This window comes from Cupriavidus sp. MPR-AND1C, assembly GCF_058809705.1.
This window is the reverse complement of record NZ_JBXASU010000053.1, coordinates 1-51,872: the sequence shown is the minus strand read 5'-3', so window position 1 is coordinate 51,872 and position 51,872 is coordinate 1. Positions and strand designations below refer to the sequence as shown.

Genomic DNA, 51,872 nt, shown 5'->3' with positions numbered 1-51,872 from the left:
CCCGTTGCCCCCGCCTTCCCGGCCGGCGGCGTCTACGGCACCCAGCCGGGCGCCGCCAGCGCCACGGCCAGCACGCCGGCCCCGGAGATCGGCTGGCGGGACTTCTTTGCCGATGCGCGCCTGCAGCGCTTGCTGGAACTCGCGCTCAAGAACAACCGCGACCTGCGCGTGTCGGTGCTGAACATGGAGGCGGCGCGCGCGCAGTACCAGATCAGCCGCGCCGGCCTGTTCCCGGCCGTCAACGCGGTGGCCTCGCAAAGCCGCGCGCGCACGCCGCGGAACCTGTCCACCCTTGGCAAGACCGTCTCCGGCGAGTATTCAGTCGGGCTCAGCGCATCGTGGGAAATCGACTTCTTCGGCCGCATCCGCAGCCTGAACGACCAGGCCCTCGCGCAGTTCTTGTCGCTGGCGGAGAGCCGCAGGGCGGCGGAGCTGGCCTTGCTGTCGTCGGTGGCGAACCAATACCTCACCATGCTCAGCTACGACGACGCGCTGGCCGTCACGCGCGGCACGCTGGTGACGGCCGAGGAGTCTTTACGCATCACCAGCCTCCAGTTTGACGTCGGCGCGGGCTCGGAGCTGGCCCTGCGCCAGGCCGAAGGCGTGGTCGAGCAGGCGCGCGCCAACCTGGAGACGGAAAGCCGGTTGCGCGCGCAGTCCGAGAATGCGCTGGTGCTGCTGGTGGGCGAGCCGCTACCGGATGACTTGCCGCCTGGCCTGCCGCTCAACAGCCAGGCCTTGCTGGCCGACATCCCGGCGGGCTTGCCCTCCGACCTGCTGACCCGGCGCCCGGACATCGCCGCCGCGGAGCAATCGCTGCGGGCGGCCAACGCCAACATCGGCGCGGCGCGCGCGGCGTTTTTCCCGCGGGTAACGCTCACCGGCAGCGCGGGCACGCTGTCGCCCACGCTGGGCGGCTTGTTCAAGCCGGGCTCCGCCGCCTGGTCGTTCGCGCCGCAGATCACCTTGCCGATCTTCCAGGGCGGCCAGAACATTGCCGCGCTGGACCTGGCGCAGGTACAGAAGCGCATCGAGATCGCCACCTACGAGAAGGCCATCCAGACCGCCTTTCGGGAGGTGTCCGATGGCCTGGCGGCGCGCGGCACCTTCGACAACCAGATCAAGGCGCTTGAGCGCTTCACCGGCTCGCAAGAACGGCGGCTGGTGCTGTCGGACCTGCGCTTTCGCAACGGGGTGGACAGCTACCTGAGCGTGCTGACCGCGCAGAACGACCTCTACAGCGCGCAACTGCTGCTGATCAACGCCCGGCTGCAACGGCTGACCAACCTGGTCGATCTCTACCAGTTCCTCGGCGGTGGCTGGATCGAGCGTGCGGGCGACACGCCCCGCCCCTCGGACACGCCGCTCGGCTACAGCGCGAACGCGCCGGGCCTGGCGGCCGCGCCGTAGCGTGCCCGATGTGTGCCCACTGCCGGTCCGCGGCGGGCCCGTCAGGCCAGCCGCTGGCAGCTATACGCTTCGGTCCGGTAGGGAAACGCCACGCTGGCCTTGCCGGCCAGCGCCGGGCTGGCGTCGATCACGGCCAGCAGCCGGGCGCGCACCGCGTCCTGCTCCGCGGCCGGCAGCGCGGCAATGAAGCTGACCGACATCACCCGGTCCACGATCACCTGCTGCGCGGGACCAACGTGCTCGTAAGGCAGGCTGGCCAGCCCCAGCTCGCCGAAGCCGCTGGCCGGGAACACCTTTTTCCAGTCACCCTTGTAGAAGCGCGGCGCGTCGCCCTCGAACGGGGTCATGATGGCGGTCAGCTGCGCCACCCAGTCGACCGACTCATCGCGCACGTTCCACACCAGGCCGAGCTTGCCGCCCGGGCGCAGCACACGGCCGATCTCGGCCATGGCCGCGGCGTTGGCAAACCAGTGGAACGCCTGCGCGCAGACCACCGCGTCGACACTGGCGTCGGGCAGCGGGATGGCCTCGGCCGTGCCCGCCAGCGCCTGCACGGCGGGCACGGCGGCGCTTAGCTGGGCGCGCATCGCCGCCACGGGTTCCACCGCGATCACGCTGGCGCCGGTGGCCAGCAGCAGACGGCTGAACTTGCCGGTGCCGGCGCCCAGGTCCAGCACGGTCTTGCCGGGCTGCAGGCCGAGCTCCGTCGTCAGCCAGGCGCCAAGCGCGCTCGGATAGTCGGGGCGCCCGCGGGCGTAGGTATCGGCCTGGCTGGAAAAGCCCTGGGCAGCGGCGTGGTGGATGTCGGTCATGGGTGCGTCTGTCTCTCGTGCGTTGGACAGGCACTTCCGGAGCCAGCCCGTTGCCGCAGCGGCCCTGGAAGTGGTGGAAGTGGTGGAAGTGGAACTAGAACGAAGGCACCGGGTTCTCGCCCTGGCTTACCTGGTACTTGCCGTCCTGGAAGCGATAGCGCACCACCGCATCCAGCGATTTGCGCCGCGGCTTGGCCGCGCCTCCCGGTAGTTTGACCTCCTGGCCCCGGAACGCCACGGTCAGGTCACCCGGCGTGTCCGCGCCAAGCGCAAATGCCGGTTTGCCCTCCACCGCATAGCAGACCTGCTCGCCGGCGTCCTGGCTATCCGTGCCGCGTTGCGCGAGCACGTCGGACTTGCCTGACAGCGCCTCGTCGCATGGCTCGAGCGCGCCGGAATTCTCCGCGCTCATGGCCACGCCGCCCAGCAGGGTGGAGATCTGCCCCGGCGCCAGGCGATAGAACGACGCCCAGCTGCCGCAATAGCCTTGCCAGCAACTGCCCCAGGTCAGGGTGAGCGCAAAGTCCGTGGCCGATATCTTCGCGACCGACGACTCGCCGAGCGAGCCTTGCCCGCCTGAGAAGTCGTAGCCATCAACACGCCGGCTGAGCTGCCAGCCGCCGGGGCTTTCGCCACTGGCCGTGGCATCGCGCGTAAAGAAGTACGCGCCCAGCCAGGCACCCGCCGCGTGGCTATTGTTGCGCGTGCCGCCTTCATCCACCACCATGCCCTCGGTCAGCATCACCGCATGGGTGTCGTCCAGCCGGATCACCTGGATCGGCTTGACATCGATGGTGCCGTCCACCAGCGGCGCCTCGCCCGTGCCCTTGTAGTCCGGGTCCGGCAACGCGGCGCGCACCACGCGGCCTTTGTCGTCGTCGCGCCAGGCGGGAAAGGCCAACAGGATCAAGGCCTCGCGCTTGAGGGTGTCGGCCTGCGCCACCGCGGCAGAGGCCAGCGCGGCCTGCGCGGACGAAGCGCCAGCCGCCGCGGACGGGGCCTCATGCCGCGAGCAGGCGGGCAAGCCGAGGCAAAGCGCCAGGGCCGGCGCCAGCATCCGCCTGGCGATACGTCGGGAATCCGCGGAGGTGGCACGAAGCGAGCAAAAAGTCATGTCGACGGCTGGCGCAAGGGCCGCGGCTGCGCGGCCAGGAATGGGCAGGCAAAGCGAGAATCACGAACCGCGGGAACCACGGGAAATGGCCACGCGGATGCCGCGCACCGCACTATCCGCGAGCCGGTCCGCGCCGTCAAGGCGGGCCGGCTGCCATCCGGGCCCTCAAGCCGGGGCGTTGGGCGTAGAGGCGGAGCCCATGGCGGCCTCCAGCGCGGGCAGGTTGCCCTCGCCGAAGCCATGGTAGTTGTCGCGCTGGACGATTTCGAAGAAGAACTCGCCGGCCTCGCGGCGGGCAAAGGCTTGCAGGAAGGCCTCGCGCGTGCCGTCGGCGCGCAGCGCGCCGTCCACCAGGATGCCGTAGCGCCGCAAGGCCGCCAGATCCAGCCCGTGGCCCGGCACGCGCGCATCGACAGTGTCGTAGTAGGCCGCGGGCGGCTCGACAAAGCGCACGCCGTTGCGCGCCAGGGCGGCGGCGCTGGCCACCAGGTCGTCAGTCGCCAGCGCGATGTGCTGGATGCCTTCGCCGTGATGCCCCGACAGGTAGTGCTCCATCTGGTCGTGGCGCTGCGTGCCTTTCTCATAGATCGGGATGCGGATCAGGCCGCAGGGCGAGAGCAGCACGCGGGAATCGCTCGCGACATGCCAGCCGGCATTGACCTCATGGATCTCGCGAAAGCCCAGCACCTTGCGATAGAAATCGAGCCACTCTTCCAGATGCCCGGGGTCGACCGCCTGCGTCACGTGATCCACGCGGGCCAGGCCGGCGCCAGCGGTAGTGGCGGCGGTATCCGTGGCGGCATGCGCCAGCGCGCGGAAATCCACGTCGTAGATGGAGATGTCGCCCACGTCGCCGGGCCGCCCCTCCTTGCCGCGCCAGCGGTCGATAAAGTAGATGATGGAGCGGCCGATGCCCTGGATGGCCGGGATATTCAGCTCCATCGGGCCGACCGTGCCGGCCTCGAACGGCCATGCGCCGGCATCGACCGCGCGCGCGAATGCCGTGGCGGCATCGTTGACGCGGATGCCGACCGCGCAGATCGAGAGGCCGTATTCGGAGGCATAGCGGGTGGCGAAGGAATCCGGCTCCGCGTCAACGATGAAATTCATCTCGCCCTGGCGGAACAGCTTCACGTTCTTGTGCCGGTGCTGGGCAATGGCATGAAAGCCGAAACGCTCGAAGGTGCGCCCAAGCGCCGCGGGATCGGGGGACGCAAATTCGACGAACTCATAACCCATGATGCCCAGCGGGTTCTCCCAAGGCTGGAAATCGTCGGCGCGCGGCGAAAAAACGTCTGCCGGTCGGCTCATGTCTGCTCCTTTTTATGTGGTCCGTGGTGGCTGCGGGTGTTAGCCATCATAGCAAGGGCCATGGCTTCGCTCTAGCCCGAGTGCCGTGCCGCCTTGGCGCCGTGCCGGGGTCGGCCGGCGGCAGCCGAAGCGTAGCCGGCGCCCCGCGCGCCAACAATGGGAGCGCCCCGGCCTGTCGCGCTATTCGTGCGCCAGCGCGCGATGAACGCACCAATTATGGGTAAACCCTTAGCTTCGATGCCATCCCCGCAAAATGGTCTCATCCACCGGGGCAAACCCGAATTCCGCCCCATAAGCGCGCACATACGTCCGCCTATCGCGCATAGTGCGCATTGCACCTCTTGGTTTGCCTCATTTCACCCCTTAAGCTTGTGCTACCCACCTCTCTTCCGCCTTGCGGAACAAACCGCAATAAGCAGCAAGTAACAAGTAACAGGCAACACGGACACCACCATGATCGACGGCAAGACCACCCTCATCGCGCATATCGGCTACCCCACTGAGTCCTTCAAGGCGCCGATGATCTACAACCCCTGGTTCGCGCAGCGCGGCATCAATGCCGTCGTGGTGCCCATGGGCCTGAAAGCCGAGCACTTCGCCGATGGCTTGCGCACGCTGTTCCGGCTGACCAACCTGCGCGGCGCGCTCATCACCATGCCGCACAAGGTTTCCACCATGGCGCTGGTGGACGCGCTTACGCCGACGGCCCGCATCGCGGGCGCCTGCAACGCGGTACTGCTGCGCGACGACGGCACCTTGCTCGGCGATCAGTTCGATGGCGCGGGCTTCGTGCGCGGCATCCAGCGCAAAGGCTGCCAGCTGGAGGGCGCCAGCGTGCTGGTGTCCGGCTGCGGCGGCGTGGGCTCGGCCATTGCCGCGTCGCTGGCCGGCGCCGGCGTGGCGCGGCTAGGCCTGTTCGATGCGCGCGACGCCTCGGCGCAGGCACTGGCCGCGCGGCTGCAGGCGCACTACCCGCAATTGCAGGTCGGCACGGGCTCGAACGATCCTGCCGGCTACCAGCTGGTGGTCAACGCCACGCCACTGGGCATGAACGAGGACGATCCCCTGCCCTTCGACGTCAGCCGCATCGACCCGCAAGCCTGGGTGGGCGAGGTGGTGATGAAGACGGAGTACACGCCTTTGCTGCGCGCGGCGCTGGAGCGCGGCTGCCAGGTCCAGGTGGGCACCGACATGCTGTTCGAGATGATTCCCGCCTATCTTGAGTTCTTTGGTTTTGGCACGGCGACAGCCGAGGAACTGCGCGCCGTTGCCAGGATCGCTTATTGAACACCGCTGTCTTGCTGTCGAACAAGCAACGCGTTATTTGGCCGGCGCGCCCGCCAGTTTTGCGGCGATGAACTGCAACGCCAGCCCGTACCCCTGGATGCCGAAGCCCGCCATCACCGCCTCCGCGATATCCGACAGGTAGGAGTGATGGCGGAACGCCTCGCGCTTGTGGACATTCGAGATATGCACCTCGACGAAGGGGATGGCGACCCCGGCAAACGCATCGCGGATCGCCACGCTGGTATGGGTGAAGGCGCCCGGATTGATCAGGATAAAGCTGACGCCTTCGGTGCGCGCTGCGTGGATGCGATCGACGATGGCGCCCTCATGGTTGCTCTGGAAGCAGGCCAGGGACAAACCCAGTTGGCCGGCCTGCTGGCGCAGGCTGGCCTCGACATCGGCTAGCGTGGCCGAGCCATAGATCTGCGGCTCGCGCGTGCCCAGCAGGTTCAGGTTGGGCCCGTTCAGGACGAGTACGGATTTCATGGTGGTTCCTCTGTTTTTCACTGATGGGTCAGGTTGATTGCTGCCGGCCGGTTGCCGCTGGCTGGAAGACGCCCGGCTCAGGCGTCCACCGTCTCGACAATGCGCCCGCTGCGCGCAGCTTCGGCGATGGCTTCGGTCACGCGCAGATTCTGCAGCCCGTCATGCACGGTGACAAGCGGCGCGGCAGCGCCGCGGATCACGTCGCAGAAATGCGCGAGCTGGCGCGCGAGCGGGTCCTCGCGCGTGAGCTCGACCACGCTGGCCTGGAAGGGCTTGAACCACGAGCGGTCCTGGTCGTGCGCATAGATCTTGAGCCGCATGGTCGGCACCGCGAGCGAGCCGCGCGTGCCGGCGATCACATAGCAATCCTCGTCCGGATAGCTGGCATAGTCCGCGTTCTCCCGCGAAGTCTGCTCCCAGCTGCGCGCCGAAGCCGCGCTATCGGACAACATGAACGTGCCGAGCGCGCCGTTGGCAAAGCGCAGGTTGACCGCCACCGTGTCCTCGACCGGAAACTGCCGCGCGGCGTTCGACGCCATTGCCTGCACAGCCACGATCTCGCCGCACAAGGCCCGCAGGTTGCCGATCTCGTGAATCATGTTGATCAGGATCGGCCCACCGCCGCTCTGGCGGCGCCACGGCGCCGCCGCGAAGTAGTCATCGGGCTTGCAGAACATCGCCGTGCCAACCACCGCCACGGGCGTGCCCAGCACGCCTTGCTGCACGATTTCGCGTGCACGGGCCAGCAGCGGGCTGTGCGCGCGGTGATGGCCGACCAGCAGCTTTGCATTGGCCGCCTCGGCCGCCCGGCGCAGGCGCATGCCCTCCTCCAGGCTATGCGCCACGGGCTTTTCAATCAGCGCCGCAACGCCCGCGCGCAAGCAGGCCAGCGCGTCTGCCACATGCAGCTTGTTTGGCGTGGCGAGGATCACGCCATCGAGCCGTTGCGCTGCAAGGAGTGCATCTAGCGAAGCGTACAAGGGCACGCCCGTAGCGCGCGCCACCTCGGCCGCTTCCGATGCGGGGTCGGCAATGGCGGCCAGTTCGCAGGCCGGGCTGGCCTGCACCAGTTCCATATGGCGGCGGCCAATCAGGCCGGCGCCGGCAATGCCGATTCTGAGCTTTGTCATGTGCTGTGCTGGTGAGGGATGAGCGCGGGGTGAGCCCCGCATCCGGCCGCCTGGACAGGGGCCATCAGCACAGCGTACTGTTATACGTCGATACGATAATCAGGCGTCATGGAAACTCACAATGTCGCATTGGCGAACAATGATCCCTTCCTCCGGGATCTACGCCTGTTCTGCACCGTGGCCCGGCGCGCCAGTTTTATCGCCGGCGCCAACGAGATGGGCCTGTCCGCCGCGCATGTGAGCAAGCGCATCGCCACTCTCGAGGCCATGCTCGGCGTCAAATTGTTCCACCGCACCACGCGCCGTGTCAGCGTGACCGCCGACGGTGAAGCGGCCTTCCTATGGGCGCAGAAGATCCTGGATGACGTCGAGGGCATGCTGGAAGCGGTTGGCGGCGCAAGTGCAGGGCCACGGGGCCTGCTGCGCATCAGCACCAGCTTGCGGCTCGGGCGCGACCACCTCTGCCCGGCGCTGTCCCTGCTGCGCCAGCGCCATCCCGCGCTCGAAGTCTGGCTGGAACTGCTGGACCGCCGCGTCGACCTGATCGCCGAGAACTTCGACCTCGACATTCGCGTGGGCGAAGTCCAGGAACCCCACCTGATTGCCCACAAGATCGCCCCGGGCAGCCGCATCCTGTGCGCCGCGCCCGCCTACCTGGCCCGGCACGGCCAGCCCCGGACTCTCGCGGAACTGGCACGGCACGACTGCCTGCCCTTTCGCGACCGCGACCAGCGCTTCGGGGTATGGCGCATGGCCGGGCCCAACGGCATGGAAACCGTCAAGATCACGGGGCCCATGGCCTCCAACCACAGCGATATCGTGCGCCAATGGGCACACGAAGGCTACGGCATCATCATGGCCTCGATATGGGACGTGGCCAGCAGCATCCGCAGCGGCGCGCTGGTGCGCGTGCTGCCCGCGTACCACCAGCCGGCCGACGTATGGGCGGTGACCACCGCGCGCGCCTCAGGCTCGGCCAAGATGCGGGCCTGCATCGATTTCCTCAAAGCGCAGCTAACGCAAGGACCGCACGCACTGGCAACCACCCTGGAATCCGAAGTGGAGTAGCGTGCGCCACGCGGGGAATGGGAGCGAACGGACATCAACGCGTTCCGACCTCTCTTTGCAACGGATTGGGGGTGTCATCCCGCTGGTAGAAACCCGGCTTTTGCGCGCGTATCGCGCAGTCTGCGCGAATAGCGCGCCAATTGTGAGAATTCGCCTTGTCGACGATCAAGGGATCGCTTAATTTCCAGCCAACAATGACTGGAGACGAAATTGGCTACTACCCTCAATGACCGTGACCTGCACGGCAAGCGCCAGACCAAGAAGGCGACCGCGAGCGGCTGGATCGGCTCGGCACTCGAGTACTACGACTTCTTCATCTATGCGACCGCGGCGTCGCTGATCTTCCCCCAGATTTTCTTCCCCTCGGGCAATCCCAAGGTCGCCATCGTTGCTTCGCTGGCAACCTACGGTGTCGGCTATATCGCCCGGCCCATCGGCGCCCTCTTCCTGGGCCACTGGGGCGACACCCACGGGCGCAAGAACGTACTGGTGCTGTGCATGTTCCTGATGGGCTTCTCGACCGTGGCAGTCGGCCTGCTGCCGACCTACAGCCAGGTTGGCATGCTCGCCCCGGTGCTCCTGGTTATCCTTCGCCTGATCCAGGGCTTCGCGGTCGCCGGTGAAATCTCCGGCGCCAGCTCGATGATCCTGGAGCATGCGCCGTTCGGGCGCCGCGGCTACTACGCCAGCTTCACGCTCCAGGGCGTGCAGGCCGGCCAGATCCTGGCCGCCGCGGTCTTCCTGCCGCTTGCCTACTACATGCCGTCGGACGCGTTCAATGCCTGGGGCTGGCGCATTCCCTTCCTGCTGAGCGCCGTCGTGCTGGTGGCAGGCTTCGTCATCCGCCGCGAAGTCTCCGAGACCCCGGCGTTTGCCAAGGAAGCCAAGGCCGGCGAAGTGGTGCGTTCGCCCATCATCGAAGCCTTCAAGTTCAGCTGGCCCGACATGATCCGCGTGGTGTGCATGGCCCTGATGAACGTGATCCCGGTGGTAGCCACGATCTTCGGTGCGGCCTATGCGGTACAGCCGGCGTACGGTGTCGGCTTCGACAAGAGCCTATACCTGTGGATTCCGGTGGCAGGCAATATCCTCGCGGTGGTGGTCATTCCAATTGTCGGCAACCTGTCCGACAAGATCGGCCGCAAGCCGCCGATCGTCATTGGCGCGCTTAGCTCCGGGTTGCTTTCCTTCCTCTATCTCTACGCCATCAGCATCCATAACGTGCCGCTTGCCATCGTGGCATCGCTGTTGATGTGGGGCATCGTCTACCAGGGCTACAACGCGATTTTCCCGAGCTTCTTCCCCGAGTTGTTCCCGACACGCTCGCGCGTGTCGGCCATGGCCATCGCGCAGAATATCGGCACCGCCGTCACCGCCTTGCTTCCCGCGCTGTTCGCCACCGTGGCACCTCCGGGATCGGCCAATATCCCGCTGACGATCGGCGCGATTACCTTCGCCGTGACGATCGTTGCAGCCCTGGCCGCCCTGAGCGCCCGCGAAACCCACCGCATCCGCATGAGCGAACTCGGCGAGCCCAACGCTGTTCCCATGGACAAGCAGGACTACGACCGGCTGCGCGCCGAGGCCATGGGCGAGGCAAAGGTGGTCCGGGCGGCCGCCTGAGCGCACCACAGCCTGGCCAGGGAGCACAGAGCGGCCGGTCCGGCGCGGACCAGCGCTCTCTGAGGCCAGGTTCCACCTCCGTCGCCCGTGACCGATATGCACTTGTTGGCGATATCGGCGATATCACGGCCCATCACGCTCCTTTCACCTGATGCCGGTGCGATCGCACGCACCCAAGCGGGCCCGTTTCCGCGAAAACGCCGAAACGCAACAGCGCGATCGAATCAAATCGAATCAAATCAAATTACCAAACCCACGTCTTAAAAAAATCAATATCAATATTGATATCCACATGAAAAGTATCTGGAGGAGTATCGACATGAACAAGAAAGCCGCCGCCCTGCTCGTTCTCGGGAGCGCCACCCTGCCCGCATTTGCCCAGCAATCCGGCGTCACCCTGTATGGTCTCGTCGACACCACCATCCGCTATTCCACCCACGCGAACGCCGCCGGCAACAGCAAGTGGGAGATGACCGATGGCGAACTCACCGGCAGCCGCTGGGGCCTGCGCGGCACCGAAGATCTCGGCAACAACCTGAAGGCCTTTTACATCCTCGAATCGGGTTTCAGCCCGGATACCGGCAGCAGCCAGCAAGGCGGCCGCCTGTTCGGGCGCACCGCGGTGATCGGCCTGGACGGCGATTACGGCAAGCTTGCGCTGGGCCGGCAATACACGCTCGCCCACGAAATCCTGTCCTCCTACGAGGCCATGGCCTTCGCCAACAACTCCATCGTCGGCTACCAGGGCGGCAACTACACCGGCCTGCGCTACGACAACACCATCAAGTACATCAAGTCGTTCGGCGGGCTGCAGGCGGCGGCAGCCTATACCTTCGGCGAGGTCGCGGGCAGCATCAAGGCCAGCAACGCCAGTGCCGGCTCGCTGGTCTACAGCACCGGGCCCATCGAGGTTGGCGCTGTCTACCAGGTCACGCACGATGTCTCCTCCGCCTTCTTCGGCGCCGTGCCGGCCGCGCAGGCCAGCAAGCAAACCGTGTGGGGCCTGGGAGGTACCTGGAAGGCGTCGCGCGCGCAGTATTACCTGGGCTATACCAACAACCGCCTGGATGTGGCCGACTACCGCAACAACGTGGGCTATATCGGCACGCGCGTGAATATCACCGAGGCTTTCAGCTTTATCGGCACCTTCCAGTACGACTGGCTCAAGCATGCCGGCGAGAGCGGCAAGCGCATGACCACCGCGGGCATGCTGGACTACAACTTCAGCAAGCGCACGGACGTCTATGTGGCAGTGGACTACACCCACCTGAGCGGCGCCTGGATCCCGCTGAACAGCTCGCCAGCCTTCAACAACAGCGGCAATATGTTCGGCAACACGACCCGGCTGGGCTTCATGGCCGGCCTGCGCCATAAGTTCTGAGGCGCGCAGCCGGACATGAACTTGCAAGCAGACAAGCCGGCAAGCAGACCGACAAGAACACCGACAAGACTCGCATGCTCAATATCCTGGCGATCATCGCGCCGATCTACATCCTCATCCTGATCGGATTCGCGACGACCCGCGCCGGGCTGTTTGCCAAGGCCGACATGCGCGTGTTCGGGAAGTTCGTGATCAACCTGGCATTGCCGGCGCTGCTATTGCGCGCGCTGTCGCAACGCCAGGTTGGCGAGATTTTCAACGTCGGCTACCTGCTTGCCTATTGCATCGGATCGTGGGCGGTGATCGGCCTGGGTTATGCCTGGTGCCGGCGCGTCGGCCGGCTGAATCCGTCCGCCAGCGCATTCTATGCGATGGGCATGTCGTGTTCGAACAGCGGGTTCGTCGGCTATCCCATCCTCCTGTTGACGCTGGCGCCGGTGGCGGGCGTTTCGCTCGCGCTCAACATGATGGTGGAAAACCTGCTGGTGATTCCTTTCCTGCTCTTCATGGCGGAGCGCAAACAGGGCGGCGCGGGCCGCTGGCAAGCGTTAGGCAAAGCGCTGGCCCGGCTGATCCGCAACCCGCTGATCCTTGGCCTGCTCGCGGGGCTGGCGGTGTCGGTGTTTGGCTTGACGTTGCCTGCGCCGCTCACGCGTACCATCGATACGCTGGCAACCGCCTGCAGTGCGCTCTCCCTGTTTGTCATTGGCGGCACGCTGGTCGGACTGCCCATGGGCGGGCTCGGCTCGCGGATCGTGCCCATTGTCGTGGGCAAGCTGGTGCTGCATCCGTTGTGCGTATTGCTGGCGATCACGATGCTGCCGATGCTCGGGCTGCCCGGGATCGACCGCTCGCTTCGCGCAGCGGCCGTGCTGATGGCGGCCATGCCCATGATGGGCATCTACGCCACCCTGGGCCAGGCCTACGGGCAGGAAGATTTCAGCGCTGTGACCTTGCTGATCACAACCATCGCTTCCTTCTTCACGCTGAGCGCATTGCTCTTTTTGCTCGGCGCATTTCACGCGCTCCCCTGACAGGCTTGCCGGGCGCGGCGAGTCTCACAATACCCGCATGATCGAGATCGCCGTATCCTGCAGCACCCGCAACACCCGCTCCAGCGCCTGCTCCGCGCTCTCGTCCCCGATCTGCATATTCACGCTCAACGCGGCAATCACCTTGCCGTGGCGGTCCCGCAGCGGCACCGCCACCCCCCGCACGCCGATCTGCAACTGCTGCTCGACCAGGGCATAGCCCTGCGCGCCGGCACGGCGGATTTCCGCCATCAGCCGGTCCTGCTGCAGGATGGTGTGCGGCGTGTAAGGCGTGAGCACGCAGCCTTCCAGCCAGGCCTTGACCTTCTCCTCCGGCTCGGACGCCAGCATCATCAGGCCGGACGAAGCCAGCGGCGCGGGCACGCGCGCGCCTAGCACGAAGCCTGTGTTCATCACCCGGCTGGTGCCAGTGCGGCAGATGAATACCAGCTCCCAGTCGTCCAGCACGCTCAGGTAAGCCGGCTCGCCAACGGCGGCGGTGATCTGCTGCAAGAAGGGCTGCACGGTGCGCGGCAGGCGGGCGGAGTCGAAGTACGACCACCCGACCTTGAGCACGCGCGGGGTGAGGCTGAACAAGGTGCCATCGCTGGTGGTGTAGCCCAGATGCTCCAGGGTCAGCAGGTAACGCCGCGCCGCGGTGCGCGTGAGACCGGTGAGCTGGGCCGCCTGCGTGGGGGTCAGGCGCGGGTGGTCGTTATCGAATGCCTCCAGGATGGCCAGGCCCTTCTCCAGCCCGGCAATCCAGTCCCGACGGCTCAATGGTTCTTTATCCATAGCGGAAACCCTAATCCCGAGCGCCAGTCGCTCGCATACGCGCGATTGTCGCACGTTCACGCGCGAATTGCGCTTGTTGCCACCTACGATCAGTCCTAATCTTGCCCTACACGAAGCACGCAGGATCTGACATGGACACCACAATCTGGCGCCACCCGAAATCGATCGCCACCGTATCGCTCTCCGGGACGCTCCCTGAAAAACTCGAGGCCGCCGCCGCGGCCGGCTTCGATGGGGTCGAGATCTTCGAGAACGACCTGCTGAATTTCGACGGCTCGCCAGCCGACGTGCGCCGCATCGCGGCCGACCTAGGCCTGGCCATCATGCTGTACCAGCCCTTCCGCGATTTCGAGGCCATGCCGGATGCGATCCGCGAGCGCAACATGGCGCGGGCCGAGCGCAAGTTCGACGTAATGGAAGAGCTCGGTGCGCGCATGGTGCTGGTCTGCAGCAATGTGCAGGAGATCGCCATCGACGATCCCGCGCGCGCGGCAGCCGACCTGCGCGCCATGGCCGAGGCCGCGGCGAAACGCGGGCTGTCGGTAGCCTACGAGGCGCTGGCCTGGGGCCGCCACACCCGGCGCTGGCGCCAGGCGTGGGAAATCGTGCGGCAGGCCGACCACCCCGCGCTGGGCCTGGTGCTGGATAGCTTTCACACGCTCGCGCTTGGCGACACGCTCGAAGGCATCGGCGAAGTGCCAGCGGAAAAGATCTTCTTCATGCAACTGGCGGACGCGCCGCGGATGAGCATGGACGTGCTGTCGTGGAGCCGGCATTACCGCAATTTCCCCGGGCAGGGCGATCTGGCCGTCACCGAGTTTGCGCGCGCGGCAATGGGCGCGGGCTATCGCGGACCGCTTTCGCTGGAGATCTTCAACGACGAATTCCGTGCGGCACCCGCGCGCCTGACCGCGCTCGACGGGCTGCGCTCGCTGATCTGGCTCGAGTCCGAGGCGGGCGGCCCGCCCCTGCCGGCGCCGCCGCGCTTCGGCGGCGTGGACTTCCTGGAGTTCGCGGTGGACTACGTGACCGGGCGCGAGCTGGGCGCGCGCCTGCGCTCGCTGGGCTTTGGCCATGCGGGCCGCCACCGCTCCAAGGCGGTGGAGTTGTACCGGCAGGGCGGCGTCAACATCATCCTCAATGCCGAGCAGGACAGCGCCGCGGCCGAGCACTTCCAGCTGCACGGCCCCTCCGTGTGTGCGCTGGGCCTGAAGGTGGACGATGCCCAACGCGCCGTCACGCGTGCCCGTGCCCTGCTGTGCAAGGAATGGCGCGAGCGCATCGGCCCGCACGAGCGCAGCATTCCGGCATTGCGCGCGCCCGACGGCATGTTGTTCTACCTGATCGACGAACAGGGCTCGGACCGCAGCATCTACGAAAGCGACTTCGTGCTGGAACCCGGCGGCGCCGACAGCGCGGGCGCGGGGCTGATGGCCATCGACCATATCGCCCAGGCCCTGCCGCCGCACAGGCTCGACAGCTTCGTGCTGTTCTACAAGACGGTGTTCGGCCTGCAGGCGCAGGCGCTGCACGAAATCGCCGATCCCTATGGACTGGTCAAGAGCCGCGCCATGGTCAGCGCGGAGCAGAGCCTGCGGATTCCGCTCAATGTCTCGGAGAGCAGCCGCACCGCAACCGGCAGGTTCATCACCGCCTACGCGGGCTCGGGCATCCACCACATCGCATTCCGTACGCCGGATCTGTGCGCGACGCTGGACCAGGCCGTGCCCGCCGAGGCCGCCATGCTCCACGTGCCGGACAACTACTACGACGATGTCGGCGCCCGGCTCGGGCTGGACGATGCCGCGCTGGAACGCCTGAGGCAACACCAGTTGCTATACGACAGGGACGCCGGTGGTGAATTCCTCCACGCATACACCGAGCCCTTCCACGACCGTTTCTTCTTCGAGCTGGTGCAGCGCGATGGCTACCTTGGCTTCGGCGCGGCCAACGCCTCGCTGCGCATGGCCGCGCAAGCCCTGGCCAGCCGCAGCCGCCAGGCCCGTCCGGCCTGAAGCCGGCAGCGTCATCCCTGATTAGAGCCTCACATTGGAGCCTCACATGCAAGATCCCTGCATCATCTCAGTCGCCATCACCGGCTCCGTGCCCCGCAAGAAAGACAACCCCGCCATTCCGATCTCGGTGGCCGAGCAGATCGAGAGCACGCACCAGAGCTTCGAGGCAGGCGCCACGCTGGTGCATCTGCACGTGCGCGACGATGCCGGCAATTCCAGCTCGGACCCGGTGCGCTTCGCCGAGCTGCAGGAAGGCATCCGCAAGCATTGCCCGGGCATGATCGTGCAGTTCTCCACCGGCGGGCGCGGGCGCGCCATGGAGCAGCGCGGCGCCATGCTCGACCTGCGCCCGGACATGGCCTCGCTGGCCACGGGCTCGGTCAACTTCCCCACCACCGTCTACGAAAACCCGCCCGACTTCGTGCGCGCGCTGGCCAAGGCGATGCGCGATTACCACATCAAGCCCGAGATCGAGATCTTCGACCTGGCGATGCTCTACAACACGGCGGACCTGGTCAAGGAGGGCTTGCTGCTGCCACCGGTGCACGTGCAATTTGTGTTCGGCATCAAGAATGCGCTGCCGGCGCGCAAGGACATCCTCGAATTCCAGGTGGCGCAACTGGGCAAGGTACTGCCTGGCGCGACCTGGACCGCGGCGGGCATCGGCCGGCACCAGCTGGAGGTCAATCACTGGACGCTCCAGCTTGGCGGCCACTGCCGCACCGGCCTGGAAGACAATGTGCGCTGGGACAAGGACACACTGGCCGCCAGCAACGCGCAGCTGGTGGGCCGGGTGGCTGAGTTGTGCGCGCAGTACGGCCGCGCCGTGGCCACACCGCAAGAGGCACGCCGGCTGCTCGGCCTGGCATGAGCTTTTTACCGCCCTCCGTTTTGATCGCCACGCATCTCGTGCTACCGTAGAGAAGACCGGATCCGGAGCCGAAAACGGCTCAACGCAAACTTGGATTTCGATAACCTCTTCTTCGTTGGCTTCATGGGCGCCGGCAAGACCACCATCGGCAAGACGGTGGCGCGCCGGCTCGGGCTGCCTTTTTTCGATTCCGACCACGAAATCGAGGCACGTTGCGGCGTGCGGATACCCACGATCTTCGAGCTGGAAGGCGAAGAAGGCTTTCGCGAGCGCGAAAGCCGGGTGCTGGATGAGCTCAGCCAGCGCCGCGGCATCGTGATGGCCACCGGCGGCGGCGCCGTGCTGCGCCCGGAAAACCGCGAGATGCTGCGCTCGCGCGGCTGCGTGATCTACCTGTGCGCCTCGCCCGCCGAGCTGTGGCACCGCACGCGGCGCAACCGCAACCGCCCTTTGCTGCAGGTCGCCAACCCGCGCGCCACGCTGGAAGCGCTGTTCCAGGTGCGCGACCCGCTGTATCGCGAGACCGCGCACCTGATCATGCCCCCGCATGGCGACAGCGTGGCGAATGCCGCCGGCCGCGTGCTGGAGCGCCTGGGCTTGAGCGAGCGGGTTCTGCCGCCTCAGGTCGACCCCTGAAGCCTCCCCTCGCGCCACATGCGTGCCGAAAACAGCACTATTGCCCGCCGCCGCCAGCCTCAGTGCTGCATGCCCCAGCGGCGCACGGTCACACGCTCCAGCGTCCTGAACACCAGGTTCTCCACCAGCAGCCCGATCAGGATCACCATGGCCAGGCCGGCGAAGACGCGGTCGGTGTACAGCTCATTGCGGTTCTGGAAGATGTACCAGCCCAGCCCGCCCTTGCCCGACGACGCGCCAAACACCAGCTCCGCCGCGATCAGCGTGCGCCAGGCAAAGGCCCAGCCGATCTTCAGCCCGGACAGGATGGCCGGCAGCGCGGCGGGCACCAGGATCAGCAGCACATAGCGCAGTCCGCGCAGGCCGTAGTTGCGCCCGGCCATGCGCAAGGTGGCCGGCACCCCGCGAAAGCCCGCATAGGTGTTGAGCGCCAGCGGCCACAGCACCGAATGGATCAGCACGAACACCAGGCTCTTGCTGCCAAGGCCAAACCACAGCAGCGCCAGCGGCAGCAGCGCGATGGCCGGCAGCGGGTTGAACATGGAGGTGAGCGTGTCCAGCACGTCGCGCCCCAGTTCGGTGGACACCGCCAGCGTGGTCAGCACGAAGGCCAGCACGATGCCGCCGGCATAGCCTTGCAATAGCACCGACAGCGAGATGCCAGCCTTGGCCAGCAACTCGCCGCTGCCGATGCCCTCGACGAAAGCCCTTGCGGTGGCGAGGAAACTCGGGAACAGCAGATCGTTGTCCTGCACGCGGGCAATGAGTTCCCACAGGCAGGCCAGCGCCACCAGGATCAGCGTCTTGCGCAGCCAGCCTTGCTGCCACAGGCGCTGCGGCCAGGGCAAGGCGCGCGCGACCGGCAGCGCGGTGAAGGGATCGAGCTTGCGCTCGTATTCGGCGCGGACCACCGTGGTGGCGGAAAAAGATGTCGTGCTCGTGTTTGTGCTCGTGTGCGTGCTCGTCATGGTCGATCCTGGCAGGGGCTCAGCGCGCCTGCGCGGTGCGCGCCGGCGACGGCGCCGGGTGCGGCGTCTCGTCGAACAGCAGATGGTGGATGCGTTGCGCGGTAGCCTGGAACTGCGCCCCGCCCTGGCTGGCCAGGTCGAACTGGTGGCTGTTGAGCTCGGCGCGCACGCGCCCCGGATGCGGCGACAGCAGCAGGATGCGGCTGCCCACCACCAGCGCCTCTTCGATCGAATGCGTGACAAACAGCAGCGTAAAGGTGGCGTCGTGCCACAGCGCCAGCAACTCCTCCTGCATGCGCCGGCGCGTGAGCGCATCCAGCGCGGCAAAAGGCTCGTCCATCAGCAGCACCGTGGGGCGCATCGCCAGCGCGCGGGCAATCGCCACGCGCTGCTTCATGCCGCCCGACAGGGTGTGCGGATACGCGTCGGCAAAATTCGCCAGCCCCACCTTGTCGAGGAAATGCAGCGCGCATTCGGATGCCTCGCGGCGCGACATGCCGCGCGACTGCATGAGCGGGAACATCACGTTCTGCCGCACCGTCTTCCAGGGCGGCAACTGGTCAAACTCCTGGAACACCACGATGCGGTCGGGGCCAGGCGCGCTGACGGGCGCACCCTCGATCCGGATCTCGCCCTCGCACGGCGCAACGAAGCCCGCCACGGCCTTGAGCAAGGTCGACTTGCCGCAGCCCGACGGGCCGAGCAGCACAAAGCGGTCAGCCGCATGGACATCGAAGCTGACCTGATGGGTGGCGCGCACCACGCGCTCGGGGGTGCGGTATTCCAGCGAGACGCCGTCGACCTGCAACAGCGGCGCCGGGGCAGCTCGCGCGCAAACCACGCGCAGCGGGGAAGGTTGCGCGGTCATGTCAGCTGCCCTGCGCGGTGACCGGATCCTGGAAGAAATAATCCTGCCAGGATTTCGGCTGGTTGCGGATAGCGCCCACCCGGTGCATGAACTCGGCCAGCGCAAAGGTGTTCTGCGGCGCGACCTTGAACTGCACCTGCGGGTTCTTCAGGATCCTGACCAGCAGCGCGCGATCGATCCTGGCCTTGTTGACGCGGATATACAGATCGGCGGCGGCTTCCGGATTGGCGGTGGCGAACCTGGCCGCCTCGGCCAGCGCATCGACAAAGGCGCGGTAGGTCTTGGGGTTGTCGTTGCGGAATTTATCGGTGGCATAAAGCACCGTGGCCGAGCTGGGGCCGCCCAGCACGTCATACGAGTTCAGCACGATGCGCGCATTGGGATTGCCGGCCAGCTCCTGCTCCTGGAACGGCGGGTTGCCGAAATGGCCGCTGATCTCGGTGCCACCGGCGATGATGGCCGCAGCCGCATCGGGATGCGGCACCGCCACCGTCCACTTGTCCAGCCGGTTGAACGCCTTGTCGCCCCATTGCTTGGCCGCGGCCAGTTGCAGCACGCGCGACTGCACCGATACCGATACCGCGGGCAGCGCGATGCGGTCCTTGTCGGTGAAGTCGGCGATGGTCTTGACCTTGGGATTGTTGCTGACCAGGTAGTAAGGGAAGTTGCCCAGCGATGCCACGCCCTTCACGTTCTGCTTGCCGTGCGTGCGGTCCCACACCGTCAGCAAGGGGCCAACGCCCGCGCCGGCGATATCGATGGCGCCGGACAGCAGCGCGTCGTTGACGGCGGCGCCGCCGGAGAGCTGGGTCCATTCCACCTTGACGTCCACGCCCTGCTGCTTGCCTTGCTTCTCGATCAGTTGTTGGTCGCGCGCCACATTGAGCAGCAGGTAGACCACGCCGAACTGCTCGGCGATGCGGATCTTCCCTTCCGCGTGGGCCGCGCCCGTGGCCGCCATGCCGGCGGCGAGCGTCAGCGCGACGACGCCACGCGGCCAGCGGGCGGAGAAAAGACGGGAACGTAGCAGGGACATACGGGACTCCGGTGGGTATTGCGGGTATTGCGGATACTGTGGATACCGCGGATACGGTGAATTCGGTAGCGCGCAGGGCGGGCCAGGCCAGCCTGCCGCGCGCGATGCGTGCCGCTCAGACGGGCAGATCGCCTTCGATGGTCGTGCGGTACATCACGCGGCGCATGGCCTGCGGGCAGCCTGCTGCCAGATGCAGCAGCGAGCGGTTGTCCCAGAACACCAGGTCATGCTCCTGCCAGGCGTGGCGGTAGATATGCTCGGGCTTGACGCTATGCGCGAACAGTTGCGCCAGCAGGTCGCGGCTTTCGTCTTCGGGCAGCCCGGTGATGCGCGTGGTGAAATGCTCGCTGACGAACAGCGCGCGCCGTCCGGTCTCCGGGTGCGTGCGCACCACCGGCTGCAGCACGGGGGCCACCTGCGCGATCTGCTCGGGCGTCAGGTTGGGACGCCATGGGCTGCGCTGTTGCAGCTCGGCGTATTTGGCCAGGTAGGTATGCTCGGCCTTGAGCCCATCCACCTTCGCCTTGAGATGCGCGGGCAGCGTTTCCCAGGCCAGGTGCATGTTGGCGAACAAGGTGTCGCCGCCCTCGGCCGGCAATTCCCGGGCATGCAGCAGCGAGCCCAGGCTGGGCTTTTCCTTGTACGAGAGATCGGAATGCCAGAAATGCCCGGCATCGCCCAGCCCGATCGGCTTGCCGTCCTTGAGCACGTTGGAGACGATCAGGATCTCGGGGTGGTTGGCAAGCTGGAACTGGTGCAGCACATGGATCTGCAGCGGGCCAAAGCGGCGGCTGAACGCAATCTGCTGCGCGGGCGTAATGCGCTGATCACGCAAGACCACCACGTGGTAGTCGAGATGCGCGCGGTGGATGCGGGCGAAGTCTTCCGCAGACAGCGGCTCGGCCAGGTCCAGGCCAACGATCTCGGCGCCCAGCGGCGCATCGAAAGGGCGGATCTCGAACCGGGCACTGCCGGTGGCAGCAGCAGGCGCGGTGGCACGGGAAATTGAGGCCGGGTGGATTCCAATCGTCATGACAGGCTCTTGAGCGGGGGACCGAAAGTGTGTAGCGAAACGCGCGCGGCACCGCGCCTGGCTGCTCAAGGCAACAGGCAGACCTGCACCGCTTGTTCTTAAGCTTTGCACTGTAGTGACCTCGGACTGGAGCGGTCAACGAATGTAATCGCTGCCGCTTATTCGCTTATCGCATATGGGTGCCTCGCGTGATTTCAGCGTAGTCTCAGCGTGCCGGTGCACCACAGCTGCGGCGGCAAGGCACATTCGCCGTATCGGGCCGGGCGTCCGCGACGAAGCCGTCGCGATTCGGCATGCGCACCTGCGGCAACGTGCGTGCATCCAGCACGGCATCCGCCGGCACGATGCCGTTCAGGTGCAGCAGATACGCGGTGACGGCATAGACCTCATCCGCCTTGAGGCTCTGCGGCGCGTTGTATGGCATGGCCCGGTTGATGAAGTCGAACACTGTCGTCGCATACGGCCAGAAGCTGCCGATGGTCTTCAACGGCGGCTTGCCGTTCGCGCCAGCGCCTTTCAGGCTGCCGTGCCCGCCGACCAGCGCATCGGCCGGCTTGCCCTCTCCTTTCAAGCCGTGGCACGCGGCGCACTGGTTCTCGTAGACCTGCTTGCCAAGCGTCACGCTGCCGCTGCCTGGCGGCAGCCCGGCGCCATCTGGCGTGACATCGATGTTCCAGCCGGCGAGATCGCGCTCGCTGGCCAGCAAGCCTAGGCCGTAGGTTTGCGCCTGTGCCTGCGCGCAGACCGCGGCCATCGCCAGCACGGTGGCGGCAATGTGGGTACGGTGGGATTCAAGCGCGCGCATTGGCAATGCTCCCGTCGGCGCTGACGCGCCAGGCTTGTATGGCGTTGTAGTGGTAGGTGGACTCATAGCCGCGCGCGGCCACCAGCTGGTCCGGCAAGGGCTGCACATTGCCCGCCTCGTCGATGGCGCGGCTTTGCAGCACGGCCGGGCCGCCCTCCCAGCGCCATGGCAGGCGAAAGCGCGTGAGCGCGCGGTCCAGCACGGGGTCCTGCAACTGCGCCTCGCGCCAGTTGCGCCCGCCGTCCACCGACACTTCCACGCGCCGGATGCGGCCGTAGCCGGACCAGGCCAGGCCGGAGATTTCGTAAAAGCCTTTGTCGCGCAGCCGGTTGTCCGGCGCGGGGAAGGTGATCACGGACTTCACGTCCATCATGAAAGTGAACTGGCGCGCGCTGCCGTCCGGCAATGAATCCGTGTACTTGGATGTCTCTTCGCGCGTCATGAAGGGCGCGCGGCCGAGCTTGAGCCGGCGCAGCCATTTGATGCTCATATTGCCCTCGAAGCCAGGCAGGAACAACCGCAGCGGATAGCCGTGCTCGGGCCGCAGCATCTCGCCGTTCTGCGCATAGACCAGCAGCGCGTCTTCCATCGCCTTGGCCATCGGCACGCTGCGCGTCATGGTGGCGGAATCGGCGCCCTCGGCCAGCAGCCAGGCGGCGTCGGGGCGCACGCCCACCTCCTCCAGCACGACGGACAGCGCAACGCCCGTCCATTCGCAGCACGACAGCAAGCCGTGGCTGATCTGCACGGAAGTGGCGCTGGGCGCGCGCCATTCGCGCCCGGTATTGCCTGAGCACTCCAGGAAGTGGATGCGCGAGACCGATGGCAGCCGCACCAGGTCGTCCATGGTGAAGATGCGCGGGCGCTCCACCAGGCCATGCACCGCGAGGCGGTGCTGCGCCGGATCGATCTGCGGGATGCCGGCGTGGTGGCGCTCGAACACCAGGCCCGTGGGCGTGATGATGCCTCGCAGGTCCTGCAGCGGCGTCATGGAGGAGTTCGCGCCGGGCATCGGCGCGGGGCCGCGATTGCGCCGGATCACGTTCTTCTCGAACGCGGAGGGCTGGCCGTAGGCGTGCCACAGCACCGGCTCGCCGGGCGTGCGGGTCCACGGCGGCACCGTCAGTACTTCGGCCTGCGCGGGGGCGGGCGCACCGGCAGCGAGCGCCACGCCACCCAGGCCCGCGCCCTGGCGCAGGAAGCGGCGCCGGCCGGGCTGCGGCTGCCCGTTCCTTTCGTTGTTGCTGGTCATTGGCTCAGCCCTTGTGCGTTCTGCACATAGCGAAAATGGCGCACTCTATGCCACCGCGCCGCCTCACGGAACGAAGGAAAGCGCATGCCCATATGCGTTGCCGCGTCACCATCGCCATCTGTGGTGCATATGCGCGCAGGCCATATCCAAGAGCAGAAACATTCGTTCTGCCGTGCCGATGGCGCCGCGTATCTTGAGAGCCGTTGGTGGAATTCTTCCCCACGAGCACAAGACACAGGACCACATCCACGATGGCAATCACGCGACGTACCCTTCTTAAACGCCTTGCAGTGTCCGGCCTGGGTGCCGCCGCGTCCACTGGCTCGCTCAGCGTATTTGGCGCGCCGGGCGCGGCGCGGCCGGACGTGATCCGCATTGGCGTGGCGCAGCCGGCCACCGGCACGCCGCCCACTTTCGCGGGCAGCTCCATGGCCATCGCGCACGCGCGCGGCTGGCTGGAAGACGCGTTCAAGCCATCAGGCACGCGCATCGAATGGCTGTTCTTCAAGGGCGCGGGGCCGGCCGTGAACGAAGCCATCAGCACCAACCAGCTCGATTTTGCGATGCAGGGCGACCTGCCCGCCATCGTGGCGCGCGCCGCCGGCCTCAAGACGCGGCTGATACTGGCCACGGGCGTGCGCACCAACATCTATATCGGCGTGCCGCCCGACTCCCCGCTCAAGACGGTGGCGGACCTGCGCGGCAAGCGCGTGTCGCTGTTCAAAGGCACCAATATGCATCTGCCGGCATTGCGCCTGCTTGAGGCCAACGGCTTGGCCGAGAAGGACCTGCGCTTGCTGAACCTGGACACCGCGGGCTACCTGGCCGCGCTCACCACGCGGGATATCGACGGCGCCATCGGCGCCATGGATATCCTGCGCCTGCGCGACAAGGGCGCGGTGCGCATCCTGTACTCCAGCAAAAACCAATCGCCGATCTACACGCGCCAGAGCCATGTGCTGGTGACCGATGCGTTCGCCAGCAAGTACCCCGAAGCCACCCGGCAACTGGTCAAGACCGCGGTGCAGGCCGCACGCTGGGCCTCCGACGAAAAGAACCGCGAGGACGTGCTGCGTACTTGGGCGCGCGCCGGCACGCCCTACGAGCACTGGAAAGAAGACTACGAAGGCGAACCGCTGCGCGTGCGGCTGAACCCGAACTTCGACCCCTTCCTGGTGAGCCGCTACAAGGACGCCACCGAGCAGGCGTACCGCCTGCGGCTCTCCCGCGCGAAGTTCGACGTGGACCAGTGGATCGACCCGAGCTTCCTGAAGGCCGCGCTGAACGACCTGAGCCTGCAGAGCTACTGGCCGGTCTACCAGCCCAACGGCAAGATCCTCGGAGCCTGACGCGATGGCAGCCAACGATACCCTGGCGCTGCCGGCCGCGGCGGGCACCGCCCCCGCGCAGCGTGGCAAGCGGTTGCACGGCTGGCGGCCCACCCGGCAGCATGCCGCGTGGCTGCTGGCCTGGCCGGTGCCGCTGACGCTGCTGCTGATCTGGTACGTGGCGGCGCGCCTCGCGTGGATTCCGCCGCAGGTGCTGCCCACCCCCGACACCGTCTGGCACACGCTCACCGAGCTGTACCAGAGCGGCGAGCTGCAGGCCAACCTGGCCGTCAGCGCATTGCGCGTGGCGGGCGGCTTTGCGCTGGGCCTGGCCGGCGGGCTGGCGCTGGGCGTGGCGATGGGCCTGTCGCCCAGCTTGCGCGATTACGTCTATCCGACCTTCAAGGCCTTCAGCCAGGTGCCCGTGCTGGGCTGGCTGCCGCTGCTGATGCTGCTGGTCGGCATTGACGAAGCGCTCAAGATCATCCTGATTGCCAAGGCCTCGCTGGTACCGATCGCGCTCAATACCTACAAGGGCATCCAGAACGTGCCCACGCGCTATATCGAGGTGGCGCGGGTGCTGCGCTTCACCCGCTGGCAGCTGCTGTCGCGGGTGGTATTTCCCGCCGCCGCCGCGCCGATCTGGAGCGGCATCCGCTACGGCCTGACGCACGCGTGGCTGGCGCTGGTGGTGGTGGAGCTGCTGGCCTCCTCCGAAGGGCTGGGCTACATGATCGTGTACGGCCGGCAGCTGTTCCAGCTCGACATGGTGATTGCCGCGGTGATCGTGGTAGGCGTGGTGGGCTTCGCGCTGGACAAGGTGCTGGCGCTGGCCGAGCGTGCGGTATTGCGCTGGCGCAAGCCGGGGCTCTGAGTTGCGGCGCGAAACAACAGCAAAGGAAAACAACATGGCCGATGCCTCCACGACGCCGGTAACGAATTCCGGCAACCCGCGCGCCCTTCGCCTCCCGCGCGCATTGCGCGGCTGGGTGCTTCCTGTCGGCCTGGTCATCCTGTGGTGGGCCGCTGTGCGTTTTGGCTGGAGCACGTCGCCGCTGCTGGTGCCGGTGTCCAAGGTCTGGGCCACGGCGGTGGAGCAGGTGCGCAGCGGCGCGCTGTTGGCCGCGCTGTCGGCCAGCCTGTGGCGCGACGTCGCCGGCTTCGCGCTGGGTGCCAGCGTGGGCCTGTTGTTCGGCACCGCGCTGGGGCTGTCGCGCCTGTTCGAGCAACTGGTGGGGCCGACGTTCCACACCATCAAGCAGATCTCGCTGTTCGCCTGGATCCCGCTGATCTCGGTCTGGTTCGGGCTGGGCGACACCGCCAAGGTGGTGTACCTGTCGCTCGCGGCTTTCTTCCCCGTGGTGCTCAACACCTTCGAGGGAATCCGCGCCGTGCCCGCCGATCTGCTGGAAGTGGCCAACGTATTGAAGTATTCGCGCCGGCAGGTGCTGCTGCGCGTGGTGCTGCCGTCGGCCTCGCCGTCGATCTTCGCCGGCATCCACCTGGCGCTGATCTACGCCTGGCTGGCCACGCTCGGCGCCGAGTACATGCTGGTGTCCGGCAAGGGCATCGGCAACACCCTGACCGATGGCCGCGAGAATTTCTGGATGGACCTGGTGATCTTCGGCGTGATCGTGGTCGGGCTGGTCGGCTTTACGCTGAACTGGATCGCCAGCCGCATCGAGCGCCGCCTGCTGGCGTGGCGCGGGCGCTCGGTCGCCGCCTTCTGATCCCGAACCCATTGCTTCTGAACCCATTGCTTCTGAATCCATCCCGGAGACCTGTCATGGCCCGAGCCGGCACGCTCGATATCGCGCACCTGCGCAAGCAATACGAAGTCAAGGGCAAGCCCCTGCCCGTCCTCGAAGACATCACGCTATCCATCGCCCCCGGCGAGTTCGTCAGCATCGTCGGCGCCAGCGGCTGCGGCAAATCGACCCTGCTGCGGCTGGTGGTGGGGCTGGAGGAGGACTACAAGGGCGAGATCCTGCTCGACGGCAAGCGCGTGCTGGGCACCAGCCTGGACCGCGGCATTGTGTTCCAGGAGCACCGGCTGTTCCCGTGGCTGACGGTGGAGCAGAACATCCGCACGGCGCTGCTCAACGCCAGCCTGACCGAGACCGAGAAGCGCCGCACGGTGCGCGAGCATATCGCGCTGGTGGGGCTGTCCGGCTTCGAGACCGCGTTCCCCCACCAGCTATCGGGCGGCATGTCCCAGCGCGTGGCCATTGCCCGCGCGCTGGTCACGCGCCCGGAGATCCTGCTGCTCGACGAGCCCTTCGGCGCGCTCGACGCCCTGACCCGCGCTTACCTGCAGCAGGAGCTGCACCGCATCTGGCAGGCCGAGGGCATCACCATGATCCTGGTCACGCACGATGTCGAAGAAGCCATCTACCTGGGCGATCGCGTGGTGGTGATGGAGCCGCGGCCCGGGCGCATCCGGCGCATCCTGCCGGTGCCGCTGGCCCATCCGCGCGACCGCGCCGCGCTGGGCTTCGCGCGCGTCAAGGACGACGTGCTGCAGGAATTCACCGGGCGCCTGGCCGATCTCGCGCAGGCACCCATCAAGCGCGAACCCGATCCGGAAACCACCGACCGGCTGCCACCCCATATCCAGTTCGCGATCTGAATCTGAATCTGAATCGCGCCCCTCGCCCACAGGAGAATCCCAGATGACCCAGCAGCAAGCCGCAACACAAGTCAAGCTAGACATCCACCCGGTAGCCGGACGCATCGGCGCCGAGATCCGCGGACTCAAGCTGGCGCCGGACCTCGACGCCACCACGTTCGGCGCCGTGCGCGCCGCGCTGCTGCGCCACAAGGTGCTGTTCTTGCGCGACCAGGACCACCTGGACGACAAAGCCCAGGAGGGCTTTGCCAGCCTGTTCGGCACGCCCGTGCCCCACCCCACCGTGCCCTCGCGCGACGGCACGCGGTTCCTGCTCGAACTCGATTCCGAGCACGGCGGCCGCGCCAACTCGTGGCATACCGATGTGACCTTCGACCTGGCCTACCCGCAGGTGTCCGTGCTGCGCGGCGTGGTCATTCCCGCCGCCGGCGGCGACACCGTTTGGGCCAATACGGCCGCGGCCTACCAGGATCTGCCCGAGGCGCTGCGCGAACTGGCCGACCGCCTTTGGGCGCTGCACACCAACGACTACGATTACGCCGCCACCCGCAACACGGTCAGCACCGAAGCCATCAAGCGCTACCGCGAGGTCTTCACCGCCGCCATTTACGAGACCGAGCATCCGGTGGTGCGCGTGCACCCGGAAACCGGCGAGCGCACGCTGGTGCTGGGGCATTTCGTGAAGAAGCTGCTTGGCTACTCGTCCTCCGATTCGCAGCATCTGCTCAGCGTACTGCAAGACCACGTCCATCGCCTCGAGAACACGGTGCGCTGGCGCTGGCGCGCCAACGACGTGGCGATCTGGGACAACCGCGCCACCCAGCACTACGCCATCAATGACTACGGCGATGCGAAACGCGTGGTACGCCGCGTGACCATCGCGGGCGATGTGCCGGTCAGCGTGGACGGACGCCGCAGCGTATCGGTGAAGTCCGCCGCGCCCAAGCAAGCCGAGCCGGCCAACCACGCGGCGCCGGCACGCGCCGCCGCATAAGGGAGCCACGGATGAGCCAACCCGCATATAAGCGCCAGCTCAGGCTCGGCGCCTTCCTGCAAGCCACCGGTCACCATGTGGCCGGCTGGCGCCACCCCGGCGCGCAGGCCGACGCCGGGCAGAATCTTGCGCACTATGTGCGGCTGGCGCAAAGCGCCGAGGCCGCGCAGTTCGATACGATCTTTCTCGCCGACGGCGTCGCAATCCGCGCGCTTGACGACGCCACCCTGCCCCGCACGGCGCGCGCCGCCAGCTTCGAGCCGCTGACGCTGCTCTCGGCACTGGCCGCGGTGACCGAGCGCATCGGCCTGGTGGCCACCGTCTCCACCACCTACAACGAGCCCTTTCACGTCGCGCGCAAGTTCGCCTCGCTCGATCACCTGAGCGGTGGCCGCGCCGGCTGGAATGTGGTGACCTCGTGGTCCGACGCCGAGGCGCGCAACTTCAGCCTGGACAAGCACCCCGAGCACGCCGAGCGCTACGCGCGCGCCGGGGAGTTCGTGGATGTGGTGACAGGGCTTTGGGACACCTGGGAAGACGACGCCTTTCTCTACGACAAGGAAAGCGGCCTGCATTTCGCGCCCGACAAGCTGCACGCACTGGATCACCACGGCAAGCACTTCCAGGTGCGCGGGCCGCTCAACGTGTCACGCCCGCCGCAGGGCCATCCGGTCATCGTGCAAGCGGGCTCGTCCGAGGCCGGACAGGAGCTGGCAGCGCGCACGGCGGAGGTCATCTTTACCGCGCAGCAGTCGCTGGAAGACGCCCAGGCCTTTTACCAGGGCCTGAAAGGCCGGCTGGCGCGCTATGGCCGCACACCCGACCAGCTCAAGATCATGCCGGGCGTGTTCCCCGTGATCGGGCGCAGCGAAGCCGAAGCGAAGGAGAAATTCGAGGCGCTGCAAAGCCTGATCCATCCAGCCGTGGGGCTGGCCCTGCTGTCGCAGAACCTCGGCGGCGTGGATCTCTCCGGCTACCCGCTCGACGGGCCGCTGCCCGACGACCTGCCCGAGCCCAACGGCGCCAAGAGCCGTTTCCAGCTGGTGACCGGGCTAGCCCGGCGCGAGGGACTGACCATTCGCCAGCTCTACCTGCGCGTGGCTACCGCGCGCGGGCACTGGTCCATCCATGGCACCGCCGAGAGCATCGCCGATCAGCTGCAAGCCTGGTTCGAAGGCGGCGCCGCCGACGGCTTCAACATCATGCCGCCATGGCTGCCGGGCGGCCTCGACGACTTCATCGAACTGGTGCTGCCGGAGCTGCGCCGGCGCGGGCTGTTTCGCGAGCGCTACGAGGGCAGCACCTTGCGCGAGCACCTGGGCCTGGCGCGGCCGGCGCATCCGCGTGCGTTCGGCGGCGCGCGGCAGGTGGCCTGACGGGCCTGGCTGGCCAGACACCGAAGCCTGAAACGACAAAGGCGGCCCGAAGGCCGCCTTTGTCGTCAGCATTGAAGCTTAACGCTCAATGCACCATCATATTGGCGTTCATGTTGTGCATGATCCACAGCGAGCCCGCCACCACGATCAGCAGGATCAGCGCGGTGAAGGCCAGGGCCATCACGTTCCAGCGCTGCTCCGACGAGCTGTCCAGGTGCAGAAAGTAGATCAGGTGCACGACGATCTGCACGACGGCCAGGCCCAGGATCACAGCCAGCGTGGTCGAGGCGTCCAGCGTGCCGCCCATCACCAGCTTGAACGGGATGACGGTCAGGATCACCGCCAGCACGAAGCCGATCACATACGACTTGACGCTGCCATGGCTGGCGCCCGCGGACGTGGTGCCGTGCGCGTCGTGGGCGACGGCGGCAGAGACGTTGCTATGTTCCATTACATCGCTCCCATCAGGTAGACCACGGTGAACACGCCGATCCAGACGATGTCCAGAAAGTGCCAGAACAAGGCGAAGCAGGCCAGGCGCTTGGTCATGGTCGCGGTCAGGCCCTTGCGGGAGATCTGCCACATCAGCACGGCCATCCACAGCAGGCCGCTCGCCACGTGCAGGCCGTGGGTGCCGACCAGCGTGAAGAACGACGACAGGAAGGCGCTGCGCTCGGGGCCTGCGCCCTCGGCGATCATGTGATGGAACTCGTTGATTTCCATGCCGATGAACGCCACGCCCAGCAAGAACGTGATGCCGAGCCAGAACTGCAGGCGGGCACGCTGGCCGTTATGCAGCGAGATCATTGCCATGCCCGAGGTCAAGCTGCTGAACAACAGCAGGAAGGTCTCGACCAGGACGTAGTTCAGCTCGAACAGTTCCTTGCCCGACGGGCCGCCTGCCACTTCGCCGCGCAGCACCGCGAACGCGGCGAACAACCCGGCGAAGATGATGCAGTCGCTCATCAGGTACACCCAGAAACCAAACACCGTGTTGGCGCTGGTGTCGTGATGGGCGTGATCGTGCGAATGATCGTGCGAGTGGGCATGCGCCTCGGTGGCGCCATGCGCGGGATAACGCTGTAGGACTTCAGTCGTCATGGTTCAGGCCTGTGACGCAATGCGCTGGAAATGGCTCGTTTCGACCGCCTGGACTTCGTGCGCGGGCACGTAGTAGTCGATGTGGTCGTCGTTGCTGCGGAAGATAAAGCTGACGATCATGCCAACCAGGCCTACCGCCGCCAGCCACCAGATATGCCAGGTCAGGGCAAAGCCCAGCACCAGGCTGAAGGCACCGATGTAGAAGCCGGCGCCGGTGTTCTTCGGCATGTGGATCTGCTCGTAGTGCGCTTGTTGCTGCGGCACTTCACCACGCGCCTTCATGTCGGCGAACGCGTCCAGGTCACGCACCACCGGGGTGTGCGCGAAGTTGTAGAACGGCGGCGGCGACGACGTTGCCCACTCCAGCGTACGGCCACCCCAGGGGTCGCCCGTCACGTCGAGGAGTTCCTTGCGGCGGCGCACGCTGACCACGATCTGCAGGACCTGGAACAGGATGCCCAGGCCGACAAACGCGGCGCCGATCACTGCCACGTACAGGTACGGGTTCCACGCCGGATTGTCGGTGTGGTTCAGGCGACGGGTCATGCCCATGAAGCCCAGCGCGTACAGCGGCATGAAGGCCAGGTAGAAACCAATGATCCAGCACCAGAACGCGTACTTGCCCAGGCGCTCGTCGAGCTTGAAGCCGAACGCCTTCGGGAACCAGTAGGTAATGCCGGCGATGTAGCCGAACAGCACGCCACCGATGATCACGTTGTGGAAGTGGGCGATCAGGAACAGGCTGTTGTGCAGCACGAAGTCAGCCGCCGGCACTGCCATCAGCACGCCGGTCATGCCGCCGATCACGAAGGTGACCATGAAGCCCAGCGTCCACAGCACGGGCGTGGTCATCTGCACACGGCCGCGGTACATGGTGAACAGCCAGTTGAAGATCTTCACCCCGGTCGGGATGGAGATGATCATGGTGGTGATGCCGAAGAACGCATTCACGTTGGCGCCGGAGCCCATCGTGAAGAAGTGGTGCAGCCAGACCAGGAACGACAGCACCATGATGGCGCAGGTCGCGTAGACCATGCCCTTGTAGCCGAACAGCTTCTTGCCGGAGAACGTCGAGATGATTTCCGAGAAGATGCCGAATGCCGGCAGGACCAGGATGTACACCTCGGGGTGGCCCCAGATCCAGATCAGGTTCACGTACATCATGGCGTTGCCGCCCATTTCGTTCGTGAAGAAGTGCATGCCCAGGTAGCGGTCAAGGCCCAGCAGGCCCAGCGTGACGGTCAGCACCGGGAACGCGGCGATGATCAGCACGTTGGTGCACAGCGCGGTCCAGGTAAACACCGGCATGCGCATCAGGGTCATGCCCGGGGCGCGCATCTTGAGGATGGTCACCAGGAAGTTGACGCCGGTCAGCAAGGTGCCCAGGCCCGAGATCTGCAAGCTCCAGAGGTAGTAGTCCACCCCCACGCCAGGGCTGTACGCAATGCCGGACAGCGGCGGATAGGCCAGCCAGCCGGTGCGCGCGAACTCGCCGACGCCCAGCGAGACATTGACCAGCATCGCGCCGGCAACGAACAGCCAGAAGCTCAGCGTATTGAGGAACGGGAAGGCCACGTCGCGCGCGCCGATCTGCAGCGGCACGACCAGGTTCATCAGGCCCGTCATCAGCGGCATCGCCACGAAGAAGATCATGATCACGCCGTGGGCGGTGAAGATCTGATCGTAGTGCTCAGGCGGCAGGATGCCCGGCGAGCCGTTGGTGGACAACGCCAGCTGGGTACGCATCATGATGGCGTCGGCAAAGCCGCGCAGCAGCATGATCAGCGCAACCACGGAATACATGATGCCGATCTTCTTGTGGTCGACCGAAGTGAACCAGTCGTTCCACAGCCATTTCCACTTGCCGAAATAGGTGATCAGCGCGCATAGCGCCACGCCACCCAGCGCTACCATCGTCAACGTGCCCATGATGATGGGCTCGTGGAACGGGATGGCATCCAAACTCAATTTGCCAAACATCTCTACTCCTAGGAATTCGAGCCCGGCGCCGGCGTAGCGGGCGCGGCCATGGACACCTGGCTCACGCCGAGGGTGTTGCGCGAGGTGCAGACGGGACCAAACGAGGTGCCGTTGCCGGCGATAGCGCCACCGGCGCCGTCCATGTACTTGTGCAGGATGCCGTGGTACAGCTGCGGATCGACCTTGGCGTACAGCGCCACGGGATTCGCCTCGCTGGGCTTGGCCAGCGCGCTGTAGTCAGCCAGGGTCAGCTGGCTCGACGAGGCGCGGACCTGCTTGACCCACGCCTCGAAGTCGAAGTTCGACACCGACCTGGCCTTGAACTTCATGCCCGAGAAGCCGCCGCCGCTGTAGTTGGCCGACATGCCGTCGAACGCGCCGGTCTCGCTGGCGATCAGGTGCAGCTTGGTCTCCATGCCCGCCATGGCGTACACCTGGCTGCCCAGTTGCGGGATGAAGAAGGAATTCATGATCGAATCCGACGTGATCTTGAAGTTCACGGGGGTGTTCACCGGGAACGCGATCTCGTTGACCGTGGCGATGCCCAGGTCCGGATAGATGAACAGCCATTTCCAGTTCAGCGCAACCGCCTCGATGGTGATCGGCTTGACGTTGGATTCGATGGGCTTGTAGGGGTCCAGGTCGTGCGAGGACTTCCACGTGATGATGCCCAGCACCAGGATGATCAGGCAGGGAATCAGCCAGACCACGACTTCGATCCCGGTCGAGTGGGACCAGTCCGGCTCGTAGCGGGCCGACTTGTTGCTGGCGCGGTACTTCCAGGCGAAGGTGAAGACCAGCACGATCACCGGCACCACCACGAGCAACATCAGCCAGGTCGCGATCAGGATGATGTTTTTGACGTCAGCGCCAATCTGGCCCTTCGGATCTAGCACGGCCATGTTGCATCCGGCCAGCAAGAGCAGGGCGGCGCAAGGCATTAGCCGCGTCCAACGCGGAAGTTTGGGTATCTTCATGTCACGACTGGTTGAGTTGGCCACGGCAGCGACGGCGCGGCGTGATTTTGCTGCCAGATGCGGGAGCAAGAGGCAGGCTTAAGGCTTGGGGGAAACTGGGTCAGATCCGGGTCAAGCGACCGGTGTGCCGGGGGACGCGCCGATCAGCGGCAGCCTGGCTTGGTCCTTGTGGGACGGATCAAAGTGGGACTGCGGCGGACCACACAGCAGGACGTCGGCGTGGCGCAGCCCGGCGAGCTTGCCTGGTGGGCAAGCAGGGTGTTCGGGTGAGGTTCGCGGTACGTCAGACATCGTGGCCGGGAATCTACCGCATCGCAGCATTGAGGGTAAACCCGTGATCCGGAACACACTGTTCGGAAAATCGGACAATGCAGCTTCTTCCGTCATCTCACTGGCAACACCCAATTAAGCCGAGACATTTTTGACTGCGGCAAGGTGTCGCAGGGGTGCGCTCCCTTGAAAGCAGCTGCACAAACCGCAACGCGCGTGCGGCCGGCAATGCGGCGGGAAAACAGGATGCCACGGACCGCCGAAACGTGCTTGCCACCGCGCGGCGCCCGCCGCGGTTCTATCCAAATGCAATAACCTTCGTTCCCCTCCTCGCGCGATTTCGCAACCATAGGGCCGCATCCCTACCCCAGACCCTTGCTACCGCATCATCGACTTCGGAGAACATCGCAATGCATCCTTTCCGTCAATGGCTACCCGTCGTCGGCCGCGCCCTGGCCATCGCCGCGCTGTCCTGGTCCGCCGCCGGCCATGCCGCCGACGCGTCGGTCCGCGTGGGCTACCAGAAGGCCGGCCTGCTGGCCGTGCTCAAAGCGCAGGGCTCGCTGGAGAAAAAACTCGCCCCGCTCGGCTTCAAGGTGGAGTGGAAGGAATTCCCCGCCGGCCAGCAGTTGCTGGAGGCGCTCAATGCCGGCGGCATCGACTTTGGCTACACCGGCGCGCCGCCGGCAGTGTTCGCCCAGGCGGCGCGCGCCAACTTTGTCTACGTGGGCGCAGAGCCGGGCGGCAAGACCAACGAGGCGCTGTTCGTGCTGGAGACGTCGCCCATCCGCTCGGTGGCCGACCTGCGCGGCAAGCGCATCGCCTTGCAAAAAGGCTCCAGTTCCAACTACCTGCTGGTGCAGTTGCTGAACAAGCATGGGCTGGCCCTGCAGGACATCCAGCCGATCTACCTGCCGCCCGCCGATGCGCGCGCCGCCTTCGAGAGCGGCAACGTGGACGCCTGGGTGGTCTGGGACCCGTACTACGCGCTGGCGCAAAAGGCGCTGAAGGTGCGCACCATCGCCGACTATGAAGGCGTGCCCTCCCCCTTCAACTTCTATGAAGCCGCCAACGGCTTCGTCAAGGCGCAGCCGCAAGTGGTCAATGCCATCCTGGAGCAACTACGCGCGACCGGCCTGTGGGTGGTGAAGAACCCCGGCGAGACAGCCGCCCTGCTCGCGCCTGCCGTGGGCCTGGACGCGCAGGTCGTGAAGACCTGGCTCAAGCGCGTGCCGTATGGCGCCACCCCGGTGACGCCGGAGGTGATCGCCGCCCAGCAGCGGGTGGCCGACCTGTTCCATGAGCAGAAACTGATCCCCACCGCCGTCAAGGTCAAGGACAACGTCTGGCAGGCGAGCTTCCCCCTGGCCGGCCAGTAAGGGGGCCTATGCCCGAATCCGGAGCGGGTCCGCGCGGTCCACCCCGGATGACACACGCGAACCACCACTGCTACCATGCCCGCTCCTGAGCGTATTTATTCCAACAAGAAGACAACGACATCATGAAAATCGAGACAATCGCCGTTCACGGCGGCTACTCCCCGGACCCCACCACGCGTGCCGTGGCCGTGCCGATCTACCAGACCGTTGCGTATGCGTTCGACAACGCGCAGCACGGCGCCGACCTGTTCGACCTCAAGGTGCCCGGCAATATCTACAGCCGCATCATGAACCCCACCAACGACGTGCTGGAGCAGCGGCTGGCCGCGCTCGAGGGCGGCGTGGGCGCGCTGGCGCTGGCGTCCGGCATGGCGGCCATCACCTATGCCATCCAGACCATCGCCGAGGCCGGCGACAACATCATCTCGGCCAGCCAGCTCTACGGCGGCACCTACAACCTGTTCGCGCACACGCTGCCGCTGTCCGGCATCGAGACCCGCTTTGCCGACGGCCGCAACCCGGCCGCCTTCGGTGACCTGGTGGATGCGCGCACCAAGGCGATTTTCGTGGAGTCGGTGGGCAACCCGCTGGGCAACATCGTCGATATCGAAGCCATCGCCAAGGTGGCGCATAGCCACGGCATCCCGCTGATCGTGGACAACACCGTGCCCTCGCCCTACCTGTGCCGTCCGTTCGAGCATGGCGCGGACATTGTCGTGCACTCGCTCACCAAATACCTGGGCGGCCACGGCAACAGCGTGGGCGGCGCCATTGTCGATAGCGGCAAGTTCCCGTGGGCCGAGCACAAGGCGCGCTTCAAGCGCCTGAACGAGCCGGATGTGTCGTACCACGGCGTGGTCTACACCGAAGCGCTCGGCGCCGCCGCCTACATCGGCCGCGCCCGCGTGGTGCCGCTGCGCAATACCGGCGCGGCGCTGTCGCCGTTCAATGCCTTCCTGATCCTGCAAGGCATCGAGACCCTGGCGCTGCGCCTGGACCGCATCACCGAGAACGCGCTGGCTGTCGCACGCCACCTGAAGGCCAGCCCCAAGGTGGAGTGGGTCAACTTTGCCGGCCTGCCGGAGCACCCGGACCATGCGCTGGTGCAGCGCTACCTGGGCGGGCGCGGCCCCGGCATCCTGTCATTCGGCCTGAAGAGCGGCGGCCGCGAAGCCGGCGCGCGCTTCCTGGACGCCCTGCAACTGTTCACCCGCCTGGTCAACATCGGCGACGCCAAGTCGCTGGCGACCCATCCGGCCTCCACCACGCACCGCCAGCTCGACGCCGCCGAGCTCAAGGCCGCTGGCGTCAGCGAAGACATGGTGCGCCTGTCGATCGGCATCGAGCATATCGACGACCTGCTGGAAGACCTGGAGCGCGCGCTGGCCGCAGCCTGAGGCATTTGCCGAAGCCGCCGAGCGGGCCAAAGCCGCGCGCCATGACGACGGCTGTCTCTCCCTCTCCCCTCAGGGGGAGAGGGCCGGGGAGAGGGGTGGCTTAGCTAGGAGCCACTGGAAGCGGAGCCCGTGGTGTTTTCCAGCACGACAGCACAAATAAAAACGCCCACCAATGAGGCGGGCGCGAATCCAATTCCTTGGTGGGATTGGAGGAGACAGTTCCATCATAACCGCAATACGGGTTATCCCGCAACTACTACCCGATTGCATATGCATATGCCGCGACACAACGGCCGTTAGCGTCACAAAAGCGCCTGCAAACCCGCTTGCAGGCATATGCAAGTGCGTTATAAGACCATGCGTTATAACTCGTTCCTTGAACGTATGCACTTCCCTACAATGGGCATCCTTGCTTGCCGCCATCCCGGTAAGCCACGATGCACACAAACAATACGGGGAGCTTTAGATGAAACTGGGTTTCGGAATTCGACTGATTGCCGCGGCGCTCGCGCTCGGCGTGATCCAGACGGCCGGCGCGGCTGATCCGGACAAGAAGGAAATCCGCTTCGGCGCCACCGCTGGCCCCTACTCCGACCAGATCCGCTACGGCATCAAGCCGCTGCTGGAGAAAAAGGGCTACAAGGTCACTATCGTTGAGTTCAGCGACTACGTGCAGCCCAACCTGGCGCTGGCCGATGGCGCCATCGACGCCAATGCCTTCCAGCACGTGGCCTACCTGAAGAAGTTCTCCGGCGACCGCAAGCTGCAATTGTCCGAAGTCATCCAGGTCCCCACCGCCCCCATCGGCATCTACAGCCGCAAGCACAAGTCGCTGACGCAAGTGAAGCCGGGCGCGTCGGTGTCGCTGCCGAATGATCCGTCCAACCTGGCACGCGCCATCGCCATGCTCCAGCAGATCGGCTGGATCACGCTCAAGGCCGGCACCGACCCGATCCGCGCCAGCGAGCGCGACATCGAAGGCAACCCGAACAAGCTCAAGCTGATCCAGCTCGAAGCCGCGCAACTGCCGCGCTCGCTCGACGACGTGGACTTCGCCTTCGTCAATGGCAACTTCGCGCTGTCCTCCGGCCTGAAGCTGACCGAAGCGCTGAGCCTGGAGAAGATTCCCGACTACTACATGAACCTGGTTGCGGTGCGCACCGCGGACACCGGCAAGCCGTTCGTCAAGGACATCCGCGAGGCTTACCAGTCGCCGGAATTCAAGGCGACCACGCAGCAACGCTTTGCCGGGTTCCTGCCGCCGGCCTATCAGCGCTGAGCCGGGCCGCATGCCGTGCACCGATTGCGCGGCGCCGCCATGGAGCCCCACGCGGGGCTCTTTTTTTTGCCACGCCACCATGCATATCGGCACGCCTGTGTGGCGGTGCGCTTCACCCTCCGGACCATTGGCTTGCCGCCACTTGCCACCACGTTAACGGGTGAAGCTCCATGCGCTCGATGGGCGAAAAGACACAGCGCTCTCACGCGCGGACCACGACCTGACAAAGACGATAAGACGATAGGCCTCCACTTCGGAGGCCTTTCTTTTTTTGCGCGAGGCAGGCTCCGCCCATGCCAACAGACGCACCACTTCGATGCCAAACACCTGGAAAAGCCGGGCATCCGGATATCCGAACAGCCAGATCACGCTTTATCCGGATATCCGAATGGCGCTCTTCGCACTTTGAAAATAGACCGCCCGGCGGTCCTAAATTCGCCGGCAACAATGCCGTAAGAGCGAGCCAGGACCCTTCGCCCCCACCGCTCCAAGAGCTATCCGCCCGACGAGCCAAACAAAAAAGATCCAACTATGCTGTCCTCCCTCCGCGCGCGCATCGTGGCCCTATCCGTGGCCATCGTCATGGTCGCACTCATTGCCAACGCCGTTATCAATCACGTGGTGGCCAGTTCGTACAGCGACGACGCCATCGACAGCAACCTGGCCGCCGTGCAGAACGGCCACGTCGGCGCCATCGCCGACTGGGTGGCAAGCCACATGCAGATGATCGACTCGCTGCAGGACGCGGCAACGCAGCCCGATACCAACGCCGCCATCGCCGCGCTCAAGCAGGTCAGCAGCGCAGGCGGCTTCGTCATGACCTACATCGGTTTTCCCGACAAGTCCCACCGGTTTTCCGATACCGAAGGCCTGCGGCCCAATTACGATCCCACGTCCCGCCCCTGGTACAAGCAGGCCGTGGCCGCCGGCAAGCCGGTGGTCACGCCACCCTACGTGGCCGCCAGCAGCGGCAAGCTGGTCGTGACCTTTGCCGTGCCCATCCTGCGCGACGGCGCGCTCAAGGGCGTGGTAGCCGGCGACGTGTCCATGGACAGCGTCATCGCCAACATCAAGGCCATCCACCCCACACCCGCCAGCTTCGGCGTGCTGGTGACAAAGGACGGCAAGATCGTCGCCCACCAGGACGACAAGCTCACGCTCAAGCCCGTGACCGATTTGATGCCTGCGCTGGCGCTCGACAAGCTCGCAACGCTCGAAGGCGCCAAGGCGCCGTTGCAGGTCGAGGTGGACAATGCGCCCAAGCTGCTGCGGGCGCGCGGCGTGCCCGGCACGGACTGGATCGCCGTGATCGCGCTGGACCAGGGCGAGGCGACCGCAGGCATGCGCTCCATGCTGATGGCATCGGTGTTCGTGCTGATCGTGATCGCTGGCGTTGCGGCCGCCATCGTCGCCGGGGTGACGGCGGTTTCGTTCCGAAGGCTGTCGGTGATTCGCGACGCCATGCGCGATATCGGTAGCGGGGATGGCGACCTGACGCGCCGCCTGCCAGCCAATGGCTCCGATGAGGTAGCGCAGATTGCGCAGGCGTTCAACGCGTTCGCCGAGAAGCTGGTCAGCGTGATGCGCCAGATTCGGGATGCCAGTGCATCTGTACATGCTGCCGCGGACGAGATCGCGGCTGGAAACATCGACCTTTCGCGGCGAACTGAATCGGCTGCGGCGAGCCTGGAAGAAACGGCGGCGTCGATGGAACAGATCACCGCGACCGTGAGCCAGTCTGCCATATCGGCCAAGCAGGCCGATGCGTCCGCGATCGCGGCCTCTCAGGTCGCAGGCAGTGGTGGCGCCGCCATTGGCGAGGCCATTCAGACCATGAGTGAGATCGAACGGGCTTCGGTCAAGGTGTCCGACATCATCGGAGTGATCGAAGGCATTGCATTCCAGACCAACATCCTTGCGCTGAATGCTGCGGTGGAAGCGGCGCGCGCCGGCGAGCAGGGCCGTGGATTTGCCGTGGTTGCCGGTGAGGTGCGCGGGCTGGCGCAGCGCAGTTCGCAGGCTGCAAAGGAGATCAAGACACTGATCGAGACCACCGTCGACAGCGTGGTGTCCGGCTCCGGGCAGGTACGCCGCGCCGGAGACACGATGAATGCGATCGTCGGGAACGTGGACAAGGTGACCAGCATTATTTCCGAGATCACGAATGCCGCGCAGGAGCAGACCCGGGGCATCCAGGAGGTGAACCTGGCCGTTGGCCAGCTGGATCAGATGGTGCAGCAGAATGCGGCTTTGGTTGAGCAATCCACTGCGGCGGCCGAGGCGTTGCAGGGGCAGGCCGGCGCGTTGGCGGGGGTCGTGGGGCAGTTCAGGCTGGGGTGAGGTCCTGGGAGCCACCCCTCGCAACGTGATCAAACGACACGTGCAGCCCCGAGGACGCGCATGGTGGAGACCGCGGGCGGCCTCGTTGGCATGAAGGTGTATCAGGCGGCGATTTCCGCCCTCGCCGCACGCCGCGCCACCAGGTCCAGCGCCACGTCGACGATCATGTCTTCCTGCCCGCCCACCATGCGGCGCTGGCCTAGTTCCACCAGGATATCCACGGTCTTCAGCGCATAGCGCCCGGCGGCTGCCTCCGCGTGGCGCAGGAAGCTGGAATAGACGCCCGCGTAGCCAAGCGCGAGGGTCTCGCGGTCCACGCGCACCGGGCGGTCCTGCAGCGGCCGCACGATCTCGTCGGCGGCGTCCATCAGCGTGTAGAGATCGCAGCCGTGGTTCCACCCGAGCCGGCTAGCGGCGGCGATGAACACCTCCAGCGGCGCGTTGCCGGCGCCGGCGCCCATGCCGGCCAGGCTGGCGTCGATGCGGTCGCAGCCTTCTTCCACCGCGACGATGGAGTTGGCCACGCCCAGGCTCAGGTTGTGGTGTGCGTGCATGCCGGTCTGGGTCTGCGGCTTGAGCACGTCCTTGAAGGCGCGGAAGCGCTCGCGCACGTCGTTCATATTGAGCGCGCCGCCGGAATCCACCACGTAGACGGTCTCGGCGCCGTAGCTTTCCATCAGCCTGGCCTGCTGCGCCAGCGCGGCGGGCGTGGTCATGTGGCTCATCATCAGGAAGCCCACCGTGTCCATGCCCAGGTTGCGCGCGTACTCGATATGCTGGCGCGAGACATCCGCCTCGGTGCAGTGCGTGGCGACCCGCACCACGCGCGCGCCGGCGTCGAACGCGGCGCGCAGGTCGTGCACGGTGCCCACGCCGGGCAGCAGCAAGGTGGCTACCTTGGCATGGCGGACGGTCTCTGCCGCCGCCGCGATCCACTCAAGGTCCGTATGCGCGCCGAACCCGTAGTTAAAGCTGGAGCCGGCGAGCCCGTCGCCATGCGCGACTTCGATCGAGTCCACCTTGGCCGCATCCAGCGCCGCGGCAATGCGACGCACGTCGTCCAGGCTGTACTGGTGGCGGATGGCATGGCTGCCATCGCGCAGCGTGACGTCCGAGATATAGAGTTTCTTCTGCGTGGCTTGCTTAGTCATGTCTTGTCTCCGTGGGCCCGCCGCTTACGCGGCCAGCCGTGTTTGCGCCAGGCGCTCGGCGCAGGCGAGCGCGGCGCTGGTCATGATGTCGAGGTTGCCGGCATAAGCCGGCAGGTAATGGGCGGCACCTTCCACTTCGAGGAAGATCGATGTCTTGAGCCCGCTCATCAGCCCCAGCCCCGGGATATTCAAGGGCGCGGACGGATCGATGCGCTCGAACTGCACCCGCTGCTTGAGCCGGTAGCCGGGCACGTAGGCCTGCACCGCCTTCGCCATGGCTTGCACACTGGCCTCTATCGCCGCTTCGTCGGCGTCCTCGGACAGCGTGAACACCGTGTCGCGCATCATCAGCGGCGGCTCGGCCGGATTCAGCACGATGATGGCCTTGCCGCGCGCCGCGCCGCCCACCGAGCAGATCGCCTGGCTGGTGGTCTCGGTAAATTCGTCGATATTGGCGCGCGTGCCCGGCCCGGCGGATTTGCTGGAGATCGAGGCCACGATCTCCGCGTAATGCACCTTGGCCACGCGAGACACCGCCGCCACCATCGGGATGGTGGCCTGGCCGCCGCAGGTGACCATATTGATATTGCTGGCCCCGAGCTGCTGGTCCAGGTTGACCACCGGCACCACGTACGGCCCGATCGCGGCCGGGGTCAGGTCGATCACCTGGATGCCGTGCTGCTGCAGGATCTGGTTGTGATGCGCGTGGGCGCCGGCCGAGGTGGCGTCGAAGGCGATGCGGATATCGCCAAAGCCGGCCATCCTCACCAGGCCTTCGATGCCCTCGGCCGTGGTGGGCACGCCCAGCCGCGCGGCCCTGGCCAGGCCGTCGGAGGCGGCGTCGATGCCAACCATCGCGCCCATCTCCAGTTGCCGCCCGTTGCGCATGACCTTGATCATCAGGTCGGTGCCGATATTGCCCGAACCGATGATGGCTACCTTGTGCTTGCCGCTTGTTTTCATGTCCATGCTGACTCTCCGTTGCCGCTTCAGCGGCCGAGTTCTTTCGCGGTCTTGCCCGCGATGCCGAATTGCGTATTGGGAACTTCGGTGATCATCACCCGCACCGACTCCACCGGCGCGCCGATCGATTCCACGGCGGCGTCGGTCAGCGCCCGGATCAGGCGGGCCTTCTGTTCATCGGTCCGGCCTTCGATCAAAAAGACTTGCATGATGGGCATGGTGTTTCTCCTGCTCAGTTCGGTTCTGGTTCGGTTCTGGTTCGGTTCAAACGAAGCGCATCGACACCGTGCCCAGATGCTGGTAGCGCACCGTGATGCTGTCGCCGGCCGCCACCGCGATGGCCTCGGTCACGCCGCCGGTCATGATGAAAGTGCCCGCCGGCAGCTCGCGCCCGCGTGCGCCAAGCATGTTGGCCAGCATGGCCACGCTGCTGGCCGGGTGGCCGAGCACGGCGGCGCCGGCGGCGGTGGCGACCACTTCACCGTTCTTCTCCAGCACCACGCCGAGGTTCTTCAGGTCGATTCCCTCGGCGCTGCGATGCGTGCCGCCGACGACAAAGCGTGCCGACGACGTGTTGTCGGCGATCACGCTCTTGAGGTCGAAACGGAAGTTCTCATAGCGCGAGTCGGTCACCTCCACCGCCGGCAGCACGAAATCGGTGGCGGCCAGCACGTCGCCGATATGGCAGCCCGGCCCCTTGAGCGGATGCTTGAGCACGAAGGCGATCTCCGCCTCCACCTTGGGATGGATCAGCGATGCGGTATCGATGGCGCCACCGTCCATGCAGGCGCCGTAGTCGGTCAGGAAACCGTAGACCGGATCCGTCACGCCCATCTGGCGCATCTTGGCGAACGAGGTCAGCCCCATCTTCAGGCCCGCAATGCGGGTGCCGCGCGCTTGCTTGCGCGCCCGGATCGCGTCCTGGATGGCGTAGGCATCCTCCCAGTCCATTTCGGGATGGGTATCGGTAATCTTGCGCACCGGCTCGCGGTTGAGCTCGGCGGTCTCCAGGTGCTCGGCAAGTTGCCGGATGGTGTCTTGGGTGAGGTTCATGGCGTTGTCCTGGGCTGGTAGATGAAATCCGATCAAACGAAGCGCACGCCGGCGGAGCCGATGCCGCCCAGGCTGATGCGAAGCTGGTCGCCAGCCTGGACAGGCACCATCGCGGCCAGCGAGCCGGACAGGATCACCTCGCCCTTCTTCAGCCCGATGCCGAGGCGGCCCAGCGTATTGGCCAGCCACGCCACGGCGTTGGCCGGGTGGCCGAGCGCGGCGGCGCCCGCGCCGGTGGCGACGATCTCGCCGTTCTTCTCCAGCGTCATGCCAACGGTGCCGAGGTCAAGGCCGCGCGGGTCCACGGCGGCGTCGCCCAGCACGAACACACCGGACGATGCGTTGTCCGCCACGGTGTCCTGGATGCGGATCTTCCAGTCGCGGATGCGCGAGTCGACGATCTCGAAGCACGGCAGCACGTAGGCGGTGGCGCGCAGCACATCGGCGTTGGTCACGCCGGGACCTTCCAGGTCTTCCTTGAGCACGAAAGCGATTTCCCCTTCGGCCTTGGGTGCGATCAGCGTGTTGGCGGCAATGGCGGCGCCGTCTGCGTGGACCATGCCGGACAGCAGGTGGCCAAAATCCGGCTGGCGCACGTCGAGCATGTCCATCACCACCCGGCTGGTCACGCCGATCTTCTTGCCGATCACGCGCTCGCCGGCGTCCAGCCGGTGCTGCACCATGGCCAACTGAATGCGGTAGGCGTCGTCGATGGACAGTTCGGGGTAGCGCTCGGTCAGCGGGGCGATGGCTTGGCGTTGATCCAGCGCCTGATGCAGGCTCGCACCAATCTCAAGAATATCTTCGGATTTCATGGCCTGCCTCAAAGTTTCACGCACACATTGCGCAGCTCGGTATAGAACTCCAGCGAATGCACCCCGCCCTCGCGGCCGATGCCGGATTGCTTGGCGCCGCCGAAGGCGGTGCGCAGGTCGCGCAGGAACCATGCGTTGATCCAGCAGATGCCTACCTCCAGCGCGCTGCCCATGCGGTGCGCGGTGCCCAGGTCGGACGTCCACACGGTGGCGGCAAGGCCGTAAGGCGTATCGTTGGCGAGTCGGATGGCTTCCTCCTCGGTATCGAACGGCGCGATATGGCAGCAGGGGCCGAAGATCTCCTCGCGGATCACCGCCGCGTCCTCCGGCAGGCCGGTCCAGATGGTGGGCTGCACCCATGCGCCTTCGGCCAGCGCGCCGGGCATCTCGGGCACCCCCCCGCCGGTGACCACGGTAGCGCCCGCATCCGCCGCCTTGCGGTAGTAGGACAGCACCTTGTCGCGATGCTCCAGCGACACCAGCGGGCCCATGTTGACGCCCTCGTCATTCGGCCTGCCAATGCGCAAGGCCTCGGCCCTGGCCTTGAGCGCCGCGACGAAGCGCGCGAAGATGGGCCGCTGCACATAGACGCGCTCGGTGCCCAGGCAAACCTGGCCGCTGTTCTCAAAGGCCGAGCGGGTGATGCCGGCCACGGCCTTGTCGAAATCCGCGTCGGCGAAGACGATGCCGGCATTCTTGCCGCCCAGCTCGAACGAAACCGGGCGCACGCCATTGGCGGCCGCCTTCATGATGGCCTCGCCAGTGCGGGTCTCGCCGGTGAAGGTGATGCCGTTCACATCCGGGTGCGCGGTCAGGAAGGCGCCAGCGGAATCCGGGCCAAAGCCGTGCACCACGTTATAGACGCCCGGCGGCACGCCGGCCTCGTTCATCACCTCACCGAGCAAAGTGGCCGTGGCGGGGGTTTCCTCGGACGGCTTGACCACCACGGTATTGCCGCAAGCCAGCGCCGGGCCAACCTTCCAGGTCATCAGCAGCAGCGGCAGGTTCCACGGGCACACCACGCCGATCACGCCGCGCGGCGAGCGCACCGCATAATTGATGGCCTCGCCGCCGTCCGGCGTGGCCATGGCGAAGCTCTCGGTGGGCACGTTCTTGATCAGGTCGGCGAACACCTTGAAGTTCGCCGCGCCGCGCGGGATGTCGACATGGCTGGCGAGGGAGTGCGGTTTGCCGGTGTCGGCGATCTCGGCTTGCAGGAAGTCGTCGAAGCGGCGGTTGATGCCGTCAGCCACCGCGTGCAATATCTCGACGCGCCGCGCCACGGTCATCTTGCCCCACGGCCCCCTCAGCGCTTGCTTTGCCGCGGCTACCGCCGCATCGACCTCGGCCTGCCCGGCTTCGTGCACACGGGCGATCAGGCTGTTATCGACCGGGTTGCGGTCGTCGAACCGGCGGTTGGTGGCCACCCATTCGCCGTTGATGAAGTTCTTGAACTCTTTCATGTTGTCTCGCTTGGTGCGGCAGGGTGCGCCGCCTTGCCTTGCTGTCTTTTGTCTTTCGGCCTGCGTCTTTCGCCTTGCTCCCCTCTCCCGCTTGCGGGAGAGGGGAGCAAACATGCGGCATCGGAGAAGTCGTCGCGCTGGCGATCAGGTCAGTACATTCAGGAACGCGTCGTTCAGCTTGCGGTCGTGATAGAAGATCGCCTTGCCCAGTTCGTTGTCGGTCCATGTGATGGTCGGCTTGTCCGGATAGTGGATATAGCCGCCAGAAAAGACCTCGTTCCGGTTGCCCGATGGATCGAAGAAATAGATCGTCGCGCCGCGCGTAATGCCATGGCGCGTCGGCCCGATATCGAGCGACACGTCCTTCTTGGAAATAATGTCGGCGGCCTTCAGCACTTCGCCCCAGTTGTCCAGGTTGAACGAGGCGTGATGGAACTTGTTCTTCTCCGCATGCCGGATGAAGGCGATGTCATGCGCCTTGTTGGAGCACGTCAGGAAGGCGCCGATCATCATCTTGCCGGGGCCGGCGACCACCTCCTCGGCCAGCGTGAAGCCAAGCACGTCGCGAAACAGCCTGACGGTGCCATCCAGGTCGTCGCCGTACAGCAGGCAATGATCGAAGCGGCTGGGCGCCATGCCGCGCAGGTCGTCCGGCCACGGGTCGGGATTGCTGTCGCCGGTCAGGCAGCCCAGCTTGTCCTTGTCAGCGAAGAGCTCGATGGCATGTCCCGTGGGAATGGTGAAACGAAACCGCACGCCGGTGCGCGGATGCTCGCCGGCAGGAATCCACTGGAAGTCCGAAGCGAGTCCGGATTGCTCCACCTCCTGCGCCAGCCATTCCAGCGTGCGGCCGCTATCCACGCGAAAGCCCATGTAGTCCATGCCCGGGCTGTCGGCCTCGCGCAGGACCACACTGTGGTGATCGTGCTCGTCCCAGGCCTTCAGGTAGACGCGGCCCTTGTCGTCGCGCGCGGTTTCGATCAGTCCGAGAACCTCGGTGTAGTGCTTGAGCGCCGGTTCGAGTTCCAGCACGCGCAGTGCCACGTGCCCCGGGCGCAATACGCCTGTCAATGCCATGACTGTCTCCTTGATGATGGGGTTATTGGTCCATCTTTTATTGCCGCGTTCATTGCTGCGTTCATTGCTGCGTTCATTGCTGCATTCATTGCTGCATTTATTGCTGCTTGTTCAACTGCTCTTGCGCTGCGTCCTGCCGCGCCCGCTGCTTGTCCAGGCAGCGCTGCAGCAACGCCACCGGCTGCAGGCGGATATCGCTGTCGGGGAAGGCCTTGCAGGCGAGCACAAACCCGCTCCCCTCCTCCGCCTCCGACAGGCAGGCGCGGCTCATCTTGCCGGTGTGGTAGCGGCCAGCCTCGATGCGCACCTTGCACACTCCGCAGCCGCCGCCCCGGCAGCCAGCGGGAATGCCACGCTTGCCCAGGGCTTCCATGGCGCGCAGCAGGCTCTGCTCTGGCGCACAGGGGTAGCACTGGCCGCTTCCCGCGATCTCGACGGTATGCATGCCGCACCCTCCATCAGATCTTGAACAGCGGGCTGCGCGCGCTGTCCTGTGCGTCGCCGGCCGAGATGAACTTCTCGGTGTGGATGTCCTCCTCGAACAGCCGGCCCTGCATCAGCGTGCGGATGCAAGCTTCGATCATCGGCGGCGGGCCGCACAGATAGGCCTTGTGGCCACGGAAGTCGGCGGTAGCGCCATCGGCGTAAAGGCCGTGCAAGACGTCATGCACGTAGCCGCGCGCGCCATCCCAGCCACTGCCCGCCGGTTCGTCGGAGAGCGCGGGCACATAGCGAAAGTTGGGGTGCGCACCGGCCAGTGCACGGAACGCCTCGTCGTAGTACAGCTCCGTGCGGTTGCGCGCGCCCTGCACCAGCGTGATCGGCAGCGTCTCGCCGGCGGCGAGCATGTCCAGGATCATGGCGCGCGGGCTGGACAAGCCCGAGCCGCCCGCCAGGAACAGCATGGGCTTTTGCGCTGACTTGCGCACGAAGAAGCGGCCATAAGGCGCGGAGAATCCGAGTTCGTCGCCCACCGACAACCGGTCGTGCAGGTAGCCGGTGGCCTGCCCGCCCTCCACCCGCCGCACATGCAGTTCCACCAGGTCGTCACCCGGACGGTTGGCCAGCGAGAACGCGCGCGGCTGGTCGCAGCCCGGCACATGCAGGTTGAGGTACTGGCCGGCCTGGAAGGCAGCCGCGGCGCCGCCCTTCACGCGCAGCCAGATGCCGCGGATGGTGGGGGTCAGCGCGCGGGCCTCCACCACCTCGGCACGATAGTCGGCCAGCGGCAGGCCGAGCGAGTCGGCGTCTTCCTCGATATCGGCCTCGATCACCATGTCGGACTGCGCGGTGGCGCAGCAGGCCAGGCACTGCCCGCTGTCGCGCTCGAAGTCCATCAGCGCGAAGCTGGAGGCCTCTCCGTGCTCGAACTCGCCCTCCACCACCTGCACCTTGCAGGTGGCGCACAGCCCGTGGCAGCAGGCGTGCGGCAGCCACACACCGTTGCGCAGGCAAGCATCCAGCACGGTCTGGCCCGGTGCGATGGGGATGGTCTGCCCGATCGGTTCAATGGTCAGGGAATACATCTTTTTTCTCCTGTCTTAGCTGCCACTGCCGCCGATGCCATCCAGCCCCGGTGTGCGGAACCGGATCACCGCCTTGTGGCCCAGGCCGTTCTCTTCCAGCGTGCGGTCGAGGTCTGGCTGCCAGGGCTCGCTGCCGCGCAGCCACGCCACGCGGGTCCAGTCAATGCGGGCAAAGTCGGGGTGATAGCCGTAGACGCCCGGCAGCACGTTCTCCACGACCTCGCGCAGGCGCATCGACGGCGGCAAGGGAAGGCAATGCGGGGCACAGAACAGCAAGTGGCGATCCCAGCCGATATAGAGCAGGCGGTTGCCGTGGAACACCGCTTCGCGGTCGGCGGGCTCGAACGCGTAAGGGCCAATGGATACGACGGACATGGTGGTCTCCTTATCTCTTGTATGCCGGCCGCTCAGGCAGCCGCACCCGGCACGCCCTTCCAGGCGTTCCAGTTCTTCTGATCCTGCGAACCTTCGAAATCCAGGTTGTCCGCACCTGGGTTGATGCGGTACCACTTGAGCACGTCGTCCAGCGATCCGCCGCCGCAGTTGCCCTGGTAGATCTGGTGCACGGGCAACCACGCCTGCGCGTACTTCTGCGGCTCGCCGTCAAAGATGTCCTTGCAGCCGTCCGAGCAGAAGTGGAACCGCATGCCGTGGTAGCTGCTCTCCCGGTAGCAGGTCTGGGTGGGGTCGTCCGGCTCCGAGAACACCATCGGGATCTGGCAGGTCTGGCACAGCATCGGCAGCGTGGCGTTGTAGAAGCGCTCCCCTTGCTGCTGGCGCTCCTGCCAGCAATCGAGGCGCGGCTTGTAGTAGCGCGCGAAGGTGTCGGGATATTTCTCCGTCAGCCAGGCCATCTCGTCCTGCTTGGGCACCCAGGTATGGAAGCCGGCCGCAGCCGCGTAGTTGTAGAAGGTGCCCCAGGCCTCGTGGGTGATGCGGTCCTTGGTCTTGGTGGCCACCTCGTGGTACTTGGGCATGCGCAGGCCGTAGCGCTCCAGGTCCTTGAACAGCGCGCCGCCGGCCTGCTCGAAGTACATCTCCCAGGCTTGCGCCCACGACATCACGCGCTTGGGCAGCATGTAGTCCATCATCATGCCGACCAGCGTAAGCAGGCGAAAGCCGCGCCAGAACCATTTGTCCAGCCACTTCTGCAGGATGGGGATATTGTCCGGGTCCTGCTGGCAAAGGAACTTCACCACTTCCAGGCCCAGCGTCATATGGCGCGATTCATCGGACTGCGCCGAGAAGCCGAAGGTCACCGTGGCCATGTCGCCGTTGTAGGCCGCACCCGACATGAAGGGCATGAACAGCAGGTTGGTCAGCACATACTCGAAGGAGAACGAGATCGCGGTGATGAACTCGAACGGGCCCGCGCTCATGGCGTCTTCGAAGTAGGACTTGGGCACGGACAGGTAACAGACCCGGTCATGCATATGCTGCCATTCGCCGAAGCCGTTGAAGTACTTGTTGTAGACCGACAGCGTGTGCATCTGGGTCTGCGCGTGGCGCAGCTCGTCGATCGACTGCATCTGCGCCGCCACCCGCGCACCGGCGCCGCGGAAGTGCCGCCCGAGGTGGGCATAGCCGCGGTGCGCCGCGTACTCCAGCGGCGTCACGCCGGTCAGGAACAGGCGCAGCGCGTTCAGGTAGCGCGGGTCCGAGACGTTGAGGTGGCCGTTGTTCTGCACGAACGAATCGATGATCGCGTACAGCTTGCGCTCCTTCTCCGACTGGTACTTCCAGTAGGCGTCCATGGTCATGCGGAACGGGTCTTCCCATTTGTCCCAGTCATGGATCTTGATGCCTTCGTACTTGTCGTAGGGAAAGACCTTGTCCATCGGCTCGTAGGTGGTTTCCCAGCCGAGGTCGCGCGTCATCGTGGCGTACTTCTCGCGCAGGTTGAGCTTCTTGCGTGCGTCCATGTTGTCTGTCTCCGTTGTTTTTGCTTTCGGCGTGCTTTCGGCGTGCTTCAGCCGTACCGGCCGTATCAGCCGTATCAGCCGTATCAGGTGTTCCAGCGCAGGGTGAAGGTGTCGTCGTCTTCGTCGATGTTTCCCGACAGCGAAATCAGGTTCAGGTGGATCTCCTGCAGGTCCCAGTTGCGCCCGAGTTTTTCGGAGACCAGTTCGCGCAGGATCGTCAGGTGTCCCGGCGCGTCGATCTTCACCATGGCGGGAAACTGCGACACCACCGCATGCGGGTTGGCCTCGGTGATGGCCTCGATGATGGGACGGGTGTCGTCGTTGCTTTGCAGCGCGATATAGACATTGGCGGTCATGGCGGTTTCCTCAGGCGGCAAGGCCAAGCTTGTCAAGACGCACGTCGAACTGCTCCAGGCACAGCGCCACCACCTGCTCGCCGCCTTCGCCCAGCAAGGTGTCGGCCACCGGCACCAGCGCTTGGGCCGCTTGCGCACGCGCGGCGCGGGCCCAGCCCGACAGCAGCATGCGATTGGCATCGGACTCCGCCGCGGCGGTCTGGATCACCGCGTCGACCCAGCGTGCGTGCTCCTCGCGCCAGTCGTTCATGAACTCGGTCAGCACCGCCAGCCCGGTGCCGCAGGCGCGCACGATGGCCGCGTCGGCGTGCTGGTACACCAGCGGATACAGCAGCCCATCGAGCACAAGGTTCTGGGTAACGAAGGTCTCGAACCAGTCCTCGATCACAAAGCTGCGCTCGACAAAGCGTCGCATCGGCTGCCACGCGGCGCTCTCCATCCAGGCCACCTTGGCCCGCTCCAGCGCCACGCCAGTGTTGCCGTCGAGCAGCATGCCGATGCGCGACAGGTACTGGGCAATGCCGAGGCGATCCATCGCGCAGTAGGTGCAGGCCTGGGTGATGGCCGTGCCCCAGCCATAGTCCGCGCAGTAGAAGTTGTTCATGTTGGCGCCCCACTCCACGTGGCGCAGCGGCAGCAGCCCGTCGGCCAGGCGGTCCTGCCATTCGGCGGGCAGCGCCTGCAGCAGGCCGCGTTTTTCCACGAAGGCGAAGCTCTTCTCGGTGGCGTCCTGCTGGCGGCCGCGCGCCGTCACGTAGGCGCCGTAGAAGTACTGGCGCGGATCCTTGAGCGCGTACCAGTCCGCCATCACGATCGCGGTGCGGCGCTTGTCGTAGATCTCGTGTTGCGGGTCCCAGGTCGGGCGGTAGTGAAAATTGACTTCCGACTGCACATCGTAGGTGGCCTCCTGGTAGCGCGAGGCGGGCTTGTCGCCGAAGCGGCGCGCCACATGGCCGTAGGTCTGGCGCAGCGGCTGGATCTGCTGGGTCTTGATATCGACTTGCATCGCTTGGTCTCCTGGGTCTTGCTGTTTTTATGTGGGTGGAACGGGTGCGTGGTCCGGTGCGCGGGGGCTGGCCCTGCTCAGTCGTCCTGATCGGGCGCGGTAATCTCCGGCGGCAAGAAGTGCACGCGGTTGACGCTGCAGAAGGCCTCGAACATCGGCTCGGGCATGATCAGCTCGACATTGAGCTCGGGGTCCGCCACGCTGAACGCGAACTGCACGAAGCCCTCGGGCGTGCGGCCATCAACGCGGACAAAGCGGGGCGAGGCTTCAAACAAGGGGACCGACTGGTTGATCATGACGCTGCTCCTTCGCGTGGGCTGTATGGCCTCTATTGCGAAGAGCGTGCCAGCTGGCGCAAACGACGGCGCCACAAGGCGCGCCGGGATTCGGGCCGCGCCGGGTTTCGCGTTTACCCGGAACTGCGCATGCGCCGCGGCTCAATCAATTGATCAAGTGCGAGACGGAATTTGACCAAATGATGAAAGGCCGCGCCGGGTGGCGGTTTGCGGGGAAGCCGAGTGCATCGCCGCAAGGCTGCGGCGATGCAACAGGGAAGGG

50 protein-coding genes are annotated in these 51,872 nt (G+C 65.9%); 19 read left to right on the top strand and 31 right to left on the bottom strand.

Annotation, left to right across the window (positions count from 1 at the left end; translation table 11 throughout):
- On the top strand, positions 1–1,410 hold a 1,410-nt coding region (locus AC1RWI_RS24820), incomplete at its 5' end, for an efflux transporter outer membrane subunit (RefSeq protein WP_492869376.1).
- Between the two features lie 41 nt (positions 1,411–1,451).
- Here AC1RWI_RS24820 and AC1RWI_RS24815 read toward each other — a convergent pair.
- The 3 genes from AC1RWI_RS24815 to AC1RWI_RS24805 all read right to left on the bottom strand — a co-directional run bounded on the left by AC1RWI_RS24815 (position 1,452) and on the right by AC1RWI_RS24805 (position 4,647).
- Positions 1,452–2,222 carry a class I SAM-dependent methyltransferase gene (locus tag AC1RWI_RS24815; RefSeq protein ID WP_043356018.1) on the bottom strand — a complete coding sequence of 257 codons (771 nt, stop codon included), beginning with the start codon at positions 2,220–2,222 and terminating at the stop codon, positions 1,452–1,454.
- Positions 2,223–2,316: 94 nt separating this feature from the next.
- Complete coding sequence (locus AC1RWI_RS24810; RefSeq protein WP_492869374.1) at positions 2,317–3,336, bottom strand: hypothetical protein; 1,020 nt, start codon at positions 3,334–3,336, stop codon at positions 2,317–2,319.
- A gap of 165 nt (positions 3,337–3,501) precedes the next feature.
- Positions 3,502–4,647: a 4-hydroxyphenylpyruvate dioxygenase family protein gene (locus tag AC1RWI_RS24805; RefSeq protein WP_082055181.1), complete on the bottom strand. Its 1,146-nt coding sequence runs from the start codon at positions 4,645–4,647 to the stop codon at positions 3,502–3,504.
- Positions 4,648–5,100: 453 nt separating this feature from the next.
- On the opposite strand from AC1RWI_RS24805, the gene AC1RWI_RS24800 reads away from it, so the two are divergent.
- Positions 5,101–5,934 carry a shikimate dehydrogenase family protein gene (locus AC1RWI_RS24800; RefSeq protein WP_492869371.1) on the top strand — a complete coding sequence of 278 codons (834 nt, stop codon included), beginning with the start codon at positions 5,101–5,103 and terminating at the stop codon, positions 5,932–5,934.
- A gap of 33 nt (positions 5,935–5,967) precedes the next feature.
- Here the strand turns inward: AC1RWI_RS24800 and aroQ are convergent, their stop codons facing one another.
- Together aroQ and AC1RWI_RS24790 are read right to left on the bottom strand one after the other, a co-directional pair.
- The gene (gene aroQ, locus AC1RWI_RS24795) at positions 5,968–6,420 is read right to left on the bottom strand and encodes a type II 3-dehydroquinate dehydratase (RefSeq protein WP_492869370.1); all 453 of its coding nucleotides are present in this window, start codon (positions 6,418–6,420) and stop codon (positions 5,968–5,970) included.
- Positions 6,421–6,497: 77 nt separating this feature from the next.
- The gene (locus tag AC1RWI_RS24790; protein WP_492869368.1) at positions 6,498–7,550 is read right to left on the bottom strand and encodes a Gfo/Idh/MocA family protein; all 1,053 of its coding nucleotides are present in this window, start codon (positions 7,548–7,550) and stop codon (positions 6,498–6,500) included.
- Positions 7,551–7,658: 108 nt separating this feature from the next.
- Here AC1RWI_RS24790 and AC1RWI_RS24785 point away from each other — a divergent pair, with 108 nt between their 5' ends.
- The 4 genes from AC1RWI_RS24785 (at position 7,659) to AC1RWI_RS24770 (ending at position 12,656) form a co-directional block, all read left to right on the top strand.
- On the top strand, positions 7,659–8,618 hold the full coding sequence (locus AC1RWI_RS24785; protein WP_492869366.1) for a LysR family transcriptional regulator: 960 nt from the start codon (positions 7,659–7,661) through the stop codon (positions 8,616–8,618).
- A 210-nt stretch (positions 8,619–8,828) separates the two neighbouring features.
- Positions 8,829–10,241 (top strand): MFS transporter, encoded by a 1,413-nt coding sequence (locus AC1RWI_RS24780; RefSeq protein ID WP_043356029.1) that lies wholly within the window; start codon positions 8,829–8,831, stop codon positions 10,239–10,241.
- 319 nt (positions 10,242–10,560) lie between these two features.
- Positions 10,561–11,622 (top strand): porin, encoded by a 1,062-nt coding sequence (locus AC1RWI_RS24775; protein WP_492869363.1) that lies wholly within the window; start codon positions 10,561–10,563, stop codon positions 11,620–11,622.
- 74 nt (positions 11,623–11,696) lie between these two features.
- Positions 11,697–12,656 (top strand): AEC family transporter, encoded by a 960-nt coding sequence (locus tag AC1RWI_RS24770; RefSeq protein WP_043356033.1) that lies wholly within the window; start codon positions 11,697–11,699, stop codon positions 12,654–12,656.
- A gap of 24 nt (positions 12,657–12,680) precedes the next feature.
- On the opposite strand, the gene AC1RWI_RS24765 is transcribed toward AC1RWI_RS24770, so the two are convergent.
- The gene (locus tag AC1RWI_RS24765; protein WP_043356035.1) at positions 12,681–13,448 is read right to left on the bottom strand and encodes an IclR family transcriptional regulator domain-containing protein; all 768 of its coding nucleotides are present in this window, start codon (positions 13,446–13,448) and stop codon (positions 12,681–12,683) included.
- Between the two features lie 131 nt (positions 13,449–13,579).
- On the opposite strand from AC1RWI_RS24765, the gene AC1RWI_RS24760 reads away from it, so the two are divergent.
- The 3 genes from AC1RWI_RS24760 (at position 13,580) to AC1RWI_RS24750 (ending at position 16,970) form a co-directional block, all read left to right on the top strand.
- Positions 13,580–15,463 carry a bifunctional sugar phosphate isomerase/epimerase/4-hydroxyphenylpyruvate dioxygenase family protein gene (locus AC1RWI_RS24760; protein ID WP_492869361.1) on the top strand — a complete coding sequence of 628 codons (1,884 nt, stop codon included), beginning with the start codon at positions 13,580–13,582 and terminating at the stop codon, positions 15,461–15,463.
- Between the two features lie 46 nt (positions 15,464–15,509).
- Positions 15,510–16,334, top strand: a complete 825-nt coding sequence (locus AC1RWI_RS24755; protein ID WP_043356039.1) for a 3-oxoadipate:acetyl-CoA acetyltransferase — start codon at positions 15,510–15,512, stop codon at positions 16,332–16,334.
- Positions 16,335–16,424: 90 nt separating this feature from the next.
- Positions 16,425–16,970 carry a shikimate kinase gene (locus tag AC1RWI_RS24750; RefSeq protein WP_492869359.1) on the top strand — a complete coding sequence of 182 codons (546 nt, stop codon included), beginning with the start codon at positions 16,425–16,427 and terminating at the stop codon, positions 16,968–16,970.
- 59 nt (positions 16,971–17,029) lie between these two features.
- Here AC1RWI_RS24750 and AC1RWI_RS24745 read toward each other — a convergent pair whose 3' ends face one another.
- From AC1RWI_RS24745 to soxC, 6 genes are all read right to left on the bottom strand, one after another.
- Positions 17,030–17,938 (bottom strand): ABC transporter permease, encoded by a 909-nt coding sequence (locus tag AC1RWI_RS24745; protein ID WP_492869357.1) that lies wholly within the window; start codon positions 17,936–17,938, stop codon positions 17,030–17,032.
- Positions 17,939–17,957: 19 nt separating this feature from the next.
- A complete protein-coding gene (locus AC1RWI_RS24740) occupies positions 17,958–18,806 on the bottom strand; it encodes an ABC transporter ATP-binding protein (RefSeq protein ID WP_492869355.1) in 849 nt (282 codons plus the stop codon).
- Position 18,807: 1 nt separating this feature from the next.
- Positions 18,808–19,842, bottom strand: coding sequence for an ABC transporter substrate-binding protein (locus tag AC1RWI_RS24735; RefSeq protein ID WP_492869353.1), 1,035 nt, complete (start codon positions 19,840–19,842; stop codon positions 18,808–18,810).
- A gap of 115 nt (positions 19,843–19,957) precedes the next feature.
- The gene (locus tag AC1RWI_RS24730; RefSeq protein WP_492869351.1) at positions 19,958–20,875 is read right to left on the bottom strand and encodes a TauD/TfdA dioxygenase family protein; all 918 of its coding nucleotides are present in this window, start codon (positions 20,873–20,875) and stop codon (positions 19,958–19,960) included.
- Positions 20,876–21,080: 205 nt separating this feature from the next.
- Positions 21,081–21,680: a c-type cytochrome gene (locus AC1RWI_RS24725; protein ID WP_043356044.1), complete on the bottom strand. Its 600-nt coding sequence runs from the start codon at positions 21,678–21,680 to the stop codon at positions 21,081–21,083.
- Positions 21,667–22,932, bottom strand: coding sequence for a sulfite dehydrogenase (gene soxC, locus AC1RWI_RS24720; protein WP_492869349.1), 1,266 nt, complete (start codon positions 22,930–22,932; stop codon positions 21,667–21,669). The genes AC1RWI_RS24725 and soxC overlap by 14 nt, the downstream gene beginning before the upstream one ends.
- 251 nt (positions 22,933–23,183) lie before the next feature.
- On the opposite strand from soxC, the gene AC1RWI_RS24715 reads away from it, so the two are divergent.
- The 6 genes from AC1RWI_RS24715 to AC1RWI_RS24690 are packed head-to-tail and all read left to right on the top strand — an operon-like array spanning position 23,184 to position 29,259.
- Complete coding sequence (locus tag AC1RWI_RS24715) at positions 23,184–24,281, top strand: ABC transporter substrate-binding protein (protein ID WP_492869347.1); 1,098 nt, start codon at positions 23,184–23,186, stop codon at positions 24,279–24,281.
- A gap of 4 nt (positions 24,282–24,285) precedes the next feature.
- The gene (locus tag AC1RWI_RS24710; RefSeq protein WP_492869345.1) at positions 24,286–25,134 is read left to right on the top strand and encodes an ABC transporter permease; all 849 of its coding nucleotides are present in this window, start codon (positions 24,286–24,288) and stop codon (positions 25,132–25,134) included.
- A 34-nt stretch (positions 25,135–25,168) separates the two neighbouring features.
- On the top strand, positions 25,169–25,990 hold the full coding sequence (locus AC1RWI_RS24705) for an ABC transporter permease (RefSeq protein WP_492869343.1): 822 nt from the start codon (positions 25,169–25,171) through the stop codon (positions 25,988–25,990).
- A gap of 56 nt (positions 25,991–26,046) precedes the next feature.
- On the top strand, positions 26,047–26,889 hold the full coding sequence (locus AC1RWI_RS24700; RefSeq protein ID WP_492869341.1) for an ABC transporter ATP-binding protein: 843 nt from the start codon (positions 26,047–26,049) through the stop codon (positions 26,887–26,889).
- A 43-nt stretch (positions 26,890–26,932) separates the two neighbouring features.
- A complete protein-coding gene (locus tag AC1RWI_RS24695) occupies positions 26,933–27,883 on the top strand; it encodes a TauD/TfdA dioxygenase family protein (RefSeq protein WP_492869339.1) in 951 nt (316 codons plus the stop codon).
- An 11-nt stretch (positions 27,884–27,894) separates the two neighbouring features.
- A complete protein-coding gene (locus tag AC1RWI_RS24690) occupies positions 27,895–29,259 on the top strand; it encodes an LLM class flavin-dependent oxidoreductase (RefSeq protein WP_492869337.1) in 1,365 nt (454 codons plus the stop codon).
- An 85-nt stretch (positions 29,260–29,344) separates the two neighbouring features.
- Here AC1RWI_RS24690 and AC1RWI_RS24685 read toward each other — a convergent pair whose 3' ends face one another.
- From AC1RWI_RS24685 to cyoA, 4 genes are read right to left on the bottom strand one after another with little or no spacing between them, the layout of a single operon-like run.
- Positions 29,345–29,710, bottom strand: a complete 366-nt coding sequence (locus AC1RWI_RS24685; RefSeq protein ID WP_492869335.1) for a cytochrome o ubiquinol oxidase subunit IV — start codon at positions 29,708–29,710, stop codon at positions 29,345–29,347.
- On the bottom strand, positions 29,710–30,360 hold the full coding sequence (gene cyoC, locus AC1RWI_RS24680) for a cytochrome o ubiquinol oxidase subunit III (RefSeq protein WP_043356070.1): 651 nt from the start codon (positions 30,358–30,360) through the stop codon (positions 29,710–29,712). The genes AC1RWI_RS24685 and cyoC overlap by 1 nt, the downstream gene beginning before the upstream one ends.
- Before the next feature lie 3 nt (positions 30,361–30,363).
- The gene (gene cyoB, locus AC1RWI_RS24675) at positions 30,364–32,340 is read right to left on the bottom strand and encodes a cytochrome o ubiquinol oxidase subunit I (protein WP_492869333.1); all 1,977 of its coding nucleotides are present in this window, start codon (positions 32,338–32,340) and stop codon (positions 30,364–30,366) included.
- Between the two features lie 8 nt (positions 32,341–32,348).
- On the bottom strand, positions 32,349–33,317 hold the full coding sequence (cyoA, locus tag AC1RWI_RS24670) for a ubiquinol oxidase subunit II (protein WP_043356073.1): 969 nt from the start codon (positions 33,315–33,317) through the stop codon (positions 32,349–32,351).
- Positions 33,318–33,997: 680 nt separating this feature from the next.
- Here cyoA and AC1RWI_RS24665 point away from each other — a divergent pair.
- From AC1RWI_RS24665 to AC1RWI_RS24655, 3 genes are all read left to right on the top strand, one after another.
- Positions 33,998–34,966 carry an aliphatic sulfonate ABC transporter substrate-binding protein gene (locus AC1RWI_RS24665; protein ID WP_492869331.1) on the top strand — a complete coding sequence of 323 codons (969 nt, stop codon included), beginning with the start codon at positions 33,998–34,000 and terminating at the stop codon, positions 34,964–34,966.
- 122 nt (positions 34,967–35,088) lie between these two features.
- A complete protein-coding gene (locus AC1RWI_RS24660; protein ID WP_043356075.1) occupies positions 35,089–36,363 on the top strand; it encodes an O-acetylhomoserine aminocarboxypropyltransferase/cysteine synthase family protein in 1,275 nt (424 codons plus the stop codon).
- A 466-nt stretch (positions 36,364–36,829) separates the two neighbouring features.
- Positions 36,830–37,642, top strand: a complete 813-nt coding sequence (locus AC1RWI_RS24655) for a MetQ/NlpA family ABC transporter substrate-binding protein (protein WP_492869329.1) — start codon at positions 36,830–36,832, stop codon at positions 37,640–37,642.
- Positions 37,643–37,795: 153 nt separating this feature from the next.
- Here the strand turns inward: AC1RWI_RS24655 and AC1RWI_RS24650 are convergent, their stop codons facing one another.
- Positions 37,796–38,011, bottom strand: coding sequence for a hypothetical protein (locus AC1RWI_RS24650; protein ID WP_492869327.1), 216 nt, complete (start codon positions 38,009–38,011; stop codon positions 37,796–37,798).
- Positions 38,012–38,173: 162 nt separating this feature from the next.
- Here AC1RWI_RS24650 and AC1RWI_RS24645 point away from each other — a divergent pair, with 162 nt between their 5' ends.
- A complete protein-coding gene (locus AC1RWI_RS24645; protein ID WP_492869325.1) occupies positions 38,174–39,982 on the top strand; it encodes a methyl-accepting chemotaxis protein in 1,809 nt (602 codons plus the stop codon).
- 101 nt (positions 39,983–40,083) lie between these two features.
- Here the strand turns inward: AC1RWI_RS24645 and dmpG are convergent, their stop codons facing one another.
- The 14 genes from dmpG to AC1RWI_RS24575 all read right to left on the bottom strand — a co-directional run bounded on the left by dmpG (position 40,084) and on the right by AC1RWI_RS24575 (position 51,610).
- Positions 40,084–41,133 carry a 4-hydroxy-2-oxovalerate aldolase gene (dmpG, locus tag AC1RWI_RS24640; RefSeq protein ID WP_492869323.1) on the bottom strand — a complete coding sequence of 350 codons (1,050 nt, stop codon included), beginning with the start codon at positions 41,131–41,133 and terminating at the stop codon, positions 40,084–40,086.
- A gap of 24 nt (positions 41,134–41,157) precedes the next feature.
- Entirely contained in the window at positions 41,158–42,102 is a 945-nt protein-coding gene (locus AC1RWI_RS24635; RefSeq protein WP_043356079.1) for an acetaldehyde dehydrogenase (acetylating), read from the bottom strand.
- 20 nt (positions 42,103–42,122) lie between these two features.
- A complete protein-coding gene (gene thmT, locus AC1RWI_RS24630) occupies positions 42,123–42,332 on the bottom strand; it encodes a 2-hydroxymuconate tautomerase (protein ID WP_492869378.1) in 210 nt (69 codons plus the stop codon).
- Positions 42,333–42,360: 28 nt separating this feature from the next.
- Positions 42,361–43,149 carry a 2-oxo-3-hexenedioate decarboxylase gene (gene dmpH / locus AC1RWI_RS24625; RefSeq protein ID WP_492869320.1) on the bottom strand — a complete coding sequence of 263 codons (789 nt, stop codon included), beginning with the start codon at positions 43,147–43,149 and terminating at the stop codon, positions 42,361–42,363.
- A gap of 32 nt (positions 43,150–43,181) precedes the next feature.
- Positions 43,182–43,964 carry a 2-oxopent-4-enoate hydratase gene (gene dmpE / locus AC1RWI_RS24620; protein ID WP_492869318.1) on the bottom strand — a complete coding sequence of 261 codons (783 nt, stop codon included), beginning with the start codon at positions 43,962–43,964 and terminating at the stop codon, positions 43,182–43,184.
- Between the two features lie 8 nt (positions 43,965–43,972).
- Positions 43,973–45,427: a 2-hydroxymuconic semialdehyde dehydrogenase gene (locus AC1RWI_RS24615; protein WP_043356084.1), complete on the bottom strand. Its 1,455-nt coding sequence runs from the start codon at positions 45,425–45,427 to the stop codon at positions 43,973–43,975.
- A gap of 144 nt (positions 45,428–45,571) precedes the next feature.
- Positions 45,572–46,504, bottom strand: coding sequence for a catechol 2,3-dioxygenase (locus AC1RWI_RS24610; protein WP_043356086.1), 933 nt, complete (start codon positions 46,502–46,504; stop codon positions 45,572–45,574).
- A gap of 97 nt (positions 46,505–46,601) precedes the next feature.
- Entirely contained in the window at positions 46,602–46,949 is a 348-nt protein-coding gene (locus AC1RWI_RS24605; protein WP_043356087.1) for a 2Fe-2S iron-sulfur cluster binding domain-containing protein, read from the bottom strand.
- A gap of 13 nt (positions 46,950–46,962) precedes the next feature.
- Positions 46,963–48,030 (bottom strand): NADH:ubiquinone reductase (Na(+)-transporting) subunit F, encoded by a 1,068-nt coding sequence (locus tag AC1RWI_RS24600; protein ID WP_492869315.1) that lies wholly within the window; start codon positions 48,028–48,030, stop codon positions 46,963–46,965.
- A 15-nt stretch (positions 48,031–48,045) separates the two neighbouring features.
- Positions 48,046–48,405 carry a phenol hydroxylase subunit P4 gene (locus AC1RWI_RS24595; protein WP_043356090.1) on the bottom strand — a complete coding sequence of 120 codons (360 nt, stop codon included), beginning with the start codon at positions 48,403–48,405 and terminating at the stop codon, positions 48,046–48,048.
- A gap of 32 nt (positions 48,406–48,437) precedes the next feature.
- The gene (locus tag AC1RWI_RS24590) at positions 48,438–49,952 is read right to left on the bottom strand and encodes an aromatic/alkene/methane monooxygenase hydroxylase/oxygenase subunit alpha (protein WP_492869313.1); all 1,515 of its coding nucleotides are present in this window, start codon (positions 49,950–49,952) and stop codon (positions 48,438–48,440) included.
- Positions 49,953–50,035: 83 nt separating this feature from the next.
- Positions 50,036–50,308, bottom strand: a complete 273-nt coding sequence (locus AC1RWI_RS24585) for an MmoB/DmpM family protein (protein WP_492869311.1) — start codon at positions 50,306–50,308, stop codon at positions 50,036–50,038.
- A gap of 10 nt (positions 50,309–50,318) precedes the next feature.
- Positions 50,319–51,314, bottom strand: a complete 996-nt coding sequence (locus AC1RWI_RS24580) for an aromatic/alkene monooxygenase hydroxylase subunit beta (RefSeq protein ID WP_492869309.1) — start codon at positions 51,312–51,314, stop codon at positions 50,319–50,321.
- Between the two features lie 77 nt (positions 51,315–51,391).
- The gene (locus tag AC1RWI_RS24575) at positions 51,392–51,610 is read right to left on the bottom strand and encodes a phenol hydroxylase subunit (protein ID WP_043356097.1); all 219 of its coding nucleotides are present in this window, start codon (positions 51,608–51,610) and stop codon (positions 51,392–51,394) included.
- Between the last annotated feature and the right edge of the window lie 262 nt (positions 51,611–51,872).

Bases quoted from the DNA above. Each gene is read 5' to 3' on its own strand.
- AC1RWI_RS24810 (WP_492869374.1), bottom strand. From the start codon at position 3,336: ATGACTTTTTGCTCGCTTCGTGCCACCTCCGCGGATTCCCGACGTATC.
- dmpH (WP_492869320.1), bottom strand. From the start codon at position 43,149: ATGAACCTCACCCAAGACACCATCCGGCAACTTGCCGAGCACCTGGAG.
- AC1RWI_RS24710 (WP_492869345.1), top strand. From the start codon at position 24,286: ATGGCAGCCAACGATACCCTGGCGCTGCCGGCCGCGGCGGGCACCGCC.
- AC1RWI_RS24815 (WP_043356018.1), bottom strand. From the start codon at position 2,222: ATGACCGACATCCACCACGCCGCTGCCCAGGGCTTTTCCAGCCAGGCC.
- AC1RWI_RS24725 (WP_043356044.1), bottom strand. From the start codon at position 21,680: ATGCGCGCGCTTGAATCCCACCGTACCCACATTGCCGCCACCGTGCTG.
- AC1RWI_RS24690 (WP_492869337.1), top strand. From the start codon at position 27,895: ATGAGCCAACCCGCATATAAGCGCCAGCTCAGGCTCGGCGCCTTCCTG.
- dmpE (WP_492869318.1), bottom strand. From the start codon at position 43,964: ATGAAATCCGAAGATATTCTTGAGATTGGTGCGAGCCTGCATCAGGCG.
- cyoC (WP_043356070.1), bottom strand. From the start codon at position 30,360: ATGACGACTGAAGTCCTACAGCGTTATCCCGCGCATGGCGCCACCGAG.
- AC1RWI_RS24700 (WP_492869341.1), top strand. From the start codon at position 26,047: ATGGCCCGAGCCGGCACGCTCGATATCGCGCACCTGCGCAAGCAATAC.
- AC1RWI_RS24790 (WP_492869368.1), bottom strand. From the start codon at position 7,550: ATGACAAAGCTCAGAATCGGCATTGCCGGCGCCGGCCTGATTGGCCGC.
- AC1RWI_RS24805 (WP_082055181.1), bottom strand. From the start codon at position 4,647: ATGAGCCGACCGGCAGACGTTTTTTCGCCGCGCGCCGACGATTTCCAG.
- AC1RWI_RS24760 (WP_492869361.1), top strand. From the start codon at position 13,580: ATGGACACCACAATCTGGCGCCACCCGAAATCGATCGCCACCGTATCG.
- cyoA (WP_043356073.1), bottom strand. From the start codon at position 33,317: ATGAAGATACCCAAACTTCCGCGTTGGACGCGGCTAATGCCTTGCGCC.
- AC1RWI_RS24600 (WP_492869315.1), bottom strand. From the start codon at position 48,030: ATGTATTCCCTGACCATTGAACCGATCGGGCAGACCATCCCCATCGCA.
- AC1RWI_RS24610 (WP_043356086.1), bottom strand. From the start codon at position 46,504: ATGGCATTGACAGGCGTATTGCGCCCGGGGCACGTGGCACTGCGCGTG.
- AC1RWI_RS24695 (WP_492869339.1), top strand. From the start codon at position 26,933: ATGACCCAGCAGCAAGCCGCAACACAAGTCAAGCTAGACATCCACCCG.
- cyoB (WP_492869333.1), bottom strand. From the start codon at position 32,340: ATGTTTGGCAAATTGAGTTTGGATGCCATCCCGTTCCACGAGCCCATC.
- AC1RWI_RS24595 (WP_043356090.1), bottom strand. From the start codon at position 48,405: ATGTCCGTCGTATCCATTGGCCCTTACGCGTTCGAGCCCGCCGACCGC.
- AC1RWI_RS24775 (WP_492869363.1), top strand. From the start codon at position 10,561: ATGAACAAGAAAGCCGCCGCCCTGCTCGTTCTCGGGAGCGCCACCCTG.
- AC1RWI_RS24575 (WP_043356097.1), bottom strand. From the start codon at position 51,610: ATGATCAACCAGTCGGTCCCCTTGTTTGAAGCCTCGCCCCGCTTTGTC.
- AC1RWI_RS24645 (WP_492869325.1), top strand. From the start codon at position 38,174: ATGCTGTCCTCCCTCCGCGCGCGCATCGTGGCCCTATCCGTGGCCATC.
- AC1RWI_RS24590 (WP_492869313.1), bottom strand. From the start codon at position 49,952: ATGGACGCACGCAAGAAGCTCAACCTGCGCGAGAAGTACGCCACGATG.
- AC1RWI_RS24800 (WP_492869371.1), top strand. From the start codon at position 5,101: ATGATCGACGGCAAGACCACCCTCATCGCGCATATCGGCTACCCCACT.
- AC1RWI_RS24655 (WP_492869329.1), top strand. From the start codon at position 36,830: ATGAAACTGGGTTTCGGAATTCGACTGATTGCCGCGGCGCTCGCGCTC.
- AC1RWI_RS24715 (WP_492869347.1), top strand. From the start codon at position 23,184: ATGGCAATCACGCGACGTACCCTTCTTAAACGCCTTGCAGTGTCCGGC.
- AC1RWI_RS24740 (WP_492869355.1), bottom strand. From the start codon at position 18,806: ATGACCGCGCAACCTTCCCCGCTGCGCGTGGTTTGCGCGCGAGCTGCC.
- AC1RWI_RS24665 (WP_492869331.1), top strand. From the start codon at position 33,998: ATGCATCCTTTCCGTCAATGGCTACCCGTCGTCGGCCGCGCCCTGGCC.
- AC1RWI_RS24635 (WP_043356079.1), bottom strand. From the start codon at position 42,102: ATGGACATGAAAACAAGCGGCAAGCACAAGGTAGCCATCATCGGTTCG.
- soxC (WP_492869349.1), bottom strand. From the start codon at position 22,932: ATGACCAGCAACAACGAAAGGAACGGGCAGCCGCAGCCCGGCCGGCGC.
- AC1RWI_RS24755 (WP_043356039.1), top strand. From the start codon at position 15,510: ATGCAAGATCCCTGCATCATCTCAGTCGCCATCACCGGCTCCGTGCCC.
- AC1RWI_RS24735 (WP_492869353.1), bottom strand. From the start codon at position 19,842: ATGTCCCTGCTACGTTCCCGTCTTTTCTCCGCCCGCTGGCCGCGTGGC.
- AC1RWI_RS24580 (WP_492869309.1), bottom strand. From the start codon at position 51,314: ATGCAAGTCGATATCAAGACCCAGCAGATCCAGCCGCTGCGCCAGACC.
- AC1RWI_RS24705 (WP_492869343.1), top strand. From the start codon at position 25,169: ATGGCCGATGCCTCCACGACGCCGGTAACGAATTCCGGCAACCCGCGC.
- AC1RWI_RS24730 (WP_492869351.1), bottom strand. From the start codon at position 20,875: ATGACGATTGGAATCCACCCGGCCTCAATTTCCCGTGCCACCGCGCCT.
- AC1RWI_RS24615 (WP_043356084.1), bottom strand. From the start codon at position 45,427: ATGAAAGAGTTCAAGAACTTCATCAACGGCGAATGGGTGGCCACCAAC.
- aroQ (WP_492869370.1), bottom strand. From the start codon at position 6,420: ATGAAATCCGTACTCGTCCTGAACGGGCCCAACCTGAACCTGCTGGGC.
- AC1RWI_RS24785 (WP_492869366.1), top strand. From the start codon at position 7,659: ATGGAAACTCACAATGTCGCATTGGCGAACAATGATCCCTTCCTCCGG.
- AC1RWI_RS24585 (WP_492869311.1), bottom strand. From the start codon at position 50,308: ATGACCGCCAATGTCTATATCGCGCTGCAAAGCAACGACGACACCCGT.
- AC1RWI_RS24685 (WP_492869335.1), bottom strand. From the start codon at position 29,710: ATGGAACATAGCAACGTCTCTGCCGCCGTCGCCCACGACGCGCACGGC.
- AC1RWI_RS24660 (WP_043356075.1), top strand. From the start codon at position 35,089: ATGAAAATCGAGACAATCGCCGTTCACGGCGGCTACTCCCCGGACCCC.
- AC1RWI_RS24745 (WP_492869357.1), bottom strand. From the start codon at position 17,938: ATGACGAGCACGCACACGAGCACAAACACGAGCACGACATCTTTTTCC.
- AC1RWI_RS24605 (WP_043356087.1), bottom strand. From the start codon at position 46,949: ATGCATACCGTCGAGATCGCGGGAAGCGGCCAGTGCTACCCCTGTGCG.
- AC1RWI_RS24765 (WP_043356035.1), bottom strand. From the start codon at position 13,448: ATGGATAAAGAACCATTGAGCCGTCGGGACTGGATTGCCGGGCTGGAG.
- dmpG (WP_492869323.1), bottom strand. From the start codon at position 41,133: ATGACTAAGCAAGCCACGCAGAAGAAACTCTATATCTCGGACGTCACG.
- AC1RWI_RS24770 (WP_043356033.1), top strand. From the start codon at position 11,697: ATGCTCAATATCCTGGCGATCATCGCGCCGATCTACATCCTCATCCTG.